Source organism: Streptomyces sp. NPDC032940 (genome assembly GCF_040636935.1).
In the GTDB taxonomy this organism is placed as follows: Bacteria; Actinomycetota; Actinomycetes; order Streptomycetales; family Streptomycetaceae; genus Streptomyces.
In genome coordinates this window covers 1-44,785 of sequence record NZ_JBEZVJ010000039.1, presented here as the reverse complement: position 1 = coordinate 44,785, position 44,785 = coordinate 1, and the positions used below count along the sequence as shown (strand labels likewise).

43 protein-coding genes, 1 tRNA gene and 1 pseudogene are annotated in these 44,785 nt (G+C 70.9%); 25 read left to right on the top strand and 20 right to left on the bottom strand.

Annotated elements, in window-relative coordinates:
* Positions 1 to 830: ABC transporter ATP-binding protein (locus AB0E77_RS30995; RefSeq protein WP_361577291.1), on the bottom strand; the 830-nt coding region annotated here is incomplete at its 3' end.
* A gap of 88 nt (positions 831 to 918) precedes the next feature.
* On the opposite strand from AB0E77_RS30995, the gene AB0E77_RS30990 reads away from it, so the two are divergent.
* The gene (locus AB0E77_RS30990) at positions 919 to 1,428 is read left to right on the top strand and encodes a MarR family transcriptional regulator (RefSeq protein WP_361577288.1); all 510 of its coding nucleotides are present in this window, start codon (positions 919 to 921) and stop codon (positions 1,426 to 1,428) included.
* A gap of 156 nt (positions 1,429 to 1,584) precedes the next feature.
* On the opposite strand, the gene AB0E77_RS30985 is transcribed toward AB0E77_RS30990, so the two are convergent.
* Complete coding sequence (locus AB0E77_RS30985) at positions 1,585 to 2,478, bottom strand: diacylglycerol kinase (protein ID WP_361577285.1); 894 nt, start codon at positions 2,476 to 2,478, stop codon at positions 1,585 to 1,587.
* Positions 2,479 to 2,663: 185 nt separating this feature from the next.
* On the opposite strand from AB0E77_RS30985, the gene AB0E77_RS30980 reads away from it, so the two are divergent.
* Complete coding sequence (locus AB0E77_RS30980) at positions 2,664 to 3,947, top strand: adenylosuccinate synthase (protein ID WP_361577282.1); 1,284 nt, start codon at positions 2,664 to 2,666, stop codon at positions 3,945 to 3,947.
* Between the two features lie 169 nt (positions 3,948 to 4,116).
* Entirely contained in the window at positions 4,117 to 4,407 is a 291-nt protein-coding gene (locus AB0E77_RS30975) for a hypothetical protein (RefSeq protein ID WP_361577279.1), read from the top strand.
* Between the two features lie 14 nt (positions 4,408 to 4,421).
* Here the strand turns inward: AB0E77_RS30975 and AB0E77_RS30970 are convergent, their stop codons facing one another.
* From AB0E77_RS30970 to AB0E77_RS30960, 3 genes are all read right to left on the bottom strand, one after another.
* The gene (locus AB0E77_RS30970; protein WP_361577276.1) at positions 4,422 to 5,072 is read right to left on the bottom strand and encodes a hypothetical protein; all 651 of its coding nucleotides are present in this window, start codon (positions 5,070 to 5,072) and stop codon (positions 4,422 to 4,424) included.
* 160 nt (positions 5,073 to 5,232) lie between these two features.
* A complete protein-coding gene (locus AB0E77_RS30965; RefSeq protein ID WP_361577299.1) occupies positions 5,233 to 5,928 on the bottom strand; it encodes a GntR family transcriptional regulator in 696 nt (231 codons plus the stop codon).
* 115 nt (positions 5,929 to 6,043) lie between these two features.
* Complete coding sequence (locus AB0E77_RS30960) at positions 6,044 to 7,399, bottom strand: aspartate aminotransferase family protein (RefSeq protein WP_361577273.1); 1,356 nt, start codon at positions 7,397 to 7,399, stop codon at positions 6,044 to 6,046.
* A 226-nt stretch (positions 7,400 to 7,625) separates the two neighbouring features.
* Here AB0E77_RS30960 and AB0E77_RS30955 point away from each other — a divergent pair, with 226 nt between their 5' ends.
* Entirely contained in the window at positions 7,626 to 9,485 is a 1,860-nt protein-coding gene (locus AB0E77_RS30955) for a serine/threonine-protein kinase (RefSeq protein ID WP_361577270.1), read from the top strand.
* A gap of 356 nt (positions 9,486 to 9,841) precedes the next feature.
* Here AB0E77_RS30955 and AB0E77_RS30950 read toward each other — a convergent pair whose 3' ends face one another.
* Entirely contained in the window at positions 9,842 to 10,597 is a 756-nt protein-coding gene (locus AB0E77_RS30950; protein ID WP_361577267.1) for an SLATT domain-containing protein, read from the bottom strand.
* Between the two features lie 275 nt (positions 10,598 to 10,872).
* Between AB0E77_RS30950 and AB0E77_RS30945 the strand changes: the two genes are divergently transcribed.
* From AB0E77_RS30945 to AB0E77_RS30935, 3 genes are read left to right on the top strand one after another with little or no spacing between them, the layout of a single operon-like run.
* A complete protein-coding gene (locus AB0E77_RS30945; protein ID WP_361577264.1) occupies positions 10,873 to 11,214 on the top strand; it encodes a YbaB/EbfC family nucleoid-associated protein in 342 nt (113 codons plus the stop codon).
* 59 nt (positions 11,215 to 11,273) lie between these two features.
* Entirely contained in the window at positions 11,274 to 11,873 is a 600-nt protein-coding gene (gene recR / locus AB0E77_RS30940; protein WP_087808111.1) for a recombination mediator RecR, read from the top strand.
* Positions 11,866 to 12,525: a DUF5063 domain-containing protein gene (locus tag AB0E77_RS30935; protein ID WP_361577261.1), complete on the top strand. Its 660-nt coding sequence runs from the start codon at positions 11,866 to 11,868 to the stop codon at positions 12,523 to 12,525. The genes recR and AB0E77_RS30935 overlap by 8 nt, the downstream gene beginning before the upstream one ends.
* Here AB0E77_RS30935 and AB0E77_RS30930 read toward each other — a convergent pair.
* Positions 12,518 to 12,913, bottom strand: coding sequence for a hypothetical protein (locus tag AB0E77_RS30930; RefSeq protein WP_361577258.1), 396 nt, complete (start codon positions 12,911 to 12,913; stop codon positions 12,518 to 12,520). The genes AB0E77_RS30935 and AB0E77_RS30930 overlap by 8 nt on opposite strands.
* A gap of 102 nt (positions 12,914 to 13,015) precedes the next feature.
* Here AB0E77_RS30930 and AB0E77_RS30925 point away from each other — a divergent pair, with 102 nt between their 5' ends.
* The 8 genes from AB0E77_RS30925 to AB0E77_RS30890 all read left to right on the top strand — a co-directional run bounded on the left by AB0E77_RS30925 (position 13,016) and on the right by AB0E77_RS30890 (position 20,660).
* Positions 13,016 to 13,795, top strand: coding sequence for a helix-turn-helix transcriptional regulator (locus AB0E77_RS30925; RefSeq protein ID WP_361577255.1), 780 nt, complete (start codon positions 13,016 to 13,018; stop codon positions 13,793 to 13,795).
* Positions 13,788 to 13,973 (top strand): DUF397 domain-containing protein, encoded by a 186-nt coding sequence (locus AB0E77_RS30920; RefSeq protein ID WP_361577252.1) that lies wholly within the window; start codon positions 13,788 to 13,790, stop codon positions 13,971 to 13,973. The genes AB0E77_RS30925 and AB0E77_RS30920 overlap by 8 nt, the downstream gene beginning before the upstream one ends.
* A 282-nt stretch (positions 13,974 to 14,255) precedes the next feature.
* Entirely contained in the window at positions 14,256 to 15,257 is a 1,002-nt protein-coding gene (locus tag AB0E77_RS30915; RefSeq protein ID WP_361577249.1) for a hypothetical protein, read from the top strand.
* A gap of 50 nt (positions 15,258 to 15,307) precedes the next feature.
* Complete coding sequence (locus tag AB0E77_RS30910; RefSeq protein WP_361577246.1) at positions 15,308 to 15,886, top strand: Uma2 family endonuclease; 579 nt, start codon at positions 15,308 to 15,310, stop codon at positions 15,884 to 15,886.
* A gap of 196 nt (positions 15,887 to 16,082) precedes the next feature.
* Positions 16,083 to 17,360, top strand: coding sequence for an aspartate kinase (locus AB0E77_RS30905; RefSeq protein WP_361577243.1), 1,278 nt, complete (start codon positions 16,083 to 16,085; stop codon positions 17,358 to 17,360).
* Positions 17,360 to 18,436, top strand: a complete 1,077-nt coding sequence (locus AB0E77_RS30900; RefSeq protein ID WP_361577240.1) for an aspartate-semialdehyde dehydrogenase — start codon at positions 17,360 to 17,362, stop codon at positions 18,434 to 18,436. The genes AB0E77_RS30905 and AB0E77_RS30900 overlap by 1 nt, the downstream gene beginning before the upstream one ends.
* Before the next feature lie 479 nt (positions 18,437 to 18,915).
* Complete coding sequence (locus AB0E77_RS30895; protein ID WP_361577296.1) at positions 18,916 to 19,491, top strand: SigE family RNA polymerase sigma factor; 576 nt, start codon at positions 18,916 to 18,918, stop codon at positions 19,489 to 19,491.
* The gene (locus AB0E77_RS30890) at positions 19,488 to 20,660 is read left to right on the top strand and encodes a hypothetical protein (protein WP_361577237.1); all 1,173 of its coding nucleotides are present in this window, start codon (positions 19,488 to 19,490) and stop codon (positions 20,658 to 20,660) included. Before AB0E77_RS30895 ends, AB0E77_RS30890 begins: the two co-directional genes overlap by 4 nt.
* A 40-nt stretch (positions 20,661 to 20,700) precedes the next feature.
* Here the strand turns inward: AB0E77_RS30890 and AB0E77_RS30885 are convergent, their stop codons facing one another.
* Positions 20,701 to 21,537, bottom strand: a complete 837-nt coding sequence (locus AB0E77_RS30885; protein ID WP_361577234.1) for an SURF1 family protein — start codon at positions 21,535 to 21,537, stop codon at positions 20,701 to 20,703.
* Positions 21,538 to 21,679: 142 nt separating this feature from the next.
* Between AB0E77_RS30885 and AB0E77_RS30880 the strand changes: the two genes are divergently transcribed.
* Entirely contained in the window at positions 21,680 to 23,527 is a 1,848-nt protein-coding gene (locus tag AB0E77_RS30880) for a prolyl oligopeptidase family serine peptidase (protein WP_361577232.1), read from the top strand.
* A gap of 204 nt (positions 23,528 to 23,731) precedes the next feature.
* Here AB0E77_RS30880 and AB0E77_RS30875 read toward each other — a convergent pair whose 3' ends face one another.
* The 6 genes from AB0E77_RS30875 to argG form a co-directional block, all read right to left on the bottom strand.
* The gene (locus AB0E77_RS30875; RefSeq protein WP_361577294.1) at positions 23,732 to 25,651 is read right to left on the bottom strand and encodes an NAD-binding protein; all 1,920 of its coding nucleotides are present in this window, start codon (positions 25,649 to 25,651) and stop codon (positions 23,732 to 23,734) included.
* Between the two features lie 306 nt (positions 25,652 to 25,957).
* Positions 25,958 to 27,019, bottom strand: a complete 1,062-nt coding sequence (locus tag AB0E77_RS30870; protein ID WP_361577229.1) for a helix-turn-helix domain-containing protein — start codon at positions 27,017 to 27,019, stop codon at positions 25,958 to 25,960.
* 112 nt (positions 27,020 to 27,131) lie between these two features.
* Positions 27,132 to 27,422 carry a zinc-ribbon domain-containing protein gene (locus AB0E77_RS30865; RefSeq protein WP_361577226.1) on the bottom strand — a complete coding sequence of 97 codons (291 nt, stop codon included), beginning with the start codon at positions 27,420 to 27,422 and terminating at the stop codon, positions 27,132 to 27,134.
* Positions 27,423 to 27,535: 113 nt separating this feature from the next.
* Complete coding sequence (locus AB0E77_RS30860; RefSeq protein WP_361577223.1) at positions 27,536 to 27,802, bottom strand: helix-turn-helix transcriptional regulator; 267 nt, start codon at positions 27,800 to 27,802, stop codon at positions 27,536 to 27,538.
* The gene (locus AB0E77_RS30855) at positions 27,802 to 28,299 is read right to left on the bottom strand and encodes a DUF2975 domain-containing protein (protein WP_361577220.1); all 498 of its coding nucleotides are present in this window, start codon (positions 28,297 to 28,299) and stop codon (positions 27,802 to 27,804) included. Before AB0E77_RS30855 ends, AB0E77_RS30860 begins: the two co-directional genes overlap by 1 nt.
* Positions 28,300 to 28,434: 135 nt before the next feature.
* Positions 28,435 to 29,880, bottom strand: coding sequence for an argininosuccinate synthase (gene argG / locus AB0E77_RS30850; RefSeq protein WP_361577217.1), 1,446 nt, complete (start codon positions 29,878 to 29,880; stop codon positions 28,435 to 28,437).
* A gap of 107 nt (positions 29,881 to 29,987) precedes the next feature.
* Between argG and AB0E77_RS30845 the strand changes: the two genes are divergently transcribed.
* Complete coding sequence (locus tag AB0E77_RS30845; protein WP_361577214.1) at positions 29,988 to 30,113, top strand: hypothetical protein; 126 nt, start codon at positions 29,988 to 29,990, stop codon at positions 30,111 to 30,113.
* A 91-nt stretch (positions 30,114 to 30,204) separates the two neighbouring features.
* Here AB0E77_RS30845 and AB0E77_RS30840 read toward each other — a convergent pair.
* The 3 genes from AB0E77_RS30840 to AB0E77_RS30830 all read right to left on the bottom strand — a co-directional run bounded on the left by AB0E77_RS30840 (position 30,205) and on the right by AB0E77_RS30830 (position 32,085).
* Positions 30,205 to 30,278, bottom strand: a tRNA-Pro gene (locus AB0E77_RS30840).
* Between the two features lie 67 nt (positions 30,279 to 30,345).
* A complete protein-coding gene (locus tag AB0E77_RS30835) occupies positions 30,346 to 31,095 on the bottom strand; it encodes a Pr6Pr family membrane protein (RefSeq protein WP_361577211.1) in 750 nt (249 codons plus the stop codon).
* A gap of 54 nt (positions 31,096 to 31,149) precedes the next feature.
* On the bottom strand, positions 31,150 to 32,085 hold the full coding sequence (locus tag AB0E77_RS30830) for a metallophosphoesterase (protein WP_361577208.1): 936 nt from the start codon (positions 32,083 to 32,085) through the stop codon (positions 31,150 to 31,152).
* Positions 32,086 to 32,194: 109 nt separating this feature from the next.
* Here AB0E77_RS30830 and AB0E77_RS30825 point away from each other — a divergent pair, with 109 nt between their 5' ends.
* The 7 genes from AB0E77_RS30825 (at position 32,195) to AB0E77_RS30795 (ending at position 39,772) form a co-directional block, all read left to right on the top strand.
* Positions 32,195 to 32,659: a GatB/YqeY domain-containing protein gene (locus AB0E77_RS30825; RefSeq protein ID WP_189229972.1), complete on the top strand. Its 465-nt coding sequence runs from the start codon at positions 32,195 to 32,197 to the stop codon at positions 32,657 to 32,659.
* A 356-nt stretch (positions 32,660 to 33,015) separates the two neighbouring features.
* Entirely contained in the window at positions 33,016 to 33,444 is a 429-nt protein-coding gene (locus AB0E77_RS30820; RefSeq protein WP_077796184.1) for a hypothetical protein, read from the top strand.
* 152 nt (positions 33,445 to 33,596) lie between these two features.
* Entirely contained in the window at positions 33,597 to 38,078 is a 4,482-nt protein-coding gene (locus tag AB0E77_RS30815; protein ID WP_361577205.1) for a hypothetical protein, read from the top strand.
* 62 nt (positions 38,079 to 38,140) lie between these two features.
* Positions 38,141 to 38,314: a hypothetical protein gene (locus AB0E77_RS30810; protein WP_171990697.1), complete on the top strand. Its 174-nt coding sequence runs from the start codon at positions 38,141 to 38,143 to the stop codon at positions 38,312 to 38,314.
* Between the two features lie 238 nt (positions 38,315 to 38,552).
* Positions 38,553 to 38,825: a LuxR C-terminal-related transcriptional regulator gene (locus AB0E77_RS30805; protein ID WP_361577202.1), complete on the top strand. Its 273-nt coding sequence runs from the start codon at positions 38,553 to 38,555 to the stop codon at positions 38,823 to 38,825.
* Positions 38,826 to 38,945: 120 nt separating this feature from the next.
* A complete protein-coding gene (locus AB0E77_RS30800) occupies positions 38,946 to 39,335 on the top strand; it encodes a hypothetical protein (protein WP_361577199.1) in 390 nt (129 codons plus the stop codon).
* Positions 39,336 to 39,367: 32 nt separating this feature from the next.
* A complete protein-coding gene (locus AB0E77_RS30795; RefSeq protein WP_361577196.1) occupies positions 39,368 to 39,772 on the top strand; it encodes a hypothetical protein in 405 nt (134 codons plus the stop codon).
* A gap of 57 nt (positions 39,773 to 39,829) precedes the next feature.
* On the opposite strand, the gene AB0E77_RS30790 is transcribed toward AB0E77_RS30795, so the two are convergent.
* Positions 39,830 to 42,103 carry a transglycosylase domain-containing protein gene (locus AB0E77_RS30790; RefSeq protein WP_361577193.1) on the bottom strand — a complete coding sequence of 758 codons (2,274 nt, stop codon included), beginning with the start codon at positions 42,101 to 42,103 and terminating at the stop codon, positions 39,830 to 39,832.
* 460 nt (positions 42,104 to 42,563) lie between these two features.
* Here AB0E77_RS30790 and wblA point away from each other — a divergent pair, with 460 nt between their 5' ends.
* Complete coding sequence (gene wblA / locus AB0E77_RS30785; protein WP_188185285.1) at positions 42,564 to 42,902, top strand: transcriptional regulator WblA; 339 nt, start codon at positions 42,564 to 42,566, stop codon at positions 42,900 to 42,902.
* A 42-nt stretch (positions 42,903 to 42,944) separates the two neighbouring features.
* On the opposite strand, the gene AB0E77_RS30780 is transcribed toward wblA, so the two are convergent.
* Both AB0E77_RS30780 and AB0E77_RS30775 read right to left on the bottom strand, forming a co-directional pair.
* Positions 42,945 to 44,312 (bottom strand): ArsA family ATPase, encoded by a 1,368-nt coding sequence (locus AB0E77_RS30780; RefSeq protein ID WP_361577190.1) that lies wholly within the window; start codon positions 44,310 to 44,312, stop codon positions 42,945 to 42,947.
* Positions 44,309 to 44,785 (bottom strand): annotated as a pseudogene (locus tag AB0E77_RS30775) (ATPase); the annotation flags it as partial. The pseudogene AB0E77_RS30775 and the gene AB0E77_RS30780, both read right to left, overlap by 4 nt.

Here is a 44,785-nt window from a genome sequence, read left to right as displayed (position 1 = left end):
GTCAGCGACCGCACGCCCGCTTCGCTCAGCGACCGGAGCACGGCGTCCAGCTTGTCGGTGTCGACCTGGAGCCGGACCCGGTTTCCCCGGACGTCGAGGTCGTGCACGCCGGGCAGGCCGGACAGCCCGTTCGGCGGGCCGGCGAGTTCGGCGCTCACGCTGGTCCGGGTCAGATGGCGCAGCTCGGCGAGCGAGCCGCTCTCCACGGTCCGCCCCTTGCGGATGATGCTGACGCGGTCGCACAGTTCCTCCACCTCGCTGAGGATGTGAGAGGAGAGCAGCACGGTCCGCCCACGCTCGCGTTCCTCCTCGACACAGCGCTGGAAGACCTCCTCCATCAGCGGGTCGAGTCCGGAGGTCGGCTCGTCGAGGATGAGCAGATCGACGTCGGACGCGAACGCGGCGACGAGGGCGACCTTCTGCCGGTTGCCCTTGGAGTAGGTGCGGCCCTTCTTGGTCGGGTCCAGCTCGAACCGCTCGATCAGCTCGGCCCGGCGCCCCCGGTCGAGCCCGCCGCGCAGCCGGCCGTAGAGGTCGATGACCTCGCCGCCGGAGAGGTTGCGCCACAGGGTGACGTCGCCGGGGACGTACGCGATGCGGCGGTGCGCCTCCACCGCGTCCGTCCACGGGTCGCGGCCGAGCACCTGCGCGGCTCCGGAGTCGGCGCGCAGCAGGCCGAGCAGGACGCGGATGGTGGTGGACTTGCCGGCTCCGTTGGGGCCGAGGAAGCCGTGGACCTCGCCGGCCTCGACCTCCAGGTCGAGGCCGTCCAGCGCGTGCGTGCGTCCGAACGACTTGTGGAGTCCGGAGACACTGATTGCCTTCGTCATGGTTCGGAAAGTACGCTACTTTCATAAACTTGTGAAGTTAAGAAACCGTCAGGACGGTGAGCGGCGCGGGGTGAGAGATGATCGACGGATGACGAAGGAAGCAGGGGAAGCTGCGGAGCCGGGGCGCGACCCCGAGGCGGTGTCGAAGTTCGTGGAGGGCTTCGCGGCCCAGCTCGTCGAGGCCGGGATGCAGCGCATGCCCGCCCGGGTCTTCGCCGCGCTGCTGGCCTCCGACTCGGGTTCGCTGACCTCCGCCGAACTCGGGGACCGGCTCAGGGTCAGCCCGGCCGCCGTCTCCGGCGCCGTGCGCTACCTCGCGCAGCAGCACATGGTCTCGCGCGAACGCGAGCCCGGCTCACGCCGCGAGCGCTACCGGGTGCACAGCAACCAGTGGTACGAGGCGCTCACCAATCGCGAGGCCGTCCTCAAGCGGTGGGAGAGCGCCCTGCGCGAGGGCGTCACCAGCCTCGGCGCCGACACCCCCGCGGGCCGGCGCATGTCCGAGACGCTCGCCTTCTTCGAGTTCGTCGACGGGGAGATCGCGGCGATGATGGAACGCTGGCGCGCCCACCGGGAGGAACGGTTCGGGCGGGACTGAGGAGGCCCCAGCGGCCTCACCCCGGCAGCTCCGGCGGCCTCACCCGGCAGCTCCGGCGGCTCCGGCGGCCTCACCCGGCAGCTCCGGCGGCTCCGGCGGCCTCACCCCGGCGGCCTCATCCCGGCGGCTCCGGTGGCTCCGGCGGCTCCGGCGGCCTCACCCCGTCGGCAGCGTCAGCCCCCACGCCCCCTCCCGCGCCACCCACGTCCGCGTGCGCACCGGCCCCGACACCACCGCGTCCGCCCGGTACCGGTAGTGCGCCCCCGAGACGGTGACCGTCCGCCCCCGCGCCGTCAGCGGCGGTGCCTCCGCGTCGAGTGAGACCGGACGCACCTTCACTTTGGCCAGCCCTCCGGAGCCCGGCAGGACCGACACCGCGTCGACCGGCTGGTCCAGGTCCACGAGCGTCACCCCGTCGACCTCCACCCGCAGCCGGGCCGGACCGGCCGCGCCGGGGACCGCGGTGATCCTGGCCGGGCGCGCCGGGGTCAGCGTCCGGACCAGGGACTGGCAGGTCCGCAGCCAGGGCCGGGCCGCCGCATGTGCGCCGCCCCCGGCGCCCGCCTCCGCGTCGGCGTGCTCGCGCACCGTCGCCGGCGGAATGCCCACCTCGCCCAGCACCACCCCGTCGCTGTCGTCGACGAGCAGGTCGAGGCGCCGTACCGCCCCGTCCAGCACCGCCCGCGCCGCCGCCACCGCGCCCGTCGGCAGCCCGAGCGACCGGGCGAGGCCCAGCACCGGTCCCACCGGCACCACCGACAGTGCACATCCGGCCAGCTCCCGCTGCCGGTGCAGCAGGGCCACGGCCCGCAGCAGCGCACGGTCGTCGCCGATCACGACGGGGCGCCGCGAGCCCCGCCGCCGCAGGACCCGCGCGAACTCCTCGGGGTCCTCCGGCAGGCACACCTTCGTGTGCGCCGCACCCGCGCCGAGCACGTCTTTCGCGATCCGGACGGACTCGCCGTCCGCCCGCCGGGCGACCGGATCGACGACCACCAGAAGCTGATCGGGCGTCGCGGATGATCTCGCGGAAGTCGCCACCTCGGCCATGCCTCGCTTCCTCGGGTAGCATCTTTGTGCAAGAGCCCCTTGCGCTATTGCGCCAGGGGCTTCGTCTATTCCGGGGCATCCGGTCCGACGGTTGGCGGCCAACGACGGTCGCGGTGCACGCGGTGGATCCCCTCCGCGTACGCCCTCGACCATGGACATGCCCCGCCCGGAAGGGGTGTACGCGCGTGCCCGCACTTGTGCTGCTCGGTGCTCAGTGGGGTGACGAAGGCAAGGGAAAGGCGACGGACCTGCTCGGTGGTTCCGTCGACTATGTGGTGCGCTACCAGGGCGGCAACAACGCCGGCCACACGGTAGTCGTGGGTGACCAGAAGTACGCCCTCCACCTGCTCCCTTCCGGAATCCTGTCTCCCGGCTGCACGCCGGTCATCGGTAACGGCGTCGTCGTCGACCCGTCGGTCCTGTTCTCCGAGCTGAGCGGGCTGAACGAGCGAGGCGTCGACACGTCCAAGCTCCTGATCAGCGGTAACGCGCACATCATCACGCCGTACAACGTGACCGTCGACAAGGTGACGGAACGCTTCCTCGGCAAGCGCAAGATCGGCACCACCGGCCGCGGCATCGGCCCGACCTACGCCGACAAGATCAACCGCGTCGGTATCCGCGTCCAGGACCTCTACGACGAGTCGATCCTCACCCAGAAGGTCGAAGCGGCCCTCGACGTCAAGAACCAGATCCTCACCAAGCTCTACAACCGGCGCGCGATCGCCGTGGACCAGGTCGTCGAGGAGCTGCTGGGCTACGCGGACAAGCTGGCGCCGTACGTCGCCGACACGGTCCTGGTCCTCAACCAGGCCCTCGAGCAGGACAAGGTGGTCCTCTTCGAGGGCGGCCAGGGCACGCTGCTCGACATCGACCACGGCACGTACCCCTTCGTGACCTCGTCGAACCCGACCGCGGGCGGTGCCTGCACCGGTGCCGGCGTGGGCCCGACGAAGATCAGCCGGGTCATCGGCATCCTCAAGGCGTACACGACCCGCGTCGGCGCCGGTCCCTTCCCGACCGAGCTGTTCGACGAGGACGGCGAGGCGCTGCGCCGCATCGGCGGCGAGCGGGGCGTCACCACCGGCCGTGACCGCCGCTGCGGCTGGTTCGACGCGGTCATCGCCCGCTACGCCACCCGCGTGAACGGCCTGACCGACTTCTTCCTGACCAAGCTCGACGTCCTCACCGGCTGGGAGCAGATCCCGGTCTGCGTGGCCTACGAGATCGACGGCAAGCGCGTCGAGGAGCTGCCGTACTCGCAGTCCGACTTCCACCACGCGAAGCCGGTCTACGAGATGCTGCCGGGCTGGAGCGAGGACATCAGCAAGGCGAAGACCTTCGCCGAGCTGCCGAAGAACGCGCAGGCGTACGTCAAGGCGCTCGAGGAGATGTCCGGCGCCCCGATCTCCGCGATCGGCGTGGGCCCGGGCCGGGACGAGACGATCGAGATCAACTCGTTCCTGTAGGCCCACCGGGTTCTCCCGGCTGCCGTCCGGCCCATCGGCCGGGCGGCAGCCCACGGTGCGGTGCGGCCCATCCGCCGGCCCCGCCCCGTTCCCGCAGGAGGGGCACCACGTCCTGCCCCGGCATAGGCTGAAGGTGTACACGGCGCGTCGGCAGGAGAAGGTGAGTGCGATGCGCGTGCTGCTCAAGGCGACCCTGGACACGGAGAAGTCGAACGAGGCCATCGGCAACGGGAAGCTGCCCGAGCTGATCAGCCGGACGATGGACCACCTCAAGCCGGAGGCCGCCTACTTCGGTCCCCTCGGCGGACGGCGTACGGCCATCATGGTCTTCGACATGCAGGACAGCTCGGACCTGCCGCCCACCGGTGAACCGTTCTTCCGGGAGCTGAACGCCGAGGTCGAGATGGTCCCGATCATGAACGCGGAGGACCTGCGGAAGGGGCTCTCGCAGCTCGGCTGACCAGTCGGAGCCGGTCAGCTGAAGACGATCATCGACCCCTGCGCCAGGCTCCGCGTGGCCGCAGCGTGCAGGCCCAGCCACACATGGCGCTCACGGGCGAAGGGGCTGGGGTCGTACGGCGCCGCCACGGCCGGCTCCTCCAGCTCCGTCGGCGCGAGCGGCGCCTGCGGCGGTGCCGGCGGGTTGGCCGGGTCGATACCGAGAGCCGGGGCGACGGCCTCCAGTTCGCGCAACAAGGTGTGCGAGGAGCCCAAGGGGCCGCCGTTCTCCAGGAGTTCGTCACTGGACAGCGGATGCGGGAAGTCGACCGGGACGTAGGCGCCCGCGTGGTCGTAGTGCCAGACCAGGTGCGACTGCTGGGCCGTCGACTCGAACATCTCCAGCAACTGCTCGTAGTCACCGCCGAGTTCGTCCACCGGCGTCACCGGCAGCCCGCACACCTGGAGCAGGTACGCGCGGCGCAGGAAGTGCAGCGCGTCGTAGTCGAAGCCGGCGACCGGGGCGACCTCGCCGGACAGGCCCGGCATGTACGGGTACACCGGCACCGGTGGCAGCCCGGCCTCGGCCAGCACCTTGTCGTATTGCGCGAGTTCCTCGGCGAACGGATTGTCCGGTGTGTGGCACAGGATGTCGACGAGGGGTACCAGCCACAGGTCACAGGCCAAAAGAGGGCTCCTCACACAGCACGGTGGTCAAGGAAGCGTAGTCGGTGCGCGGTGCGTGCAGGTCCCATACCCACCTGGGAGCGGGCCACGACACGTCGGGCGTTGGTCATCCGCCGTACGCGACCGCCGCCGCGTCGCTCACGTGTCGCTCGTGTGTCGCTCACTCCGCCGTGAGCCGCTCGATGAGCGCGAGGGAATGGGCGTTGTAGGCGTCGACGAGCGCGCGGGCGGCCGGGACGTCGCGGTGGGCGAGGGCGTCGACCAGTTCGGTGTGCCCGGACCACAGGGCGCCCCGCAGATCGCTGAGCCGGCTCAGATGCTGCACCGTGCACACCCAGCTCTGCACGCGCAGCCGGTGCAGGAAGCCGGAGAGGTACGGGTTGCCGAACAGGACGGCCAGCTCCCGCCAGTAGCGCAGGTCGTAGCCGATGAGGACGGTGAGGTCGCCGGCCACGGCGGCGCGCTGGGCCTCCTCGCCGCGCCGGCGCACCCCCGAGAGGGCGGCGACGAGCCGCTGGCCCTCGGGGATCCGCAGCGCCCGGGTGTCCGCGGCGAGGGCGACGAACATCCCGTCGGTGACGAGGCTGCGGGCCTCGACGATGCCGCGGAAGTCGGTGACGGAGTACTCGTGCACGCGGAAACCGCGGTGGTGGTCGGTGTCGAGGAGCCCCTGCGCGGACAGGTCGACCAGGGCCTCCCGCACGGGCGTCGCGGACACCCCGTACTGCTCGGCGATCTCCTTGACGGTGAACTCCTGCCCGGGCCGCAGCCGTCCGGCCAGCACCTCGTCGCGGAGCGCGTCGGCGATCTGGCGCCGCAGGGTGCTGCGGGTCACGGCGCCGCTGGGGCCGGGCATGGTCGGGCGTTCTCCTCGTCGGGTGCGGGCGGCGTGCTCGTACACCTCGTCGGTATGTACGAGCACGTCACCTTACGCGCCCGGGGCGCCCCGGGGCCCGGTCGGCGGGCGGGGCCTACTCCGTGTACTCGTCCGCCACGGACAGTGCCGTGTCCAGCGCCGCCAGGCCCTCCTTGAGCTCCGCCTCGCTGATGTTGCACGGCGGCACCACGTGCGTCCGGTTCATGTTCACGAACGGCCACACGCCGTGGGCCTTGGCGGACGCGGCGAACGCGGCCATCGGGGTGTTGTCCTGCCCGGTCGCGTTGTACGGCACCAGCGGCTCCCGGGTCTCCCGGTTCTTCACCAGCTCCAGCGCCCAGAACATGCCGACACCGCGCACGTCGCCCACGCTCGGGTGCCGCTCGGCCAGCTCGCGCAGGCCGGGCTCGACGACCTCGGCACCGAGCCGGGCCGCGTGCTCGACGATGCCCTCCTCCTCCATCACGTTGATGGTGGCGACGGCGGCGGCGCAGGCCAGCGGGTGCCCGGAGTAGGTCAGCCCGCCGGGGTAGGGGCGCTCGGCGAACGTCCCGGCGATCTCCGCGGAGATCGCGACGCCGCCCAGCGGGACATAGCCCGAGTTCACGCCCTTGGCGAAGGTCATCAGGTCGGGCACCACGTCGTACAGGCCGGCCGCGAACCAGGTGCCGGTCCGGCCGAAGCCGGCCATGACCTCGTCCAGGACGAACACGATCCCGTACTTGTCGCAGATCTCGCGGACACCGGCCAGGTAACCGGCCGGCGGCAGCATGATCCCCGCCGTGCCCGGCACGGTCTCGAGGATGATCGCGGCGACGGTCCCGGGCCCCTCGAAGGCGATCGTCGACTCCAGGTGCTCCAGCGCCCGGGCGCACTCCTGCTCCTCGGTCTCGGCGTAGAAGCGCGAGCGGTACAGGAAGGGCGCCCAGAAGTGCACGACACCGGCGGTGCCCGTGTCGGAGGCCCAGCGGCGCGGGTCGCCGGTGAGGTTGATCGCCTGCTGGGTGCCGCCGTGGTACGAGCGGTACGCCGAGAGCACCTTCGGGCGGCCGGTGTGCAGCCGCGCCATGCGCACGGCGTGCTCGACGGCGTCGGCGCCGCCGTTGGTGAAGAAGATCTTGTCCAGGTCGCCGGGCGTCCGCTCCGCGATCAGCCGTGCCGCCTCGGAGCGCGCCTCGACGGCGAACGCCGGCGCGAACGTCGTCATCCTCGCCGCCTGTTCCTGGATCGCGGCGACGACCTTGGGGTGCTGGTAGCCGATGTTGGTGTAGACGAGGCCGCTGGCGAGGTCGAGGTAGCGCTTGCCGTCGTAGTCCCAGAAGTACGACCCTTCGGCGCCCGCGACGGCGAGCGGGTCGATGAGCTCCTGTGCGGACCAGGAGTGGAAGACGTGCGCACGGTCCGCGGCCTTCACGGCCGCGCCGGCCTGGGGATTGGGCTGAGGGGTCATGCGGCCGAGGGTAGGTGTCCGCGATGCGGAAACGGAATCGGCGTCCTGTATGTGGTCGCGGGCTTTCCGCGACAGGTTGTCGACGCGGCGGGGCGGGACGGGGCGGAACGGGCGGCCCCGCCTGTTACATAACCGTAGACAAGGCCCCCTCTCCGCGGGCCCGCCCCGCACTATCCTCGATCTGTTGCTCACGTGGGTTCTCACGTGCGGGGGAAGGCGGCGCGGCATGCACAAGCTCGGGGACGGGGACCCGCAGGACATCGGGTCCTACCGGCTGCTGGGGCGGCTCGGCGCGGGCGGCATGGGGCAGGTCTACCTCGCCCGGTCGGACCGGGGCCGCACGGTCGCCGTGAAGCTGGTGCGCGAGGAACTGGCCGCGGTGGAGGAGTTCCGCGAGCGGTTCCGGCAGGAGGTCGAGTCCGCGCGCCGGGTCGGCGGGTACTGGACGGCGCCCGTGCTGGACGCCGACACCGAGGCCGCCGTGCCGTGGGTCGCCACCGGGTACGTCGCCGGGCCCAGCCTCCAGCAGGTCGTCGGCCACGACCACGGCGCCCTGCCGGAACGCTCGGTACGCACCCTGGCGGCCGGTCTGGCGCACGCCCTCCAGGACATCCACGCCGCCGGGATCGTGCACCGCGATCTCAAGCCGTCCAACGTGCTCGTCACCATCGACGGCCCTCGCGTCATCGACTTCGGCATCGCGCGGGCCCTGGAGACGGTGACCGACGGCGGACTGACCCGCACCGGCGCGCTCGTCGGCTCGCCCGGTTTCATGGCGCCCGAGCAGGTGCGCGGCGACCGGATCACGCCGGCCTGCGACGTCTTCTGCCTCGGCTCGGTCCTCGCCTACGCCGCCACCGGCAACCTGCCCTTCGGCACCGCCAACAGCGGGGTGCACGCGCTGATGTTCCGCATCGCGCAGGAGGAACCCGACCTGGAGTCCGTGCCCGAGGGCGTCGCCGAGCTGGTCCGCGACTGCCTGAAGAAGGACCCGGCGGCCCGTCCCTCCCTCGCCGAGGTGCTGGAGCGCACGGGCGCGCAGGACACCGTCGCGGAGGGCCGCTCCAGGGACCCGTGGCTCCCCAGCGCCCTGGTGGCCCAGCTCGGCCGGCACGCGGTACGGCTGCTGGACACCGAGAACCCGGAGGACGGGGCGGACGCGGCTGCCGCGGCCCCAGCGGCACCGGAGGCGCCGCCCGCCGCCGGGACCCCGGGACCCCCGCCCCCGCGGCAGCCGGGCAGCGCAGGCCCGGCGAACCACCTCCCCACGCTGGTCGCCGGCGCCGCCCCGGCACCCGCGCCCGCAAACCCGGCACCCGCGAACCCGGCACCCGCGAACCCGGCACCCGCACACGGCTACGCCCCGGCACCGGCCTGGATCCAGCCGCCCGGAGCGGCGCCGTACCACCCGCAGCCCCACCCGTACCCGCACGGCGGCGGACCGGGCTCGACCCCGCCGTACGGTCCTCCGCCGTACGTCCCCTACGGCCCGCCCCAGGAGCCCTCACGCAGAGGCCGCTCCACCGCGCTGCTGGTCGTCGTCGCCCTGGTCGTCGCGCTGGGCGCCGGCGGCTCGGTCTACGCGCTGATGAGCGGCGGCAAGGACGACCGGGGGAAGACCGGCGGCGACCCGACGACCGCCTCGGCCACCCCGGGAACCACGGGCACGGACACGTCCGGCCCGGACCCGACGGACGGCACGTCGAGCGCCCCGGAGACCCCGGACGCACCGGACGGCACGATCCCGACCGGCTACCTGGGCACCTGGACCACGACCATCGACAACGCCTCGGGCGTGCACACCCGCCGCCTGACCATCCAGCAGGGCGAGGTCGGCGACACGGTCCTCTCCCTCGTCGCCGAGGGTCCTGCGGGCAACGGCAGCTACCACTGCGTCTTCGAAGCCGACCTGTCGACCGACCCGGGCCCGGACGGCCCGGTCCGCCTGGGCCCCTCCACGGTCACCTCAGGCCCACCCTCGTCCTGCACCCCGGGAGAACCCACAGAGGTGACCCTCCTCCCCAACGGCACCCTGACCCGCACCAACACCACCACGGGCGAATCCCTGACCTACACCCACCAATAACCCGCACACCGCAACCACGGGCAGCGGCCATGCCGCCGCAGCCGCCGCAGCAGCGGGCAGTCGTGCCGCCGTCCTACCCAGCTGCGGGCAGTCGTGCCGCCGTCCTACCCAGCTGCGGGCAGTCGTGCCTCCCCCAGTGCCTGAACGGCCTGGGAGGTACCCCCAGGGGCGGCACGGGTGGGCGGTGGGGGCACCTCCCGCTCGAGCGAAGCCGAGAGTGGGGGAGGCACCCCGCAACGCCGGGCCGCGTCACCCACCCGCCCCGCACCCGCGCCGGGCACCCCGGCAACACCGGGCCACGCGCACCCACCCCACCCAGCCTCAGCGCCGCCGCGCCCCCAAGCACCGCCCGCCCTTCACCGCGGCTCCGGCGGCCGCTGCCGAGGCATATTCGGCCGAGCCCCATTCGCCGCCACGGAAAACCGACCCGGCACCCCGGCCCCCGAGTCCGAGCGCCCCCCACCACCCCCCACCCACTGCAACCCCAACGGCGCCGACCCGCTCCCGAAGTCCACCATCCAGTCCGCCGTCTCCGCCCGCACCAGCTCCGTCACGTCCTCCGAGAACCGCCGCAGCACTCCCAGACACCGCTCCGCCGCCTCACTCGCCGTCCCGTCCGCAGGCCCCAGCACCTCACGCACGCTCTCCGACGCCCAGTCGAACTGCAGCGCCTGCAACCTCCGCTGCACCGCCTGCGCCGTCGCCACGTCCCGCATCCACCCGGCGGTCACCCCGAAGTACCGGTCCCCGGCCACGCACGCCACCCCGAGCAGCAACGCGAGATACCCCCAGGCAGCGGCCCCGCCCGCGACCCCCGTCATGTCCAGCAACGGCAGCACCGCCCCGCCGAGCCCGCCCACCGCCGCCCCGCCCCGCAGCAGCCGCGCCCCGCGCCGCTTCCACACCCGGTCCGTGAGATACCAGGCCGCCGTCTCCAGCGCGCCCCGCTCCACCCACCGGTAGAGCTCGTCCAGCCGCTCGGCGGGCAGTGCCCAGTCGCCGAGCGGCAGCGCACGGCCGGTGAGGTCGTCGCCCGTACGCGGCCCGGCCGCCCCCTCACCGCGCGGCCCGTCCTGTGGCGGCCCCTCGGGCTGCATCTCCGGCTGACCCACCCGGCACTCCCTACTGCTCACCGTCCGTGATGACCTCGGGGTGCTCGTGTGACCCGCGAGGCTGACGCGCCGGACCCTTCCTACCGCCCAATGGGTGGCGAAAACCCGGTTTCGGGCCCTTATCCGCCCGGAAGAGGCCCTTGATCAGGTATAGGGCGCGGACCGAAGTCACTCGAAAGAGTGCTGGGGCGAGGGCCGCCCGGAGCACGTAGGCTCGTCCCGAACGGGAAAAACCCGCCGCGACAGCGCGGCGACAGCGGTGACAGGAGCTGAACGTGATCCCCGGTGGTGGCCAGCCCAACATGCAGCAGCTGCTCCAGCAGGCCCAGAAGATGCAGCAGGACCTCGCGAGGGCGCAGGAGGAACTGGCGCAGACGGAGGTCGACGGACAGGCGGGCGGCGGCCTGGTGAAGGCCACCGTCACCGGCTCCGGCGAGCTGCGCGGCCTGAAGATCGACCCGAAGGCGGTGGACCCGGAGGACACGGAGACCCTCGCCGACCTGATCGTCGCCGCCGTCCAGGCGGCCAACGAGAACGCGCAGACCCTCCAGCAGCAGAAGCTGGGCCCCCTCGCCCAGGGTCTGGGCGGCAGCGGTATCCCCGGTCTGCCTTTCTAAGACGGGCCGAAGCCCTCTACCGTACGTAGTGCAGGAACATCAGGAAGGACGGCAGTCCGTTGTACGAAGGCGTGGTCCAGGACCTCATCGACGAGCTGGGGCGGCTGCCCGGCGTCGGTCCCAAGAGCGCGCAGCGGATCGCCTTCCACATCCTCCAGGCGGAACCGACCGACGTACGGCGTCTCGCCCAGGCCCTCATGGAAGTGAAGGCCAAGGTCCGCTTCTGCGCGACCTGCGGCAATGTCGCGCAGGAGGAGCAGTGCAACATCTGCCGCGACCCGCGCCGCGATCCTTCCGTCATCTGCGTGGTGGAGGAACCGAAGGACGTCGTCGCCATCGAGCGCACCCGTGAGTTCCGCGGGCGGTACCACGTGCTCGGCGGCGCGATCAGCCCCATCGACGGGGTCGGGCCCGACGACCTGCGCATCCGTGAACTGCTCGCCCGTCTCGCGGACGGCACCGTCACGGAGCTGATCCTGGCCACGGACCCGAATCTGGAGGGCGAGGCCACGGCCACGTACCTCGCCCGCATGATCAAGCCCATGGGCCTCAAGGTCACCCGCCTGGCCAGCGGCCTCCCGGTGGGCGGCGACCTGGAATACGCGGACGAGGTGACCCTCGGCCGCGCCTTCGAGGGGAGACGACTCCTAGATGTCTGACGCCACGCTGCACGCGACCAACCAGAACCCCGACGACTTCGCGGTCCAGATCGCCGACCAGATCGAGAGCTTCCTGGTCGCGGTCACCGAGGTCGCCAAGGGCGACGAGCCGGACTCCGCCGTGCCCTTCCTCCTCCTGGAGGTCTCCCAGCTGATGCTGGCCGGCGGCCGCCTGGGCGCCCACGAGGACATCGTCCCCGACGAGCGCTACGAGCCGGACCCGGGCCCCGAGCTCGACGTCGACGACCTGCGCGAGAACCTCGCCCGCATCCTCGACCCGATCGACGTCTACTCCGAGGTCTTCGACCCCTACGAGCCCCGCAAGGCGCCGGTCCCGGCCCGTATCTCGGACGACCTCACCGACGTCATCACCGACCTCCGCCACGGCATGGCCCACTACAAGGCGGGCCGCACCACGGAGGCCCTGTGGTGGTGGCAGTTCTCCTACTTCTCCAACTGGGGCTCCACGGCCTCCGCGACCCTGCGAGCCCTCCAGTCGGTCGTCGCCCACGTCCGCCTCAACCAGCCCTTGGAGGAGCTGGACGGCCTGGACACCGACCAGGACCTCGGCGACGACGCCCTGGAACGCGAGGCGGGCCGCGTCATGGTCGAGGAGATCGCCGGCCCGCTGGGCCTGCGCCCGGTCAAGTAACGGCACCGAGCAGGGCCTTCGCGTCGACGTACGGCGCGGAGGACGTGGGCGCGCTGTACCAGCGCAGCGGCCAGGTGTTGCCCTCCAGCGCCGGGATGCCCACGTAGGTGACGCTCCGCGTCCCCTGTCCGCCGCCCAGCCGCTGCACACCGAGCGGCCAGTCGTGCGCCGCGACCTCGCCGGGCGTCAGCAGGAAGTACACCCAGCGTCCACCACCGGCCTCGCACACGATCGGCCCGGCGTCCTCATCCGTCGCCTCCACGAGCCAGTCGGCGATCAGCTCCCCGCGGATGCCGTCGATCCGCACGGCGTCGAAGTACACGCCCGCGACGTGCAGTTGGTGTCCAGAGAGCGGGACCCAGACGGGGCGGTGAAGTGTGTTCGTCATGGTCACACGCTGACGTCCACGAGGCTACGCTCGGTAGTGACTGGGGTGATACACGCAGGGGTGTATCGGTCGGAGGTGCGTGCTGTGTCCCAATCACCTGCCATGTGGCGCTTCAGCGGCAACCAGTTGAAGCGCTGGCGCACCAAGGCCAACGTGAGCAGAGAGCAGTTGGCCGCGGCGGCGAACTACTCGCCGGACACGATCAAGTCCATGGAGCAGGGCGTCCGGATGCCGACGTCGCGCGTACTGGACGTCGCCGACGAGTTGTGCCGGGCGGAGGGGCTGCTGAGCGCCGCGAAGGACTATCTCCAGCGGGAGAAGTTCCCGGTGGGGGCTCAGGACTTCATGGCGCGGGAGAAGGAGGCGATCAGTGTCTGGTCGTACGAGACCGCCTACGTACCCGGGCTCTTGCAGACGGAGGGGTACGCCCGAGCGCTCATCGAGAACCACCATCCGCCCCTGGATGAGGAGACGGCGGAGAGGCGGATCGTCGCGCGCCTCGAGCGACAGGCGATTCTGACCGAGCCGAAGCCGCCGGTCGCCTTCAGCTTCATCGTCTACGAGGCCGCCCTGCGCAGTCCGCAGGTGGAGGCGGTGCAACTCGGCCGCCTGGCGGAGATGTTTGACCTGCGCAACGTCATGCTGCAGGTCCTTCCGTTCGACAGGGCTGTCCCGGCCGCGTTGATGGGACCCATGGTGTTGCTCGAAACGGGCGATCACGAGCGGTTCGCGTTCACCGAAGGTGCTCTGACGAGCGATCTATCGGCCGACCCGAAGGTTGTCAGCCGCGCCATCGAGATGCTTAGCATGCTCCGCGCGCAGGCTCTCAGCCCGGCTGAGTCGGCCCGCTTCATCGAGGGGATGATGGATCGCCATGGCTGACCAGCTGAACTGGTTCAGGTCGAGCTACAGCAACTCCGAAGGCGGCAACTGCGTGGAAGTCGCCATCACCCCCGTCATCCACATCCGCGACTCCAAGACCGCGCCCACCGGCCCCGAACTCCAGGTCTCCGCGTCCGCCTGGGCGGCGTTCATCGACGCAGTTCGGCCCGGAGCTTGAGCCTCGGGATCCGAGCTCTTCCCTTGGTTTTCTGGTCTGGTTGACATACCCAACCAACCAAGTCTGAACGCGAGTTGAGGCGTCGTACCTCGTAAGGGTGACGTTGCGTGAGCAGCTTGCGTCGCTGCGTGATGCCGCTCTAGGTTCGCGGCAAACGACCAGTGAATATGACGGCCCCGGCGGTGCTGGCAACACCAAATCCGGGGCCTGACCTACGCATCGGAGAAGTCGATGGTGGCTTGCCACAACATTAGTCCCGCCCTCCCCTCCCCGTCCCACCCGATGGCCAATCCGGGTTACGGGAAGCGCCTCGCAGGCGACGAAGACCCGCATGCGGACCCGGACTTCGCACATCTGAGCCCGCGTGAGGCGGAGATCGCCGTCTTCGTCGACCACCTCGAGGACGGTCACGCGATGGGCCACAAGGTGCTCGCGGCGCATCACCCCCGCTACGGCCAGCAGGCCATGCGCACGTCGCTGAACCGCCTCGCCGGAGCCGGCCACCTGCGCTGGATCAGGGAGCACATCACCGTCGAGGACAACACGATGCGGTGGGTCACGCGGACGTACTGGTCGCGTACGCGCAGGTCGGAGGCGTGGTGGGAGGAGTTCGCGCGGGAGCGGGACGGCCGGATCGTGCCCGGTGACCTCCGTTCCGGTCTGGCCCGCACGGACGAGCCCGAACTGCCCGATCCGGAAGCCGAACCGGAGGCGGATCCACAGGCGGATCCACAGCCCGACCCCGATTCCGCCACCTCGTACCTCACCCTCGCCGGAATCCGCGAGGCGGACCCCCGGATGTCCCTCTCCGAAGCCGACTGCCGGTCGCTCGCCTCGCTGGCGGGGGAGTGGCTGGCGCGCGGGGCGACGCCCGGGGACATCACCCGGGCGGTGACCGAGGGCCTGCCCGCGACCGTGAACAACCCGGGCGGTCTCGCCCGCAACCGACTGGAGAACAAGATGCCCCCGAAGAAGGCGAGGATCCGCCAGAAGGCCGCCCCGCGCCGGGCCCGCGTCACCCGCGCGGTCATGGCCTGCATGGACTGCGACGCGGACGAGCGGACGACGGAGATCAAGGGCGGCCTCTGCCCCGACTGCCGCGCCGAGTTCGAGGCGGCCGTGGCCGCCGAGGAGGCCGGACAGCTCGACGCCGGATACGTACCGGACACGTTCCTCGCCGCCCCCGAGGTGCACGCCGTGGACACGTGGGTGGACGTCCCCCGCCGCGCGGCAGAGGTACGCGAGGCGGCGGGCCTCCGACCGAGGGTGGAGCGGGCGCTGTGAGCGTGCAGGATGCGCCGGCCGGGGCACCATGGTGTCGAGGAGGCGACGCCATGACCCCAAGGACCGAGCATCGGCCACAGATGTCCGTCGAGGAGTTCGAGGAGTTCGAACGCCATGCCCCGGAGTCCGTGTGGCTGGAGTTCATCCATGGAAAGGTCGTGGTCAAACCCATGGCGGACGGCACCCATCGCGAGATGATCGCGTGGCTGCAACGGGTGTGCATGCAGCATCGGCCGGACCTGTGGCTGCACGCGGAAAGCGGTCTGAAGACCGAGAGGTACCGAAAGGGGCGGGCCCGCGCGGACGGCGTGCTGGTACGTGTGGGCGGCCTGAAGGGAGACGGTGAGTGGTCCGAGGCCGACGGAGCCCTGATGGCCGTTGAGATCACGTCGTACGACTCCGACACCAATCAGCGCGACCGAGTCGACAAGCCCGATGGGTACGCCGCCGCGGGCATCCCTGTCTACCTCCTCGTCGACCGGGACGACTGCACGGTGACCGTGTTCACGGAGCCGCAGGACGGCCGGTACCGCAAGCAGGTGAACAGTGCCTTCGGCGCCCCCGTGACGCTCCCCGACCCCGTCGGCATCACCCTCGACACCCAGCCCCTCAAAGACCTGGCGGACTGACTCCTCCCGCTTGTGAACGTGTGACACACGGCACTTTCCCGAGTGACCCGCCCAGCGATGGGCATGAGCCAGCCTGAGCGCGTACGGGTCTCACCATGCGATACCGCAGGGGGGAAATTCGGACGCTCGATAGAATGAACCGACCGCAGTACATGTACGTACGTGCGGAAAGATACGGATTGAGCGAGGAGCGCACGTGGGCCTTGTCGTGCAGAAGTACGGAGGCTCCTCCGTAGCCGATGCCGAGGGCATCAAGCGCGTCGCCAAGCGGATCGTGGAAGCGAAGAAGAACGGCAACCAGGTGGTCGCCGTCGTTTCCGCGATGGGCGACACGACGGACGAGCTGATCGATCTCGCCGAGCAGGTTTCCCCGATCCCTGCCGGGCGCGAGCTCGACATGCTGCTGACCGCCGGGGAGCGTATCTCCATGGCCCTGCTGGCCATGGCGATCAAGAACCTGGGCCACGAGGCCCAGTCGTTCACCGGCAGCCAGGCAGGTGTCATCACCGACTCGGTCCACAACAAAGCCCGGATCATCGATGTCACGCCGGGCCGCATCCGCACCTCGGTGGACGAGGGCAACATCGCCATCGTGGCCGGTTTCCAGGGCGTCAGCCAGGACAGCAAGGACATCACCACGCTGGGCCGGGGCGGCTCCGACACCACGGCCGTCGCTCTCGCCGCCGCGCTCGACGCGGACGTCTGTGAGATCTACACCGACGTCGACGGCGTGTTCACCGCCGACCCGCGCGTGGTGAAGAAGGCGAAGAAGATCGACTGGATCTCCTTCGAGGACATGCTGGAGCTCGCCGCCTCCGGTTCCAAGGTGCTCCTCCACCGTTGCGTGGAGTACGCCCGCCGGTACAACATCCCGATCCACGTGCGGTCCAGCTTCAGCGGACTGCAGGGCACGTGGGTCAGCAGCGAGCCGATCAAGCAAGGGGAAAAGCAGGTGGAGCAGGCCCTCATCTCCGGAGTCGCGCACGACACGTCGGAGGCCAAGATCACGGTCGTCGGCGTGCCGGACAAGCCGGGCGAGGCTGCCGCGATCTTCCGGACGATCGCCGACGCCCAGGTCAACATCGACATGGTCGTGCAGAACGTGTCCGCCGCCAGCACGGGCCTGACGGACATCTCCTTCACCCTGCCGAAGTCCGAGGGCCGCAAGGCCATCGACGCCCTGGAGAAGAACCGCTCCGGCATCGGCTTCGACTCGCTGCGCTACGACGACCAGATCGGCAAGATCTCGCTGGTCGGCGCCGGGATGAAGACCAACCCGGGCGTCACCGCCGACTTCTTCACCGCGCTGTCCGACGCGGGCGTGAACATCGAGCTGATCTCGACCTCCGAGATCCGCATCTCGGTCGTCACCCGCAAGGACGACGTGAACGAGGCCGTGCGCGCCGTGCACACCGCCTTCGGCCTGGACTCCGACAGCGACGAGGCCGTCGTCTACGGGGGCACCGGGCGCTGATGTCCGGCATCCAAGGCGCCGGGCGCACCGGACGGCCGACCCTGGCCGTCGTCGGAGCGACCGGCGCCGTCGGTTCGGTGATGCTCCAGATCCTGTCCCAGCACGCGGACATCTGGGGCGACATCCGTCTGATCGCCTCCCCCCGCTCGGCCGGCCGCAAGCTGGCCGTGCGCGGTGAGGAGGTCGAGGTCGTGGCGCTCACCGAGGAGGCCTTCGACGGGGTCGACGTCGCCATGTTCGACGTCCCCGACGAGGTCTCCGCGCAGTGGGCGCCGGTCGCCGCCGCCAAGGGCGTGGTGGTGGTCGACAACTCGGGCGCGTTCCGGCTGGACCCGGACGTGCCCCTCGTCGTGCCCGAGGTCAATCCGCACGCGCTGCGGATGCGGCCGCGCGGCATCGTCGCCAACCCCAACTGCACGACGCTGTCCATGATCGTCGCGCTGGGCGCGCTGCACGCCGAGTTCGGGCTGCGCGAGCTGGTCGTCTCCTCGTACCAGGCGGTGAGCGGGGCCGGGCGGGACGGCGTGGACACGCTGCGCCGCCAGCTGGCGCTGGTCGCCGGGACCGAGCTGGGCACCCACCCCGGTGACGTGCGGCGGGCCGTCGGCGACGACACCGGGCCGTTCCCGGAGCCGGTCGCGCTGAACGTCGTGCCGTGGGCCGGTTCGCTGCGCGAGGACGGCTGGTCGTCGGAGGAGATGAAGGTGCGGGACGAGTCCCGCAAGATCCTCGGACTGCCGCGGCTGCCGGTGGCGGTGACGTGCGTACGGGTCCCGGTGGTGACGACCCACTCCCTGACCGTCCACGCCCGTTTCGAGGGCGAGGTCACCGTCGACAGGGCGCGGGAGATCCTGGCCACCGCGCCCGGCGTCGTCCTCTTCGACGATCCGGCCGCCGGTGAGTTCCCCACCCCCGCCGACGTGGTCGGCACCGACCCGACCTGGGTCGGCCGGGTACGCCGGGCCCTGGACGACCCGACGGCGCTCGAACTCTTCGTCTGCGGCGACAACCTGCGCAAGGGCTCAGCGCTGAACACCGCGCAGATCGCGGAGCTGGTCGCGGCCGAGCTCCGCTGAACGGGCCGGACGGGCAGGGCGGGGCAAAAAGCCCCGGTCGCTGTGAGGTTCGTTTGTAGGATCCATGAGGGAGATGTGATCCGGAACCAGGTCCGGACCACTTGTACCCGGCACCTGCGGCGTCAGAGGATTTCCTCCCCGCCCCCGCAACCGTGCGGAGGGCGGGGAGCGTCTTTGCGGTCACCCATTCAGGGCGCGGGGCGCGTGGATCGGCGTGGGGACGCCGAGGGCGGGCGTGGGGACGCTCGTTCACATGGGACATAGGGGAAGAGCGGGACGATGAGGGCCTATGACGCACCGTCGGCCGGGTGGCCGCCCGGCAGACTCCGGAACGTGACGCCCGGCACGTACAACCCTCACGGGGGCGGACGTGTCCAACTGGCGTGGCAGAGGTACTCGAATTCACCGCAGCGCGTGGCCCCGTCGTACGGGCACCCGTCCGGCCCGTCCGTCCCCGTGCGGTCGGCGCGGCCGGTGGCATGCCGGTGATCGCGCCGATGCCCGCAGCGCGGCCGGCCCGCCTCCCGAATCAGCGTGACGGCGCCGAGGACGTCGTGGCGGCGGGCACCACCGTCGACCATCTCACCGAGACCTACCGTGCCCACTACCGGTCGCTGCTCGGTCTCGCCGCTCTCCTCCTCGACGACACCGCATCCTGCGAGGACGTCGTCCAGGAGGCGTTCATCCGCGTCCACTCGGCGCGCAAACGCGTGCGCGACCCCCAGAAGACGCTGGCGTACCTGCGGCAGACCGTCGTCAATCTCTCGCGCTCGGCGCTGCGTCGCCGCATCCTCGGTCTCAAGCTGCTCTCCAAGCCCATGCCGGACATGGCGAGCGCGGAGGAGGGCGCCTACGACCAGCTGGAGCGCGACTCCCTGATCAAGGCGATGAAGGGACTTCAGCGCCGCCAGCGCGAGGTCCTGGTCCTGCGGTACTTCGCCGACATGACCGAGGCTCAGGTCGCCGAGACGCTCGGAATATCGCTGGGCTCGGTGAAGGCGTACGGTTCCCGTGGCATCGCGGCGCTCAGGGTGGCCATGGAGGCGCCGGCATGAGCGACGGCAACGAGGCACGGCGTGACGCCCCCGAGGATCACGAGCCGGCCGAGCCGACCGGGCAAGAGCCGAAGCACACGCACGCTGGGAACGGAACTGTGAACCACGGCCCCGCCGATCAGGGCCCCGACACCCCCGACACTCAGGGGCCCGCCGGGCTCGCCCCCGACGAGCTGGCGCTGCGCAGGCTGCTGCAAGGCGCCGTACAGGACATCGAGCCGAGCGACGGCACCCTGGAGCACCTGCGCCGGGCGGTACCGGCCCGGCGGGCCCGCAAGCGACAGGCTGTCGTCGGCATGGCGGCCGCCGCCCTGTTCATCGGCACGGCGGTTCCGGCCCTCGTCCACGTGTCGGGCGCCACCGGTCCCGGTGCCGATCCGTCCGTGGCGGGCAACGCCTCGCAGGCGCAGGGCGGCACCAGCCAGGGCAAGGACCCTGCGGGCGGCCAGAACGGCATCGCCGGTTCCTCCGGGCAGCACGAGGGCAAGGAGACGGCGGACCCGAAGGAGCGGCCGACGGACGAGGAGACCGGCTCCGCCACGGGGTCGGCCACCGGTGCCGGGCCCTCCGCCAGCAGCCCCGCCGACCTGCCGCTGTGCGCGGCCCAGCAGCTCGGCCCGGCCGTCGCGAGCAGCGCCGCCCCCGACTCGGCGGGCGCCGTCTACGGCTCCTTCCGCGTCACCAACGTCTCCTCGGGCAGCTGCACCGTCGCCGGTCCCGGCAGCGTGGCCGCCACCCCGCAGGGCGCGGCTGACCCGGCAAAGATCGGCACGGCACGGCACGCGGCCGGCGATGCCGCTGCCGCGCTGCCCGACCCGTCGCTGGAGTCCGCGGCGCTGACGCTGGCGTCCGGTGCCTCCTACGAGGTGCAGTTCGCCTGGGTGCCCTCGGAGACCTGCCCGACCACAGGCGGCGGCAGCACGGGAGGCGGCTCCGGCGATCCGACGCCCGACCCGTCGCCCACCACCCAGGAGCCGACGGCCGGCGCGGGCACGTCCACGGGCGGCGACACCGGCACGACGACTCAGCTGATCACCGAGGAGGGCGCGGCCGACGGGAGCGTGACGGTCTCGTACTCCCCGGAGGGCGGCGCGGGACCGGCCGCGATCACGGTGCCCAACGCGTGCGCGGGGACGGTGTACTGGACGGGAGTGCTGGCCGGCACGTGACGTGAGCGGGCGCCGGGGCGGTGCCCGGAGGCGCCCGTGGTCAGACGCCGGACGGGCTGCGGCGGGCGTCGCCGCCGTCGGCGATCGCGTCCCGGTCCTCGTCCTCCTGCTCGTCCCCGTCCGGGACCAGGCCCAGCTCGGCGTCCCGGGCGAGCTCCGTCTCGCGGCGCAGCAGCCGGAACCACATGAAGACGACGAAGCCCACGAAGGCGAACCACTCGGCCGTGTAGCCGAGGTTCTGGAAGGCCTTCAGGTCCAGGCCGGTGTTCTGCGGCGCGCTCACCGGCACGGCCCGCATCCCGGAGTCGCCCTGGTTGAGCGTGACCCAGGCGTCGTAGACGTCGTACGGCACGAGGTTCACCAGGGTCGCCGCGCTGATCGCGCCGGTCTGGCCCTCGGGCCACCCGGAGCGGGCGCTGACGCCGTTGTCGCCGGGCGTCTCGGACGCCTGGAGCGCGCCGGTGACGGTGACCTCGCCGGCCGGCGCGGCCGGGACCTTCGCCGGGTCGGGATCGCCGGGCAGCCAGCCCCGTACGACGGGCAGCGCCTGGCCGGCGTCGGTGCGCAGCAGCGTGAGCACGTAGTAGCCCTGCCGGTCGTCCAGCTTCCGGTCCGGCACGAGCAACTGCTCGCCGTACCGGCCGCGCGCGGTGACCTGCTTGCCGACCGTGGCCTTGTCCACGGGCAGCAGCTCGGCCAGCGGGCGGGCCGCCTCGTGCCGGGCGGACTCCGCCTGGGTGGTGGCGCTGTTGTGGTCCTGCACCCGGTCCTCGAACCGGCCCAGCTGCCAGGACCCCATGAAGATGCAGAAGGGGATGGCGAGCACGACGAAGACGTTGATTCCCCACCATCGGGGGGTCAGCAGAAACCGGTACACGCCCTCCACGGTACGGGGCCTGCCCGGGTGTCCGGCCCGCGGGGCTGTGGACGAGCGGGACACGGGCGAGGTGCGAGCGAAGTTTTCCACAGGCTGGGGATCTGATCTGCGCTTTGTCGGCGCGGCGGGGCACTATGGGGCCATGACTGAGAGCAACGGGTCCGTCTCACCGGATCAGCAGGACACGCGGGGCGTACGGGTGCAGGGGGAGGGGATGCCGGACTGGGAGAAGCGCTTCCGGGCGCCGCGGGTCTCGCTGCCCGACTGGGCCGAGGACGCGCCGGACCACGCCCTGTTCGTGTCGAACGCGACGGGGACGTACGAGCTGTACGCCTGGGACCGGGCGACCGGCGAGCAGCGGCAGGTCACGAACCGGCCCAACGGCACCACGGACGGCGTGCTCTCCCCGGACGGCGAGTCGATCTGGTGGTTCGACGACAAGGACGGCGACGAGTTCGGCGTCTGGCGCCGCCAGCCCTTCGTGGGCGGCGAGGACGAGCTGGCGGTGCCGGGCCTCGACCCGTCCTACCCGGCGGGTCTCGCCCTCGGCCGGGACGGGCGGACGGCGGTGATCGGCCGCTCGACCGACGAGGACGGGACGACGATCCACCTCGCGCACACCGGGGCCGCCCCGGTGGAGATCTACCGCCACCGCGAGTCGGCGGGCGTCGGCGACCTCTCCCACGACGGCACGCTGATCGCGATCGAGCACACCGAGCACGGCGACGCCATGCACTCCGCGCTGCGCGTCCTGCGCCCCGACGGCACGACGGTCGCCGAGCTCGACGACACCGAGGGCGGCGAGCAGGAGCTGGGCCTGGAGGTGCTGGGCTTCGCCCCCGTCGACGGCGACACCCGGCTGCTCATCGGGCACCAGCGCCGGGGCCGCTGGGAGCCCCTGGTGTGGGACGTGGCGACGGGCGAGCAGACGGACCTCGCACTGGAGCTGCCCGGCGACGTGAGCGCCGAGTGGTATCCGGACGGCAGCGCCCTGCTGATCGTGCACGGCTTCGAGGCCCGCAGCGAGCTGTTCCGCTACGACTTCGCCGCCCGTGAACTGGTGGAGATCGAGACCCCGGCGGGCACCGTCTCCGGCGCGACGGCCCGCCCCGACGGCAGCGTGGAGTACCTCTGGTCGTCGGCCGCCGAGCCGTCGGCGGTGCGCTCCACGACCGGCCGGACCGTCCTGGACCCGCCCGGCATGAAGTCGCCCGGCTCGGTGCCGGTGGAGGACGTGTGGGTGGAGAGCCCCGGCGGCCGCGTCCACGCCCTGGTCCAGAAGCCGGCGGGCGCGACCGGCCCGCTGCCGACCGTCTTCGACATCCACGGCGGACCGACCTGGCACGACAGCGACTCCTTCGCCGCGGGCCCGGCCGCCTGGGTCGACCACGGGTACGCGGTGGTCCGCGTCAACTACCGCGGCTCGACGGGATACGGCCGGGCCTGGACGGACGCCCTCAAGCACCGGGTCGGCCTCATCGAGCTGGAGGACATCGCGGCGGTGCGGGAATGGGCGGTCAGCTCCGGCCTCGCCGACCCCGCCCGCCTGATCCTCACCGGCGGCTCCTGGGGCGGCTACCTCACCCTTCTCGGCCTCGGCACCCAGCCCGACGCGTGGACCCTGGGCATCGCCGCCGTCCCGGTCGCCGACTACGTCACCGCGTACCACGACGAGATGGAGGGACTGAAGGCCCTGGACCGCACGCTGCTCGGCGGCACCCCCGAGGAGGTCCCCGACCGCTTCGAGGCGTCCTCGCCCCTGACCTACGTCGACCAGGTCAAGGCCCCGGTCTACATCTCCGCGGGCGTCAACGACCCGCGCTGCCCGATCCGTCAGATCGAGAACTACGTGGAGCGCCTGGAGGCAAGGGGAGCAGTCCACGAGGTCTACCGCTACGACGCGGGCCACGGCTCCCTGGTCGTCGACGAACGCATCAAGCAGGTGGCCCTGGAACTGGACTTCGCATCGAGACACCTGCCACGGCCGTAGGGGCTCGGGGCACCTCCCCGGCCGAGGACCGATCCCTGGCCGGGGGGCTTTCTCGGCCGACCGAGCCGAGCTGAGGGTGCCTTCTCGGCCGACCGAGCCGGGGCCTGAGGGTGCCCTCTTGGCCGGCCGAGTCGGGTGGTGGGTGGGCACAGGCCGGGGGTCCAGGGGGCCGGAGCCCCCTGGCGGGGTTGCAGGTGGGAGCCCCTACACGTCCGCCCGCCGCACCGCACCCCGCCGCCCCAGCAACTCCGCCAGCCCCCGCCGCGTAGCCGCCAGTACCACCCGATCCTCCCCCCGCAGCACATACGTCCCCGGCAGATCCCACACCAACCGAGGCTCCCGCACCCCCTCCACCTGCCCCCCACCGGAGGTCTCCGGCACCTCCAGGGCCAGCACCCGCCAAGCCCCCGCCCGAAACGCCTCCCCCACCGTCTTGCCCTCCAGCTGCGGATGCCCCGCCACCCGCACCGCCGCGAACAGCAGCACCCGCCGCTCCACGGGGATCGCCCCCAGGATCTGCCGCCCCATCATCGCCCCGGCGAACGCCGGCGCCGCCAGATGCGTCACACTCCGGCTGCGGGTCAGCGCCCCCGGGTGCGCCCCGCGCAGCGTCCGGTACACCGCCGTCGCGAAGTCGTCGTCGTACAGCCGCAGCACCACCCGCAGATCGGGCCGCACGGACCTCCCGTACAGCACCGCCTCGAGGTTCGTGGTGTCCACACTGGTCAGCGCGAGCAACGAATGCGCCCGGTGGATCTTGGCCGCCTCCAGCACCCCCTCCTGCGTGACGTCCCCGAGCACCACCGGCACCCGCAGCCGCCGCGCCGTGGCCATCCCACGCGCCTCGGGATCCCCCTCGACGCACACGACGGGGATGTCCATCTCCCGCAGCCGGGTCAGCACCCGCGTGCCGATCTTGCCGAGCCCGAGCAGCACGACGTGCCCGCTCAGCCCGCGCGGCGGCTTCCGCAGCGCCGACGCGTTGCGGAAGGTCCCGAGCGCCTCCAGCACCGCCGCCAGCAGCACCGGCAGCATCAGCAGTCCCACGAAGCCGGACAGCAGCTGGAGGATCTGCCGCCCGGAGTCCTCGTTGTGCGCGGGGTCGTTGATGGCGAACAGGTCGAGGAGCGTCACGTACGTCGCGTGCAGCGGATGGTCGCGGGTGATCACCATCAGCGCGACGGCGAGCGCGACCACGCAGGCCCCCAGCCCGGCCAGCGACCATCGCAGCCGCCGCGAGAACAGGGACGCGAAGGGCGGCACCCCGGCCCGTACGACGGGCAGCGGCGGCCCGGAGTACGCCACCTGCTCCAGGACGACGGTGCCGCGCCCGGTGGCCGCCGCCACCGCATCCTCGTCGGGCAGCAGCTGCGGCGCCTGCTCGCCGCTCCCCTCCGAACCGTCGGCCCCGGCCGGGTCGTTGCTCGTGGCGGACAGCAGGGCGAGGGTGCACAGCCCCGGATCGGCCACCTCCCCCGGACGCGGGGGCTGGCGTTCCACCGCGCGCAGCAGCAGTCCGTCCGTCTCGACGACCTTGCTGGTGCCGACGAGCGCGGTCGCCGCGAGGGCGGGTGCGGCCGTGTCGGCGTCGGACAGCACGGTCGTGGAGGTGCCGGCACCGTCCAGGCCCGGGTCGCGGCTGCCGCCGGTCGCCAGCGCGGCGCTCTGGTCGAGGAGCGACTCGATGTGCCGGCCGAGCCGCCGGTTGTACAGGCGCAGCACGAGCCGCAGCCGTGGGTTGAGCCGGCGGGCGGTGAGGGCGGCGCGGATGTTGGTCTCGTCGTCGTCGTAGACGAGGGCGAGCGCGGCGGCCCGGTCCACCCCGGCCTCGGCGAGAACCTCCTCGGTCGGTTCGGCGGCCTCCAGTTCACGCCCGGCGCCGCCCGCGTCGCCACCGCCCGACGCGTTGCCGCCCGAGCCGTTGCCGGCACCGTTGCCCGTCCGGTTGACGGCCGCGTTGAAGCGGTCCAGCAGCGCCGCCGAGGCCGCACGCGCCCGGCCCACCACGGGCTGGCGCGCCTGGCGCCCGGAGGGCGGGACGACGAGCGTGACCTGCTCGCGGTAGACCCCGCGCAGCTCGGCCGCGAGCCGGTGCGCCAGCCCGTCGTCGCCGCACACCACCATGTGCGCGGACGCGTCGCCGGGCACACCGCCCGCCGGAACCTGGTTCGGAACGCTCACCACGACGGACAAGACTGCCCGGCCCGTCCGGCCGGTTCCAGGGCGTGAGGGCGGCATGGAAGACGCTCGAAGTTTGCCGGAGACCGGCAGTGACGGATCGTCACCTCCCGTGTGACGATGCGTTTCACCGAAGCTCAGCGACGGGCGGGAGGGGGACGGCACGCAGGACCGGGTCGCTCGGACCGGGTCCCACGGGGGACGGGGGACGTGCCGCCCGCACCGTCGCTGGTCTTCGGCCGTCGCCCCCGGTCAGATCTCCTCGGCCGGCCAGCCCAGCAGCCGGGCCCCGATGACCGCGGTCTGCAGGGTGTAACGGTGCATGGGATCGGCGGCGTTGGCCCCGGTCAGCTGGTGGATGCGGTCCAGCCGGTAGGTCAGCGCCCGCACACTGAGCGCGAGACGCCGCGCGGCCTCGGCGGCGGTGCACCCCGAGTCGAAGTACACCTCCAGGGTCTGCAGCAGCGGCTCGGCGCCGCCCCGGGCGTCCCGCAGCGGACCCAGCACGCTCAGCACGAGGTCGGCCATGGCCTGCCGGTCACGGGTGAGCACCGGGTAGACCAGCAGGTCCACGGCGCGCACCACGGGTTCGTCGAGGTCGAGGCGGTCGGCGAGTTCGAGGGTGCTCAGCGCCTCCTCGTAGCTGTGCACCACGCCGCCCGCGCCGCTGCGGGGCCGGCCGATGGCCACCCGGCTGCCCTCCGTGGCGGCGTAGGCCTGCTTCGCGAAGAAGGCGAGGACGTCGTCCTGGTCGCCGGGCGCGATACAGATGAGCCGGCCGTTCTTGGTGGTGATCAGGATCCGCCGGTCGCCGAAGCGGGAGATGAGCGCGGTCTCCACGAGCCGGGTGACGGTCGAGGTGTCGTCGTAGGTGTCCGGTCCCTGCGCGACCGCCACGGCGTGGTCCCGGGACAGCACCAGGCCGAAACGTTCCGCCCGCTCCGCGAGCCGACCCAGGTCGCTGCGTCCGTAGAGCAGGTCGTCGATGAACTCCCGCCGCGCCGCCTCCTCCTGCCGTACGGCGAGACGCTGCGCGCGTTCGTACCCCTCGGCGAAGGCGTCCACGGCCTGGCCGACGGCGCCGAGCACGCTGTCGGTCGTGCCCCCGCTGCCCGCCGCGCCGGGCCAGCAGACGCGCGTGGCGTCCAGATGCCCCCGGACGAGGGTGCGCAGGCTGTGACCCTCTTCCGCGGCCTGCTCACCGAGCCGCCGCCGTTCCTCCAGCTCGTCGCGGTTCAGCCGGCGTCCCGTGCCGGCGACCTGCGCGAGGATCTCGGCGTACCCGGTCAGGTACGCCTCCTGCTGTTCCCCCACTCGGCGCCTCCCCTGCCGGTCCCGCCCGATGCGCGGTGTCCGGCAACGAGAGGGTAGTCAGCGCTGCCGGAATCCGGCAACGCGAGCCCCCGCCCGGGGCTGCTAGGGGCGCCTACGACCGGTACGGCTGCTGCTGCGGCTGCCCGTACGCCGCCCCGCCCTGGGAGGCCGCGGACTGGGCCAGGAGCTGCTCGGCCTGCTCCTTGGTCACCTGCTGCTCGGCGCCGCAGAACGTGCACTGGAGCGCGTACTTCGTGGAGAAGGGGAACAGCGGCACGAAGAACAGGGTGAACTTGACGACGCGCTTCCTGAGCGTGTGCGCGGAGGGGGTGTTGCAGGAGCGGCAGACCAGCGTGAGTATCGCGAGCTGGTAGAGGTATCCCTTGGTGCCGAAGATGATCATCTGGTCGGTCCTTCCCGGTGGGTGCCGTGGTCGGCGTGGGCCAGGAGATCTTCTCCCAGAGTGCGCCCTTCCCGCTCCCCTTGACCACCGGAGACGGCCCCGGCCCCCCGGTGTCAGGCGCCCACGGAGCTCCCCACGCCTGCGGCGCTCCCGGCGTCCCCGGCGTCTTCGCCCTCCTCGGCCTCCCAGCGCAACAGGTCCCCGGGCTGGCACCGGAGCGCCTCGCAGAGCGCGGCGAGCGTCGCGAAGCGTACGGCCTTGGCGCGGCCGTTCTTGAGGACCGCCAGGTTGGCGGGGGTGATGCCGACGCGTTCCGCGAGCTCGCCCACGGACATCTTGCGCCGGGCCAGCATCACGTCGATGTCGACCACGATCGGCATCAGATCACCTCGGCGAGCTCGGCCTGCATCCGCGAGGCCTCGACGTCGCGTGCGACGGCCTGGGCGAGGAGCATCCGCAGGACGAGCACGACCAGCGCGATGCCCAGGACCGCGAGGGCGACCCCGCCCAGCAGCAGGACGATGCCCGGGGCGACGGCCTCGCCCGGTGCGAGGACGACCCCGAGCGCGAACACCAGGAGCGCGGCCGCCACGAAGGCGCCGATCACGATGTGCACGTAGCGGAAGGCGCCCGGGGAGAACACCGTCCCGCGGCGCACCATGGTGACCAGCCGCCACACGCAGACCAGGACGATCTGTGCCGCGACGACACACAGGACGGTGATCACGAGCACCGGGGTCCGCGCGGCCACCAGGTCCGGGTCGGCTCCGCGGAAGTCCTTGGCCAGCAGCGGCACCATCACCGCCTGGACGAACACCGAACCGGCGAGCAGCGCCCCGATCACGGCTCGCAGCGCGAGCACGGTCAGCTGTCCCATCACCCCTCCATCCATCGACCAGCGATGGAAAGCTATTGAATTTCGATAGCCAGGGCAAGGTGGCGGGCGAACGGCGAAGGGCCGGTCCGACACCTCGAAGGCATCGGACCGGCCCGTGGCCGTGCGGGACGGTGATCAGTCCGTGCCGGACTCCATCGCGGCGCGGTCCAGCAGTTCGTCGTCACCGGAGACCTCGCCGCGCGAGGCGATGGCCTCGGCGCCGCCCTCGGGCATGGCGCCGATCAGCCCGGTCGCGGCGGCCTGCGCGGCGCCGATGGCGGGGCTGCCGGTGCCGATGAGGCCGAGCCCTGCGTACTGCTCCAGCTTGGCGCGGGAGTCGGCGATGTCGAGGTTGCGCATGGTGAGCTGGCCGATCCGGTCCACGGGGCCGAACGCGGAGTCCTCGGTGCGCTCCATCGACAGCTTGTCCGGGTGGTAGCTGAAGGCCGGGCCGGTCGTGTCGAGGATCGAGTAGTCCTCACCGCGCCGCAGCCGTAGGGTGACCTCGCCGGTGACGGCCGAGCCGACCCACCGCTGGAGCGACTCGCGGATCATCAGCGACTGCGGGTCCAGCCAGCGGCCCTCGTACATCAGCCGGCCGAGCCGGCGGCCCTCGGTGTGGTACTGGGCGAGGGTGTCCTCGTTGTGGATCGCGTTGACGAGGCGCTCGTAGGCGGCGTGCAGGAGGGCCATGCCGGGCGCCTCGTAGATGCCGCGGCTCTTGGCCTCGATGATCCGGTTCTCGATCTGGTCGGACATGCCCATGCCGTGGCGGCCGCCGATGGCGTTGGCCTCCATCACCAGCTCGACGGGGGAGGCGAACTCCTTGCCGTTGATCGACACCGGGCGGCCCTGGTCGAAGCCGATGGTGACGTCCTCGGTGGCGATCTCGACCGACGGGTCCCAGAACCGCACGCCCATGATGGGCTCCACGGTCTCCACGCCGGTGTCGAGGTGCTCCAGGGTCTTGGCCTCGTGGGTGGCGCCCCAGATGTTGGCGTCGGTGGAGTACGCCTTCTCCGTGGAGTCCCGGTAGGGCAGGCCGTGGGCGAGCAGCCACTCCGACATCTCCTTGCGGCCGCCCAGTTCGGTCACGAAGTCCGCGTCCAGCCAGGGCTTGTAGATCCGCAGGTGCGGGTTGGCGAGCAGGCCGTAGCGGTAGAACCGCTCGATGTCGTTGCCCTTGAAGGTCGAGCCGTCGCCCCAGATCTGGACGTCGTCCTCGAGCATGGCCCGCACCAGCAGCGTGCCGGTGACGGCGCGGCCGAGCGGCGTGGTGTTGAAGTACGCCCGCCCGCCGGAGCGGATGTGGAACGCCCCGCAGGTCAGCGCGGCCAGTCCCTCCTCGACCAGTGCCGCACGGCAGTCGACCAGACGCGCGATCTCGGCGCCGTAGGTCTTGGCACGGCCGGGCACCGAGGCGATGTCGGGCTCGTCGTACTGACCGATGTCAGCGGTGTAGGTGCACGGCACGGCGCCCTTGTCGCGCATCCACGCGACCGCGACGGAGGTGTCGAGGCCGCCGGAGAAGGCGATACCGACGCGCTCACCGGTGGGCAGGGAGGTGAGGACTTTGGACATGGAAAAAGTATGCATCACTTCGCATGGTCATGCAACCCATGGTGAGGATGGGTAGGGGTGCGGCTCGTAACGGCCGAGTCATCCGAGTCATCGAGGAGGGAGAGGGCATGGCGGCGCCCACGGGCAAGGCCGAAGCCGTCACCGGAGGCTCACGGGGGACCGGCCGGGCCGTCGTGCTGCGGCCGGCGCGGGACGGTGCGGACGTGGTCTTCCACTACGCGCGGACCGGGTGACGGGCCGGAACGTCCGCGCCAACGGGTGTGGTGCCGAACGAAAAAGGCCTCAGCCTACTCACGCGAGTAGGCTGAGACCTTTTCTTCACTGTCGGGGTGGCGGGATTTGAACCCACGACCTCTTCGTCCCGAACGAAGCGCGCTACCAAGCTGCGCCACACCCCGATTGTCGCTGCTCGTCGCGGCGACGTCGTTTACTTTAGCCCACCGGCGCCCGGACACGAAATCGGGTTTACCAGCGCCGACGCAGCGGGTCCGGGCGGATGTGGTCCAGGGCGACGAGGAGGACGGCCAGGGCGTGGACGGCGAGGCCGAGGAGGAGGGCGTTGCCGAGGACGCCCCTGTAGCCGTGCTGGTCGACGTCGAGGAAGGGGTAGAGGTAACGGTCCTCGGTGCCGGGGAGGAGGAGTTCGCCGCGTGCCAGGGAGAAGCCCAGGTAGGCCAGGGGGTAGAGGAGCCACGTGGCGGTCTGGCGCAGGTGCAGGCGGCCGCGGCCGGTGAGCAGGAGCCAGTCCAGGGCCGCGGCGGCCGGTGCCGCCGTGCACATCAGGTGGACGGCGACGGTGTGCCGGCCCGTGCCGTCGGCGTCGGCCAGGGCGAAGGGGCTCGCCGCGTTGGCGAGGAGTGAGTGGTGCACCAGGCCGGCGACGAGGGCGTAGAGCAGCGCCGCGCCTGTCACGGCGCCGGACACGGGGCGCCCGGCGGACCAGGCGCGGCGGGCCGAGGCGAGCGTGACCAGCGCCAGCACGATGCTGCTCTGGACCGCGAAGGAGCTCATGGAGCGCAGGACCGGTCCGCCGAGGGTCAGTTCGAGCGCCGCGCCGGTCAGCGCCAGCAGCGCGGTGAGCAGGCGGAAGCCGGCGGCCAGCGGGCGCCGGACCGGGGTCAGGACCGCGCTCGCCGGGACCGGTGAGGGCAGGAGCCTGGGCGGACGCGGCACCGCGGGCAGGTCCGGGATTTCCCTGGGTATCGGAGCTGTCATGGCCTCACGCTAGGGAGGCCGGACATATCGGACCATGTGGGTGGTCCGAGTGGGTTACGCCTGCTGCTCGCGTCCCACCAGTGTCAGCAGCGTCGCCTCCGGCGGGCAGGCGAAGCGGACGGGGGTGTAGCGGTTGGTGCCGCAGCCCGCGGACACGTGGAGGTAGGCCGTACGGCCCTCGGCCGTGTGCGTGGACAGGCCCTTCACGCGGTCCGTGTCCAGGTCGCAGTTGGTGACCAGCGCTCCGTAGAAGGGGATGCAGAGCTGGCCGCCGTGGGTGTGGCCGGCGAGGATCAGGGGGTAGCCGTCCGCCGTGAAGGAGTCGAGGACGCGCAGGTAGGGCGCGTGGACCACGCCCATCGAGAAGTCCGCCGCCCCCGACGGGCCGCCCGCGACCTCCGCGTACCGGTCCCGCTTGATGTGCGGGTCGTCGAGGCCGGTCAGCTCGATGGACACCCCCTCGACCTTCAGCGTGCCCCGCGTGTTCGTGAGGTTCTGCCAGCCCGCGGCGTCGAAACCGTCCCGCAGGTCCTCCCACGGGTTGTGGACGGCGCCGACGGCGGGCGCGTTGCCGTTCAGCCCGTGGCGTCCCTGGACCTTCTCGACCAGGTACCGGGCGGGGTTGCGGAGCTTGGGGCCGTAGTAGTCGTTGGAGCCGAAGACGTACGCGCCCGGGAACTCCATCAGGGGGCCCAGCGCGTCCAGCGCCTCGGGGACGCCCTCGGGGTCGGACAGGTTGTCGCCGGTATTGATCACGAAGTCGGGCCGCAGTCCGGCCAGCGAACGAAGCCAGCGCTGCTTCTTGCGCTGTCCGCCGACCATGTGGATGTCGGAGACCTGGAGCACGCGCAGCGGGCGCATCCCGGAGGGCAGGACGGGGAGCGTCACCCGCCGAAGGCGGAACGAGCGGGCCTCGAAGCCCGCCGCGTAGACCAGACCGGCGGCGCCGACCGCCGTGATTCCCAGGGGTACTCCGTATCGCGCGCGCATACGTCCATCGTGTCAGAAGCGGTGGCGGGAGCCGACCGCACGGGGCACGGTCGCGGGGCCCCGTAAATCAGCGGGCGTCCTTCCCGTCGCACCTGCGACAATCGCACCCATGACCACGCTCAAGTCGAAGCTGCACGACGACCTCAACGCCGCCATCAAGGAGCGGGACGAGCTGCGCTCCTCGACGCTCCGGCTGACGCTCGCCGCGATCACCAAGGAGGAGGTCGCGGGGAAGGAGAAGCGGGAGCTCTCCGACGACGAGGTGCAGAAGGTGATCACGCGCGAGGCGAAGAAGCGCCGCGAGGCCGCCGACGCCTTCGCCCAGGGCGGCCGCCCCGAGCAGGCTGAGCGGGAGAAGGCGGAGGGGGAGGTGCTTGCCGCCTACCTGCCCAAGCAGCTGTCCGACGACGAGTTGAACGCGATCGTCGCCCAGGCCGTCGAGGAGGCCAAGGCGGCCGGTGCCGAGGGGCCGCGGGCCATGGGTGCCGTCATGAAGATCGTGAACCCGAAGGTGGCCGGGCAGGCCGAGGGCGGCCGGGTGGCCGCCGCGGTCAAGAAGCTGCTGGCCGGCTGAGGTCAAGAAGCTGCCGGCCTGCTGAGGTCACGAAGCTGCCGGCCGGCTGAGAAGAGCCGCGCGCGCCGTCCCTGTGTGCCGCCCGCCTCGTCCCTGCGCCTGTCCTGGGTCCTGTCTTCCGGAGCCCCGGGGCAGGCGCAGTGCTTTGTGCGTTCTGTCCCCTCTGCGTCGCATTCCGGGCCGTTTCTTCTCTTTTTCCTGTTTCCCCTGTCCGGCGATTGCTCCCGTCGCCTTTCCTTGGCGTAATGACGCCGACTTTCCCGTCGACGGTTGAGCCGCATTGTCGAGCCTGATCGAATTGTGCACGGAACGTGTGTGACCAGTCGTGCCCGATCGACACAAGTGGGGGTACCACCATGCGCAGAACCGCTGCGCTCCTGTCCGGTCTTCTCGTAGCGGCCGGGCTCAACCTCGTGGCCGCCCCGTCGGCGTCGGCTGCCGCCGAGGCTTACGGATGCCCGGGTTCGCAGATCGACACGTACAACATCAAGGACGAGAACGGGAGCACGTGGGGGTCGATCTACCTCTACTACTCCAGCGCCAACGGCGGGACCAACTGTGTCATCAACATGACCAAGAAGTACGCAGGTCAGCGGCACTACATGGACGTCAAGCTGTGGCACAGCGGCGACAGCGACAAGGACGAGGGCTACTTCACCCAGTACGCCGGTCCCGCCACGGTCACCAATTCCAACGGCAAGTGCATCACCCTCTCCGGCTGGGTCGCCGACCCGGCGTACAACAAAATCGTCGGCGACCAGTGGCAGAACGTCCACTGTGGCTGAAATTCCCCGAGAGGGTGTCCTGAAGGCGTCCTGAAGGCGTCCTGAAGGCGTCCTTCTGAATTCGACGACGCGGAAAGCAGCGTGACGGCCGCTTTTCGCGTCGACGTATGTCCATTTCCTTCAGTCATGCCCAGCACGGAAAGGACGAATCGTTGACAGTACGCGATCACGGCAGGTCTCGTACGGGACCCGCCCCACGATCCGGCGGACGCAGACGCGTCAGAGCACCGCTGGCGCTGCTGACGGCCGGCGGACTGCTGGCGGGTCTGCTGCAGAGCGTTGCCTGGGCCGACGAGCCCGCGCCCCGCGAGTCCGCACCGGCCGCCGCCCCCGCACCGGACTCGGTGCCCGGTGCGGACCGTGCGGAGGTGCTCGGCGACGACTACCTGAAGTCGGCCGACATCGCCTGGACCAGCACCGGCGACGCCCAGGGCTTCCACCTGCTGACCGCCACGGAGAAGAGCGGGTACGCGTGGCAGACGCTGGCCTCGCTGGCCGAGCCCGGCTTCGACGCCGACCAGTGGATCGGCAACGTGTGCGTCACCGGCTCCGGCAAGCGCGCCGTGGTCGTCTACGCCCCGCGCAGCTTCACCAACGACCCGGCACTGATGGCGCGCGGTGGTTTCACCGCCGTGGTCGACCTGGTCACCGGCGCGGTGACCAAACTGAAGGTCAACGCGTCGCTGTCGTACTACAACCCGGGGTGCGGCACCGGTGAGGAGGCCGTGCTGACGCAGTCCCCGGGTGAGGACAAGAAGCAGACACGGCTGATCCGCGTGGACGCGGCGACCGGCACGGTGAGCCGTCCCGTCGTGGTGGACGGGCAGCTCACCTCCTCGGTGCCGGCCGGTGGCGGGAAGATCGCCGCGGCCTCCGGGCGCACGCTCGTCGAGGTCGACGCCGAGGGCAAGAAGAAGAAGCTCGCCACCACGGGCACGGTGCCGTACCGCATCAGCAAGGACGGCGCCGGCGGGTACGTCTTCCTGGAGCGCGTGCAGCGCGACAGCCTGAAGACCCAGGAGACGGCGCTCGTGCGCCGCTGGGCCGGGAACAAGGTGGCCCAGCTCGGCTCCGGACCGCTCGCCGACACGGGTCTGACCCGGCGCGGCGGCCAGGTCTACCTCACCGGTGGCGTCGAGGCCGCGAAGAGCCTCCCGAAGACCGTCACCCACCTGGCCGGCGCGTCGAAGGACGCCACGGTCTCCACCACAGGCGCCACGATCGTCCAGCGGACGGTGTGGGCGGACGGCAAGGGCTCCCCGAAGTACCTCCAGCCGGAGTCGGCTCTCGACGCCCGGCCGGTCAACATCACCGCGACGGTCCGCGACTCCGGCGCGAAGACCGGTTTCACCGTGACGCCCCTCAAGTCCACGTCGCCGCGGTGGGAGACGTCCCGTGAGCCGTCGCCCCTCCTCGGCACGGCGGGCAAGGCGCCCGGCGCGAAGGGCGGCAAGAGCGGCGCGAGCACGCAGACGGCCGGGATGCGGGCGGTTGACGCCGCGGCCGCGGACCCGGGAGATGTGACGGGGACGCGTACGGAGATCGTGGAGTCGGAGCGCACGTGCTCCGTCCCGCGCAACGATCCGCGCAACCAGGCGATGCAGCCGAAGCCGCGTCAGGTGGAGTGGGCGGTCAACAAGGCGATCACCGGGAAGCTGAACATCGGCGCCTCCCGCCCGGCCAACTGGAAGAACCTCGGCATGCCGGCGTACTCGCCGCAGAGCCTCTTCTCGAACTACCAGCTGGACGGCGGCGGCCGGGTCCCGGCGCAGGTGATGCTGGGCGTCACCACGCAGGAGTCGAACATGTGGCAGGCGGCCCGGTCGGCCGTCCCCGGGGTGACCGGGAACCCGCTGATCGGCAACTACTACGGCATCGACTACTACGACGGCAACAGCGACAACGACTGGGACGTGGACTGGTCCGAGGCCGACTGCGGCTACGGCATCACCCAGGTCACCGACCACATGCGGCTGGCCGGGCGCGAGCACGGCAAGGGCGGCGCCGCCTTCCCGTACGACGAGCAGCGCGCGGTCGCCCTGGACTACGCGGCGAACGTGGCCGCCGGTCTGGAGATCCTGGTCGACAAGTGGAACACCACCCGCAGGGCAGGGCTCGCCGTGCACGACGGCGACCCGACGAAGCTGGAGAACTGGTTCTTCGCGCTGTGGGCCTACAACTCGGGGTTCTACGAGAACGTCAACGGCAACGAGCCCTGGGGCGTGGGCTGGGCCAACAACCCGGCCAACCCCGAGTGGGACGCGGGCCGTACGCCGTTCATGGAGGACAACCTCGGCAACGAGGACGCCGCGGACGCCGCACGCCCGCAGCACTGGCCCTACCCCGAGAAGGTGCTCGGCTTCGCCGCCCACCCGCCGGCGTTCCTGGAGTCGCCGGGCACGATGGTGCCGGCGTTCCGCGCCGCCTGGTGGAACGGCTCCGAGGGCGACGCGACCATCAAGGGGTCGGCGAAGTACAACCGCGCCCGCGTGAAGCCGCCGGAGGATCTGTTCTGCGGCCCCTACAACTGGTGCGAGCCGTCCAAGATCGGTGACGGCGCGGCCAACGAGCCCGGCCAGGGACCGTGCACCCGCGACGACTTCAAGTGCTGGTACCACCAGTCGGTGCAGTGGAAGACGGACTGCGACTACGAATGCGGGAACGAGTTCTTCCGCTTCCCCTCGCCGGACTACGACGCCGAACAGGCCGACGGCACCGCCTATCCGCCCAACTGCAGCCGCTCGGGCCTGCCCTCGGGGTCGATGATCATCGACGACGTGGCGGGGGGCACGCCCTCCGTACGGCCGGGCTGCTCCAACAGCGACTGGTCGAACGAGGGCACCTTCTCCCTCGACTTCGGCGACGGTGAGGCGGGCCTGGCCCACGACGGGAACACCATCTCCACGGTGTGGCCCGCCAAGGTCGACCTGCACCAGCTCGGCGCCGGTTTCGGCGGTCACTTCTACTTCGGCCACTCGCGCGCCGACGACGCCAAGGGCGAGCGGCTGAAGATCACGGGTACCTGGACGCTCGGCCAGAACGTCACCGGGCCCGCGAAGATCTGGGTGCACCTGCCCGACCACGGCGCCCAGGAGAAGTACGCCGTGTACAAGATCCACACCGCCAAGGGCGTCAAGACCCGCGTCCTGGACCAGAACGGCAGCAAGAACCGCTGGGTGGCGCTGGGCGCGTTCATGTTCGACGGCAAGCCCAAGGTGACGCTGTCGACCATCGCCCAGGACGGCACGGGGGACAAGGACGTCGCCTACGACGCCGTCGCGGTCCAGCCGATCAACGGCCGCTTCGTCGAGCGCACCCTGACGGCGGCGGCGATCTTCGACCCCAACCAGGACCTCAACTCCGACATGCCGGAGGAGCTGAACACGCCCCTGCGGACCATGAAGACCCTGTACGACTGGGCGATGGGCCTGGCGTACAAGGGGCCGCGCTGGGACAACCCCGGGGCGGACACGGTGGGCATCACCGGCGCGGCCCGCTGCCCGACCGTCGTGCCCGTGGGCGAGTGCAGCGGCCAGCAGACCTACGACGCGGCCGAGAAGTGGTACCAGGAGATCAAGGCCGGCGGATACACCCCGCGCGCGGACGGCTCGGCACCGGACAAGTCGATCCCGTGGTGGATGGCGATGGCCAACCAGCGGCCGGACCCGTCGAAGCCCGCCAGCGAAGCGCTGAAGGGTGAGGACAGCTACAAGATCAAGAGTGATATCGAGGTCAGCTTCATCGTCGACGACTCCACCGGGAAGATCATTTCCGGGAGCGAGGGGGCGGGGTACAAGCTCCGGATCGGCAACGCCCACCTGCCGCACTTCGTGACGGACATCATCGAGGCGATCGAGGCGGACTACGGCATCACGCGGCCCGACATCGACTACACCACCGAGAACGCGCTCGAGTACGGGCACGACGAGCGGGCGCACCCGTACGCCGACGGGAACACGCCGGGACAGGTCTACTTCCCGCACTTCCGCGGGGCCCGTCTGAACGGGGACCAGACCTGCGTGGACGTCCGCGCGATCGGCGGTGGCGTCCACGGGTACCGGCCGATGATCGCCCACAAGTACATCAACGACAACGTCAAGGCGTGGGTCGACAAGGTCAAGGCGCACCCCGAGACGAACATCATGATCCAGAACTTCGCCGGGGACATCTACTCGATGTTCTTCAAGAACGACGGGAGCAACAACGCGTTCGGCAGCGTGATCGGCAACGCGCCGCCGATCTGGCAGGACATCGCGGCGGCGTTCTGCGCGGACGGCACCGTCAAGCCGACGCACAAGACCGAGAACCGTGACGCGGTGCCGCCGAACGGCATCGTCTTCCAGAGCTACATGCCCGACCTGTACCTCTACATCGACGACAGGATGACCGACAACCTCGGCCGGTCGTCCAACAAGAGGATCAAGCTGGGCGACTGGAAGAACTTCTCCAACCTGCCGGTCGGGAACGGCCACGCGTACGGCATGTGCGACGCGTTCGACCGCGGCAGCGGCGGCAACCCCTGGGGCATCGACCCGCCGGTGCCGGTCATCGGCGACGGGCCGGGGCACACCCCGGGCGGCGTCGTCCACTGTGACGAGCCGAGCGTAGGCTTCGTCGACAACATCACGCCGTAGGGCGACGGACCACAGGGGGCCGCCGGGCGACGGCGGCCCCCTGTGGAACGCGAGGAGATGCCATGGGTGCCGGCCTGCTGTTCTTCGTCTCGGTTCCGCTGTTCCTCTACCTGCTCCCCATGACATGGCTGTGCGTCAAGGTTGGGGAAAAGACCTCGTGGAGGACAGGGTGGGCTATGGCCGCAGCCGGTATCTTTCTGCCACTCGGCCTCTTTATCGCCTTCCTGATTCCCTGATCTCCCGATATCTGCTGCCGATTCAGCCGTATTACGTCATTCCATGGTCAAAGCGCCTCTTCTGCCGCAAAGCTGTCAAACCGGCTTCGCGTATTCCCCGGGGTCTGGCGTAATTACGCCACCCTAAATGCACGGTTGGTGTGCATGGTCGACTTTGTGCGGCTGTCGACGGAACCTGTGAGCCACCTAGGATCACCAGTGCGTGAACGGGTGTTACGTGCTCATGGGGGAATCGCGTATGGATCATCCAGCGGTCATCAATGAGGTCGAGCTGCGCATTCTTCGTCTGCTGTTCGAAGGGCTGAGCGAGGCGGCCATCGGCCGGCGCCTGGGACTGGGGCACCGGACCGTCCAGCGGAAGATGCGGGGCCTCATGCTCCGATGGCACGTCAAGGGACGTGTCGCGCTGGGTGCTCGCGCGCACGAACTCGGCCTGCTGCCGTCGGGGGCCGGCTTCCATGGGTCCGCCGGGACCGGGGCGGACATGGTTCGCGAGGACCGGGTGGCCTGAGCGGGCCGACTGAATTCCGCCTGTCAAGACATGTGCCGTGCCGCAGTTATTGGGTTGCGGGTCCGCGATTTCGCCCCGGATGATTGCTGCGGCATTCTGAAAGTCGAATGGAGACCAGTAATGCGTCGATACCAGCAGGTCGCGCTCACGGTGGGCGCCGCGGCGGCTCTCACGATCGGGCTGAGCGGCAGCGCGACGGCGGGAACGGACTGCTACACGCAGGCGAAGAATTACTACGCGTCCATGGTGACGTTCACCCACTACGGGGAAAAGGTGAACATCATCGACGAGGAGGCGGACGGCCACTCGGCGGTCGCGATCGTCGATGTCAACACCGGTACGCCGAAGACCTACACCCTGTGGAATTACAAGGGCAAGAGCACCAACATGCTCTATGACTTCGAGCTTCCCGAGGGGACGCCGGTCGTCATCCAGGCCTGCGTCGGCGAGTACGGGAGCAAGACGGTGATCTGGGACTCCTGCGGCCCGTGGGCCTTCGGCGAGGCCTGAGACCCGTAAGAAACGACGAAAGGAAAGTGACTGTGCGCCGTACAGCGAAATGGGCCGCCACCATGGCGGCCGCCTGCACGATGATCGGGTTCGCCGCCTCCTCGGCCCAGGCCGACGACGCGAACGCGGGCATCTACACGGGCTGGAACCAGGTCGGCTACTGCGAGTTCCGGCCCTACGGAGAGCACCTCATCATCAAGGACCGCGACGCCGACGGTCACTCCATCGTCGCGGAGCTCCGCGTCGACGGGTACGGGACGTACTACTACTGGAACAGCAACGGCAGCGGCACCACGCGCGACGTCAACCTCGACTTCGCCGAGAACCACCACGTGACGCTCCGCTGTCTGGTCGGCGACTGGCAGGGCACGCCCACCGGCGGAATCATCTGGGACAGCTACGACAAGATGAATGAGTGGGTCACGACCTGGACGTGATCCGGGCCCTGGAGCGCTCCGCGGCACCGCGGAGCGCTCCACCGCGCGGGCCGTGCGTCAGCGGCCCCCTGGGCCGTTGCCCGGTCCCTGGACGAAGCCGTCCGGGAAGGAGAAGTCGGGGCTCGGCTCGGTGCCGCCGTTGCCGCCTCCGTTGTCCCCGCCGCCGAGCAGGCCGCCGATCAGGCCGTCGTCGCCCCGGCCCTTGCCCTTGTCCTTGTCCTTGTCCTTTTCCTTGTCTTTGTCCTTGTCCTTGCCGGTGTCCACGTCCGGAATGTCGACCAGGTTGAAGGACGGGGAGTCCTTGCCCTCCAGGGCACCGGTCATGGCGTCCTTCCAGATCGGACCCGGCACGCCGCCGCCGAAGACCAGGTCGTGGTGCTGGCCGCCGATCGTGATGTCCCGCATCTGGACCTTCTGCGTGGCACTGCCGACCCAGACGGCGCCCGACATGTTCGGCGTGTAGCCGACGAACCACGCGTTCTTGCGCTCGTCCGTCGTACCCGTCTTGCCCGCGTTGGCGCGGTCGCTGAGGCCGGCCGCCTTGCCCGTACCGGAGTCGATCACGCCCTGCAGCAGGGTGTTCACCGTGTCCGCGGACTTCTCGCTCATCGCGCGGGAGCACGTCGACTTCGGAACCTCGAGCGACTTCTCCTTGTCGCCGATCTTCTGCGTGATCGACTCGATCGCCACCGGCGTGCAGTACATGCCCCGGGAGGCGAAGGCGGCGTACGCGCTCGCCATCCTCAGCGGCGAGATGCCCTTGGAACCGAGGGCGACGGCGGGCACCTCGGGGAGCTTCTCGCCGTTGCCCTGCACGACGTGCAGGGCGTCCGTCATCTTCACCACCGGGCACAGCCCGATGTCGGCGACCATCTGCACGAAGTAGGTGTTGACCGAGAGGGCCATCGCCTCCTTCAGCGGGTACGGGCCGACCTCGGACTTGCTCTCGTTGGGGACGGTCTCGTCGTCCTCGTTGAGCCAGGGCTTGCCGCTGCACGTCTGCACCGGCTCCGGATACGGCATCTCGTACGGCGACGAGTACACCTGGTTGGCCGGCCGCCCCTGCTCGAGCGCGGCCGCCGCGACGAAGGGCTTGAACGTCGAGCCGGTCGGGAAACCGAAGTTGGAGCCGCCCCACTCGTGGTCGACCGAGTAGTTGATCTCGGTCTCGTTCTTGCCGTAGCCGTACGGCTTCGACTGGCCCATCGCGACGATCTTGCCGGTGCCGGGCTCGACCAGCGTGCTCGCCGCCGCGACGGCGTCCGACTGGTAGACGTGGTCCTCGAGGGACTGCTGCACCGACTTCTGGGCCTGCGGGTCGAGCGTCGTGCGGATGGTCAGGCCGCCCTGGTTCCAGATCTTGGCGCGGTCCTTGCGGGTCTTGCCGAAGACCGGGTCGTTCAGGAAGACCTCGTGCACGTAGTCGCAGAAGAAGCCTGCGCCCCGCGTCGCCGTGATGCAGCCGTTCGCGGGCTTGCTGATCTTCAGTCCGAGTGGTGCCGCCTTGGCCCTGTCGGCGTCCGCCTGGGAGATGTCGCCGACCTCGGCCATGCGCTGGATGACGACATTGCGCCGCTTGGTGGCCTCGGCCTCGTCGTTGACCGGGTCGTACCGGCTGGGCGACTGGACGATGCCGGCCAGGAGCGCGGCTTCCTGGAGCTCGAGGTCCTTGGCGTGCTTCGAGAAGTACCGCTGGGAGGCCGCCTCGACCCCGTAGGCCTGCTGGCCGAAGAACGTGATGTTCAGGTAGTTCTCGAGGATCTTCTTCTTGCCCAGCTCCTCCTCGACCTGGATCGCGAGCTTCAGCTCGCGGATCTTGCGGCCGATGGTCTGCTGGGTGGCCTGGGCGACCTTGGTCGGGTCGTCACCGGCCTCCTCCACGAAGACGTTCTTGACGTACTGCTGCGTGAGTGTGGAGGCGCCCTCGGAGACCCCGCCGCTGCGGGCGTTCTTGTTGACCGCGCGCAGCACGCCCTTCAGGTCCACCGCGCCGTGCTGGTAGAAGCGCGAGTCCTCGATGGCGACGATCGCCTTCTGCATGTAGGGCGAGATGTCCTTCAGGTCCACCACCGTGCGGTCGCGCGAGTACACCGTCGCGATGGTGCCGCCCTCGGCGTCGAGGATGGTGGTGCGCTGGCTCAGCGGGGGAGTCTTCAGGTTGGCCGGGAGGGCGTCGAAACTCTCCACCGAACCCTTGGCGGCCAGGCCCAGCGCGCCGACGGCGGGCAGGGCGATGCCGGCCAGGACGGCTCCCGCGAGCACACTGACACCGAGGAACTTGGCGGCCTGCTGCGTTGGCGACAGACCACCGCCCGAGCGCTTCTTTGGCATGGAGGCAGCCTACGTTCTCATTCGCCGGACACGCGTATATGCCTTGGCCTAAGCTGCACTCAACTGTCACAGCAGTGAGGCCACGTATCAATACGTCCGGCGACCCCGAATCGTTCCGGACCCGCTCGACTTTCTTCCGAGAGGCCCCGCTGGGGGGCGCGTTGGTGTGTGAGAGCGCGTGCCGCGGTGTGGTGGATGCGTGTCCGTATCCATCTTGTGTGTCACATGGTGTCCGTTGTGGCGCAACAGAGATGACCCGAATGCCGGGGTCGTCTCGTATGTCGCCAGCTCACTCCCCCGGGTGATCTGCCGCTTACGCATAGTCCGTTCGGGCCATTCAAGATTGGGCCCGAAGGGGGTGTTGCGCTGTCCCCACCTTCCGTAACGTCCTCAACTGGCGGCGGTGAATATGCCGCTGCCGCCGTGGGGGAGCCTCGATTCGGGAGAGGACGGCGCCGGTATGGGCTGGGTAACCGACTGGAGTGCGCAGGCCGCCTGCCGCACTACCGATCCGGACGAACTGTTCGTTCAGGGAGCAGCGCAGAACAGGGCCAAGGCGGTGTGCACCGGATGTCCGGTACGCACCGAATGCCTGGCCGACGCGCTCGACAACCGCGTCGAGTTCGGCGTGTGGGGAGGCATGACGGAGCGGGAGCGCCGCGCACTGCTGCGCCGGCGGCCCACCGTGACCTCCTGGCGCCGACTGCTGGAGACGGCGCGGACGGAGTACGAGCGAGGGGCCGGCATCGTGCCCCTCGACGACGACGAGGTCTACGAGAACTACGCGGCCGTGGGCTGAGGCGGCCGGGGGCGCTCCTCGGCAGCGGACGCCCCGGTCGGGTCAGGCCCCGGGCTCAGGCAGCTCGGGCCGGGCCGTCGCGAGACGGACGCCGATGTCCCGCAGCCCGGCGAGGTCGTGCACATCACCGGGCAGCGCGGCCACTTCGGTGACCGCCACCTCGGGGTGACGCGCGGTGAAGCGGTCGCGCGTGCGCTGCTCGCGGGCCAGCAGGTGCATCCGGTCCGCGTGGAGCCGCAGCAGACCGGCGGTGAGCTGGTCGACGGACCGCTCCGGCGTGTCCGGAGCCTCCTCGGAGGCGTCCTCGGCCGTCGCCGTGTCGGCCGACGTCACGGCACCGGGGCCGGATTCGGGAGTGGACGCCCGTGAACTGTCGTGCAGGTCGGGGGAGTTACGAACTCCAGCTTTCCCGTCGTCCTGATCCACAATGCGGGAGTCCTCAAGATTTTCCGCGGCGGCGAGCGCCCGCTCGGCCGACAGCCCGTCGGCACCGCTGCCGTGGACGCGGTTGAGCACCAGACCGGCGAGCGGCATGTCCTCGGCCGCCAGGCGCTCCACGAAGTACGCGGCCTCACGCAGCGCGTCCCGCTCGGGGGCCGCGACCACCAGGAACGCCGTACCCGGCGCCTGGAGGAGCTTGTAGGTGGCGTCCGCGCGGGTACGGAAACCCCCGAACATGGAGTCCATCGCGGCCACGAACGTCTGGACGTCCTTCAGGAACTGCCCGCCGAGCACCTTCCCGAGGACGCCGGTCATCATCGACATGCCGACGTTCAGGAACTTCATGCCGGCCCGCCCGCCGACCTTCGCGGGGGCCAGCAGGACACGGATCAGCTTGCCGTCCAGGAAGGACCCGAGGCGCTTGGGGGCGTCCAGGAAGTCCAGCGCCGAACGGGACGGCGGCGTGTCGACGACGATGAGGTCCCACTCGTCCCGCGCCCGCAGCTGCCCCAGCTTCTCCATCGCCATGTACTCCTGCGTGCCCGCGAAGCCCGCCGAGAGCGACTGGTAGAAGGGGTTGCCGAGGATCGCCGCCGCCCGGCCGGGATCCGCGTGGGACTCGACGATCTCGTCGAACGTCCGCTTCATGTCGAGCATCATGGCGTGCAGCTCGCCGCCCGCCGAGTCGTCGACGCCCTTCACCCGGCGCGGGGTGTTGTCCAGCGAGTCGATGCCCATGGACTGGGCGAGCCGCCGGGCCGGGTCGATGGTCAGGACGACCACCTTGCGGCCCCGCTCGGCCGCGCGCAGGCCGAGGGCCGCCGCGGTGGTCGTCTTGCCGACGCCGCCCGAGCCGCAGCACACCACGATGCGCGTCTTCGGGTCCTCGAGCAGCGGATCGACGTCCAGTACCCGCGCGGCGGTCAGCCGGCGCCCGCTCTCCGCGCGCCGGTCCGGTCCCGGACTCATGCGATCCCCTGCTTCCGCAGCTCGGTGGCCAGTTCGTACAGGCCCGCCAGGTCCATGCCCTCGGCGAGCAGCGGCAGTTCGTGCAGCGGCAGGCCCAGCGAGCCCAGCACCGCCCGCTGCTCCTGCTCCAGCGCGTACCGCTCCGCGTACTCGTCGGCCTGCGCCAGCAGCGGGTCCACCAGCCGCTCGGCGTGCCCGCCGCGCCGCGCCCCGCCGAGCCCGGCCCCGGACAGGGACCGGGCGAGCGCCGCACGCGGCGTGCTCCGTACGCGTTCCAGGTCGGTCGCGTCCAGCAGTGCGGGCCGGACCATGTTCACCATGACCCGTCCCACCGGCAGCCGGGCCGCCCGCAGCTCGGCGATGCCGTCCGCGGTCTCCTGGACCGGCATCTCCTCCAGCAGCGTCACCAGGTGCACGGCGGTCTCCCGCGACTTCAGCACCCGCATCACGGCCTGCGCCTGATTGTGTATCGG

Excerpts from the sequence above, each read along its gene's own strand:
- AB0E77_RS30910 (WP_361577246.1), top strand. The coding sequence starts at position 15,308 with ATGACCCCAAGGACCGAGCATCGGCCACAGATGTCCGTCGAGGAGTTC.
- AB0E77_RS30990 (WP_361577288.1), top strand. The coding sequence starts at position 919 with ATGACGAAGGAAGCAGGGGAAGCTGCGGAGCCGGGGCGCGACCCCGAG.
- AB0E77_RS30780 (WP_361577190.1), bottom strand. The coding sequence starts at position 44,312 with ATGAGTCCGGGACCGGACCGGCGCGCGGAGAGCGGGCGCCGGCTGACC.
- AB0E77_RS30890 (WP_361577237.1), top strand. The coding sequence starts at position 19,488 with ATGAGCGACGGCAACGAGGCACGGCGTGACGCCCCCGAGGATCACGAG.
- AB0E77_RS30825 (WP_189229972.1), top strand. The coding sequence starts at position 32,195 with ATGACCACGCTCAAGTCGAAGCTGCACGACGACCTCAACGCCGCCATC.
- AB0E77_RS30860 (WP_361577223.1), bottom strand. The coding sequence starts at position 27,802 with ATGCCGATCGTGGTCGACATCGACGTGATGCTGGCCCGGCGCAAGATG.
- AB0E77_RS30920 (WP_361577252.1), top strand. The coding sequence starts at position 13,788 with ATGGCTGACCAGCTGAACTGGTTCAGGTCGAGCTACAGCAACTCCGAA.
- AB0E77_RS30875 (WP_361577294.1), bottom strand. The coding sequence starts at position 25,651 with ATGGTGGTGTGCGGCGACGACGGGCTGGCGCACCGGCTCGCGGCCGAG.
- AB0E77_RS30900 (WP_361577240.1), top strand. The coding sequence starts at position 17,360 with ATGTCCGGCATCCAAGGCGCCGGGCGCACCGGACGGCCGACCCTGGCC.
- AB0E77_RS30965 (WP_361577299.1), bottom strand. The coding sequence starts at position 5,928 with ATGCCCGGCCCCAGCGGCGCCGTGACCCGCAGCACCCTGCGGCGCCAG.
- AB0E77_RS30845 (WP_361577214.1), top strand. The coding sequence starts at position 29,988 with ATGGCGGCGCCCACGGGCAAGGCCGAAGCCGTCACCGGAGGCTCACGG.
- AB0E77_RS30935 (WP_361577261.1), top strand. The coding sequence starts at position 11,866 with ATGTCTGACGCCACGCTGCACGCGACCAACCAGAACCCCGACGACTTC.
- AB0E77_RS30930 (WP_361577258.1), bottom strand. The coding sequence starts at position 12,913 with ATGACGAACACACTTCACCGCCCCGTCTGGGTCCCGCTCTCTGGACAC.
- AB0E77_RS30865 (WP_361577226.1), bottom strand. The coding sequence starts at position 27,422 with ATGATCATCTTCGGCACCAAGGGATACCTCTACCAGCTCGCGATACTC.
- AB0E77_RS30835 (WP_361577211.1), bottom strand. The coding sequence starts at position 31,095 with ATGACAGCTCCGATACCCAGGGAAATCCCGGACCTGCCCGCGGTGCCG.
- wblA (WP_188185285.1), top strand. The coding sequence starts at position 42,564 with ATGGGCTGGGTAACCGACTGGAGTGCGCAGGCCGCCTGCCGCACTACC.
- AB0E77_RS30820 (WP_077796184.1), top strand. The coding sequence starts at position 33,016 with ATGCGCAGAACCGCTGCGCTCCTGTCCGGTCTTCTCGTAGCGGCCGGG.
- AB0E77_RS30895 (WP_361577296.1), top strand. The coding sequence starts at position 18,916 with ATGCCGGTGATCGCGCCGATGCCCGCAGCGCGGCCGGCCCGCCTCCCG.
- AB0E77_RS30805 (WP_361577202.1), top strand. The coding sequence starts at position 38,553 with ATGGATCATCCAGCGGTCATCAATGAGGTCGAGCTGCGCATTCTTCGT.
- AB0E77_RS30810 (WP_171990697.1), top strand. The coding sequence starts at position 38,141 with ATGGGTGCCGGCCTGCTGTTCTTCGTCTCGGTTCCGCTGTTCCTCTAC.
- AB0E77_RS30955 (WP_361577270.1), top strand. The coding sequence starts at position 7,626 with ATGCACAAGCTCGGGGACGGGGACCCGCAGGACATCGGGTCCTACCGG.
- AB0E77_RS30830 (WP_361577208.1), bottom strand. The coding sequence starts at position 32,085 with ATGCGCGCGCGATACGGAGTACCCCTGGGAATCACGGCGGTCGGCGCC.
- AB0E77_RS30880 (WP_361577232.1), top strand. The coding sequence starts at position 21,680 with ATGACTGAGAGCAACGGGTCCGTCTCACCGGATCAGCAGGACACGCGG.
- argG (WP_361577217.1), bottom strand. The coding sequence starts at position 29,880 with ATGTCCAAAGTCCTCACCTCCCTGCCCACCGGTGAGCGCGTCGGTATC.
- AB0E77_RS30975 (WP_361577279.1), top strand. The coding sequence starts at position 4,117 with ATGCGCGTGCTGCTCAAGGCGACCCTGGACACGGAGAAGTCGAACGAG.
- AB0E77_RS30960 (WP_361577273.1), bottom strand. The coding sequence starts at position 7,399 with ATGACCCCTCAGCCCAATCCCCAGGCCGGCGCGGCCGTGAAGGCCGCG.
- AB0E77_RS30790 (WP_361577193.1), bottom strand. The coding sequence starts at position 42,103 with ATGCCAAAGAAGCGCTCGGGCGGTGGTCTGTCGCCAACGCAGCAGGCC.
- AB0E77_RS30855 (WP_361577220.1), bottom strand. The coding sequence starts at position 28,299 with ATGGGACAGCTGACCGTGCTCGCGCTGCGAGCCGTGATCGGGGCGCTG.
- AB0E77_RS30985 (WP_361577285.1), bottom strand. The coding sequence starts at position 2,478 with ATGGCCGAGGTGGCGACTTCCGCGAGATCATCCGCGACGCCCGATCAG.
- AB0E77_RS30915 (WP_361577249.1), top strand. The coding sequence starts at position 14,256 with ATGGCCAATCCGGGTTACGGGAAGCGCCTCGCAGGCGACGAAGACCCG.
- AB0E77_RS30925 (WP_361577255.1), top strand. The coding sequence starts at position 13,016 with ATGTGGCGCTTCAGCGGCAACCAGTTGAAGCGCTGGCGCACCAAGGCC.
- AB0E77_RS30800 (WP_361577199.1), top strand. The coding sequence starts at position 38,946 with ATGCGTCGATACCAGCAGGTCGCGCTCACGGTGGGCGCCGCGGCGGCT.